55 protein-coding genes and 1 riboswitch (2 of these 56 running past the window's edge) are annotated in these 55,602 nt (G+C 70.9%); of the genes, 31 read left to right on the top strand and 24 right to left on the bottom strand.

Going from position 1 to position 55,602, the window contains the following annotated elements; genetic code table 11:
* The 6 genes from panC to Psi01_RS17970 form a co-directional block, all read left to right on the top strand.
* Positions 1-782: the 3' portion of a pantoate--beta-alanine ligase gene (gene panC, locus Psi01_RS17995; protein WP_204065187.1), read on the top strand. Its footprint begins 82 nt before the window's first position; the window shows 782 of its 864 coding nt (coding positions 83-864); its start codon lies beyond the left edge, outside the window; its stop codon occupies positions 780-782.
* 104 nt (positions 783-886) lie between these two features.
* Positions 887-1,303 (top strand): aspartate 1-decarboxylase, encoded by a 417-nt coding sequence (gene panD, locus Psi01_RS17990; RefSeq protein WP_204065186.1) that lies wholly within the window; start codon positions 887-889, stop codon positions 1,301-1,303.
* A 357-nt stretch (positions 1,304-1,660) separates the two neighbouring features.
* The gene (locus Psi01_RS17985) at positions 1,661-4,198 is read left to right on the top strand and encodes an L-aspartate oxidase (RefSeq protein WP_204065185.1); all 2,538 of its coding nucleotides are present in this window, start codon (positions 1,661-1,663) and stop codon (positions 4,196-4,198) included.
* Entirely contained in the window at positions 4,198-4,980 is a 783-nt protein-coding gene (locus Psi01_RS17980) for a type III pantothenate kinase (protein WP_204065184.1), read from the top strand. The genes Psi01_RS17985 and Psi01_RS17980 overlap by 1 nt, the downstream gene beginning before the upstream one ends.
* Before the next feature lie 184 nt (positions 4,981-5,164).
* Positions 5,165-6,670, top strand: coding sequence for a bifunctional lysylphosphatidylglycerol synthetase/lysine--tRNA ligase LysX (gene lysX, locus Psi01_RS17975; RefSeq protein WP_204065183.1), 1,506 nt, complete (start codon positions 5,165-5,167; stop codon positions 6,668-6,670).
* Between the two features lie 615 nt (positions 6,671-7,285).
* Complete coding sequence (locus tag Psi01_RS17970) at positions 7,286-7,519, top strand: helix-turn-helix domain-containing protein (RefSeq protein ID WP_203872750.1); 234 nt, start codon at positions 7,286-7,288, stop codon at positions 7,517-7,519.
* Between the two features lie 128 nt (positions 7,520-7,647).
* On the opposite strand, the gene Psi01_RS17965 is transcribed toward Psi01_RS17970, so the two are convergent.
* Positions 7,648-8,691 (bottom strand): C40 family peptidase, encoded by a 1,044-nt coding sequence (locus Psi01_RS17965; protein WP_239127804.1) that lies wholly within the window; start codon positions 8,689-8,691, stop codon positions 7,648-7,650.
* A 5-nt stretch (positions 8,692-8,696) separates the two neighbouring features.
* Positions 8,697-8,841: riboswitch (cyclic di-AMP (ydaO/yuaA leader) on the bottom strand.
* 337 nt (positions 8,842-9,178) lie between these two features.
* Here Psi01_RS17965 and Psi01_RS17960 point away from each other — a divergent pair.
* From Psi01_RS17960 to Psi01_RS17935, 6 genes are all read left to right on the top strand, one after another.
* Positions 9,179-9,751 (top strand): amino-acid N-acetyltransferase, encoded by a 573-nt coding sequence (locus Psi01_RS17960; protein ID WP_204065182.1) that lies wholly within the window; start codon positions 9,179-9,181, stop codon positions 9,749-9,751.
* Positions 9,752-9,956: 205 nt separating this feature from the next.
* A complete protein-coding gene (locus Psi01_RS17955) occupies positions 9,957-11,066 on the top strand; it encodes an RDD family protein (RefSeq protein WP_204065181.1) in 1,110 nt (369 codons plus the stop codon).
* Positions 11,067-11,242: 176 nt separating this feature from the next.
* Positions 11,243-11,827, top strand: a complete 585-nt coding sequence (locus Psi01_RS17950) for an RDD family protein (protein ID WP_275424535.1) — start codon at positions 11,243-11,245, stop codon at positions 11,825-11,827.
* Positions 11,828-12,390: 563 nt separating this feature from the next.
* Entirely contained in the window at positions 12,391-12,726 is a 336-nt protein-coding gene (locus Psi01_RS17945; protein WP_204065179.1) for a histone-like nucleoid-structuring protein Lsr2, read from the top strand.
* A gap of 289 nt (positions 12,727-13,015) precedes the next feature.
* Positions 13,016-15,520, top strand: coding sequence for an ATP-dependent Clp protease ATP-binding subunit (locus Psi01_RS17940; protein WP_204065178.1), 2,505 nt, complete (start codon positions 13,016-13,018; stop codon positions 15,518-15,520).
* 373 nt (positions 15,521-15,893) lie between these two features.
* The gene (locus Psi01_RS17935) at positions 15,894-16,844 is read left to right on the top strand and encodes a TIM barrel protein (protein ID WP_204065177.1); all 951 of its coding nucleotides are present in this window, start codon (positions 15,894-15,896) and stop codon (positions 16,842-16,844) included.
* A gap of 39 nt (positions 16,845-16,883) precedes the next feature.
* On the opposite strand, the gene Psi01_RS17930 is transcribed toward Psi01_RS17935, so the two are convergent.
* Complete coding sequence (locus Psi01_RS17930; RefSeq protein WP_239127803.1) at positions 16,884-17,759, bottom strand: HhH-GPD family protein; 876 nt, start codon at positions 17,757-17,759, stop codon at positions 16,884-16,886.
* Positions 17,760-17,861: 102 nt separating this feature from the next.
* Here Psi01_RS17930 and Psi01_RS17925 point away from each other — a divergent pair, with 102 nt between their 5' ends.
* Both Psi01_RS17925 and argG read left to right on the top strand, forming a co-directional pair.
* On the top strand, positions 17,862-18,557 hold the full coding sequence (locus Psi01_RS17925) for a hypothetical protein (RefSeq protein WP_204065175.1): 696 nt from the start codon (positions 17,862-17,864) through the stop codon (positions 18,555-18,557).
* Positions 18,558-18,634: 77 nt separating this feature from the next.
* Positions 18,635-20,083: an argininosuccinate synthase gene (argG, locus tag Psi01_RS17920; protein ID WP_204065174.1), complete on the top strand. Its 1,449-nt coding sequence runs from the start codon at positions 18,635-18,637 to the stop codon at positions 20,081-20,083.
* A gap of 330 nt (positions 20,084-20,413) precedes the next feature.
* Here the strand turns inward: argG and disA are convergent, their stop codons facing one another.
* From disA to Psi01_RS17900, 4 genes are all read right to left on the bottom strand, one after another.
* The gene (disA, locus tag Psi01_RS17915) at positions 20,414-21,499 is read right to left on the bottom strand and encodes a DNA integrity scanning diadenylate cyclase DisA (RefSeq protein WP_204065173.1); all 1,086 of its coding nucleotides are present in this window, start codon (positions 21,497-21,499) and stop codon (positions 20,414-20,416) included.
* A 137-nt stretch (positions 21,500-21,636) separates the two neighbouring features.
* Positions 21,637-23,046 carry a DNA repair protein RadA gene (gene radA / locus Psi01_RS17910; protein ID WP_204065172.1) on the bottom strand — a complete coding sequence of 470 codons (1,410 nt, stop codon included), beginning with the start codon at positions 23,044-23,046 and terminating at the stop codon, positions 21,637-21,639.
* Positions 23,047-23,133: 87 nt separating this feature from the next.
* Complete coding sequence (gene trxA / locus Psi01_RS17905; protein WP_204065171.1) at positions 23,134-23,448, bottom strand: thioredoxin; 315 nt, start codon at positions 23,446-23,448, stop codon at positions 23,134-23,136.
* On the bottom strand, positions 23,445-23,864 hold the full coding sequence (locus tag Psi01_RS17900; RefSeq protein WP_204065170.1) for a MerR family transcriptional regulator: 420 nt from the start codon (positions 23,862-23,864) through the stop codon (positions 23,445-23,447). The genes trxA and Psi01_RS17900 overlap by 4 nt, the downstream gene beginning before the upstream one ends.
* A gap of 162 nt (positions 23,865-24,026) precedes the next feature.
* Between Psi01_RS17900 and Psi01_RS17895 the strand changes: the two genes are divergently transcribed.
* Entirely contained in the window at positions 24,027-24,572 is a 546-nt protein-coding gene (locus Psi01_RS17895; RefSeq protein WP_204065169.1) for a phosphatase PAP2 family protein, read from the top strand.
* 46 nt (positions 24,573-24,618) lie between these two features.
* On the opposite strand, the gene Psi01_RS17890 is transcribed toward Psi01_RS17895, so the two are convergent.
* On the bottom strand, positions 24,619-25,317 hold the full coding sequence (locus tag Psi01_RS17890) for a class I SAM-dependent methyltransferase (protein WP_204065168.1): 699 nt from the start codon (positions 25,315-25,317) through the stop codon (positions 24,619-24,621).
* Between the two features lie 171 nt (positions 25,318-25,488).
* On the opposite strand from Psi01_RS17890, the gene Psi01_RS17885 reads away from it, so the two are divergent.
* The 6 genes from Psi01_RS17885 to Psi01_RS17860 all read left to right on the top strand — a co-directional run bounded on the left by Psi01_RS17885 (position 25,489) and on the right by Psi01_RS17860 (position 31,597).
* Complete coding sequence (locus Psi01_RS17885) at positions 25,489-26,301, top strand: sugar phosphate isomerase/epimerase family protein (RefSeq protein WP_204065167.1); 813 nt, start codon at positions 25,489-25,491, stop codon at positions 26,299-26,301.
* Positions 26,298-26,888: a TetR/AcrR family transcriptional regulator gene (locus Psi01_RS17880; RefSeq protein WP_204065166.1), complete on the top strand. Its 591-nt coding sequence runs from the start codon at positions 26,298-26,300 to the stop codon at positions 26,886-26,888. Before Psi01_RS17885 ends, Psi01_RS17880 begins: the two co-directional genes overlap by 4 nt.
* A gap of 258 nt (positions 26,889-27,146) precedes the next feature.
* A complete protein-coding gene (locus tag Psi01_RS17875) occupies positions 27,147-29,273 on the top strand; it encodes a (Fe-S)-binding protein (protein ID WP_204065165.1) in 2,127 nt (708 codons plus the stop codon).
* 191 nt (positions 29,274-29,464) lie between these two features.
* A complete protein-coding gene (locus tag Psi01_RS17870) occupies positions 29,465-30,223 on the top strand; it encodes a hypothetical protein (RefSeq protein ID WP_239127802.1) in 759 nt (252 codons plus the stop codon).
* Positions 30,220-31,296, top strand: a complete 1,077-nt coding sequence (locus Psi01_RS17865) for a glycosyltransferase (protein ID WP_204065163.1) — start codon at positions 30,220-30,222, stop codon at positions 31,294-31,296. Before Psi01_RS17870 ends, Psi01_RS17865 begins: the two co-directional genes overlap by 4 nt.
* Positions 31,297-31,315: 19 nt before the next feature.
* The gene (locus Psi01_RS17860; protein WP_031157959.1) at positions 31,316-31,597 is read left to right on the top strand and encodes a metal-sensitive transcriptional regulator; all 282 of its coding nucleotides are present in this window, start codon (positions 31,316-31,318) and stop codon (positions 31,595-31,597) included.
* Positions 31,598-31,687: 90 nt separating this feature from the next.
* On the opposite strand, the gene Psi01_RS17855 is transcribed toward Psi01_RS17860, so the two are convergent.
* The 3 genes from Psi01_RS17855 to Psi01_RS17845 form a co-directional block, all read right to left on the bottom strand.
* Positions 31,688-31,849 carry a hypothetical protein gene (locus Psi01_RS17855; protein WP_204065162.1) on the bottom strand — a complete coding sequence of 54 codons (162 nt, stop codon included), beginning with the start codon at positions 31,847-31,849 and terminating at the stop codon, positions 31,688-31,690.
* A gap of 235 nt (positions 31,850-32,084) precedes the next feature.
* Positions 32,085-33,443, bottom strand: a complete 1,359-nt coding sequence (locus Psi01_RS17850) for a hypothetical protein (protein ID WP_204065161.1) — start codon at positions 33,441-33,443, stop codon at positions 32,085-32,087.
* Between the two features lie 87 nt (positions 33,444-33,530).
* Positions 33,531-34,070 (bottom strand): gamma carbonic anhydrase family protein, encoded by a 540-nt coding sequence (locus tag Psi01_RS17845; protein ID WP_204065160.1) that lies wholly within the window; start codon positions 34,068-34,070, stop codon positions 33,531-33,533.
* A gap of 140 nt (positions 34,071-34,210) precedes the next feature.
* On the opposite strand from Psi01_RS17845, the gene Psi01_RS17840 reads away from it, so the two are divergent.
* Complete coding sequence (locus tag Psi01_RS17840) at positions 34,211-35,377, top strand: DivIVA domain-containing protein (protein WP_204065159.1); 1,167 nt, start codon at positions 34,211-34,213, stop codon at positions 35,375-35,377.
* Between the two features lie 196 nt (positions 35,378-35,573).
* On the opposite strand, the gene Psi01_RS17835 is transcribed toward Psi01_RS17840, so the two are convergent.
* From Psi01_RS17835 to Psi01_RS17825, 3 genes are all read right to left on the bottom strand, one after another.
* Positions 35,574-35,792 carry a hypothetical protein gene (locus Psi01_RS17835; RefSeq protein WP_204065158.1) on the bottom strand — a complete coding sequence of 73 codons (219 nt, stop codon included), beginning with the start codon at positions 35,790-35,792 and terminating at the stop codon, positions 35,574-35,576.
* Between the two features lie 126 nt (positions 35,793-35,918).
* Positions 35,919-36,671 carry a GntR family transcriptional regulator gene (locus Psi01_RS17830; protein ID WP_204065157.1) on the bottom strand — a complete coding sequence of 251 codons (753 nt, stop codon included), beginning with the start codon at positions 36,669-36,671 and terminating at the stop codon, positions 35,919-35,921.
* 174 nt (positions 36,672-36,845) lie between these two features.
* Complete coding sequence (locus Psi01_RS17825) at positions 36,846-37,364, bottom strand: VanZ family protein (protein WP_204065156.1); 519 nt, start codon at positions 37,362-37,364, stop codon at positions 36,846-36,848.
* A gap of 325 nt (positions 37,365-37,689) precedes the next feature.
* On the opposite strand from Psi01_RS17825, the gene Psi01_RS17820 reads away from it, so the two are divergent.
* The 6 genes from Psi01_RS17820 (at position 37,690) to kynU (ending at position 43,210) form a co-directional block, all read left to right on the top strand.
* The gene (locus tag Psi01_RS17820; protein ID WP_204065155.1) at positions 37,690-39,144 is read left to right on the top strand and encodes a 2-hydroxymuconic semialdehyde dehydrogenase; all 1,455 of its coding nucleotides are present in this window, start codon (positions 37,690-37,692) and stop codon (positions 39,142-39,144) included.
* Positions 39,137-39,937: a 2-keto-4-pentenoate hydratase gene (locus Psi01_RS17815; RefSeq protein ID WP_204065154.1), complete on the top strand. Its 801-nt coding sequence runs from the start codon at positions 39,137-39,139 to the stop codon at positions 39,935-39,937. Before Psi01_RS17820 ends, Psi01_RS17815 begins: the two co-directional genes overlap by 8 nt.
* A 13-nt stretch (positions 39,938-39,950) precedes the next feature.
* The gene (locus Psi01_RS17810; protein ID WP_204065153.1) at positions 39,951-40,379 is read left to right on the top strand and encodes a RidA family protein; all 429 of its coding nucleotides are present in this window, start codon (positions 39,951-39,953) and stop codon (positions 40,377-40,379) included.
* On the top strand, positions 40,376-40,891 hold the full coding sequence (locus tag Psi01_RS17805) for a 3-hydroxyanthranilate 3,4-dioxygenase (RefSeq protein ID WP_204065152.1): 516 nt from the start codon (positions 40,376-40,378) through the stop codon (positions 40,889-40,891). The genes Psi01_RS17810 and Psi01_RS17805 overlap by 4 nt, the downstream gene beginning before the upstream one ends.
* 3 nt (positions 40,892-40,894) lie before the next feature.
* Positions 40,895-41,866, top strand: coding sequence for an amidohydrolase family protein (locus Psi01_RS17800; RefSeq protein WP_204065151.1), 972 nt, complete (start codon positions 40,895-40,897; stop codon positions 41,864-41,866).
* Positions 41,867-41,929: 63 nt separating this feature from the next.
* Complete coding sequence (gene kynU / locus Psi01_RS17795) at positions 41,930-43,210, top strand: kynureninase (RefSeq protein ID WP_204065150.1); 1,281 nt, start codon at positions 41,930-41,932, stop codon at positions 43,208-43,210.
* A 51-nt stretch (positions 43,211-43,261) separates the two neighbouring features.
* Here kynU and Psi01_RS17790 read toward each other — a convergent pair whose 3' ends face one another.
* Both Psi01_RS17790 and Psi01_RS17785 read right to left on the bottom strand, forming a co-directional pair.
* The gene (locus Psi01_RS17790; RefSeq protein WP_204065149.1) at positions 43,262-43,855 is read right to left on the bottom strand and encodes a hypothetical protein; all 594 of its coding nucleotides are present in this window, start codon (positions 43,853-43,855) and stop codon (positions 43,262-43,264) included.
* A 99-nt stretch (positions 43,856-43,954) separates the two neighbouring features.
* Positions 43,955-44,680, bottom strand: coding sequence for a helix-turn-helix domain-containing protein (locus tag Psi01_RS17785; RefSeq protein ID WP_239127801.1), 726 nt, complete (start codon positions 44,678-44,680; stop codon positions 43,955-43,957).
* 177 nt (positions 44,681-44,857) lie between these two features.
* On the opposite strand from Psi01_RS17785, the gene Psi01_RS17780 reads away from it, so the two are divergent.
* Positions 44,858-45,505 carry a LysE family translocator gene (locus Psi01_RS17780; RefSeq protein ID WP_204065148.1) on the top strand — a complete coding sequence of 216 codons (648 nt, stop codon included), beginning with the start codon at positions 44,858-44,860 and terminating at the stop codon, positions 45,503-45,505.
* A gap of 21 nt (positions 45,506-45,526) precedes the next feature.
* On the opposite strand, the gene Psi01_RS17775 is transcribed toward Psi01_RS17780, so the two are convergent.
* Genes Psi01_RS17775 through Psi01_RS17765 form a run of 3 tightly spaced genes read right to left on the bottom strand, consistent with a single transcriptional unit; the run spans position 45,527 to position 48,831 of the window.
* Complete coding sequence (locus Psi01_RS17775; RefSeq protein ID WP_204065147.1) at positions 45,527-47,122, bottom strand: CocE/NonD family hydrolase; 1,596 nt, start codon at positions 47,120-47,122, stop codon at positions 45,527-45,529.
* A 36-nt stretch (positions 47,123-47,158) separates the two neighbouring features.
* Positions 47,159-47,641, bottom strand: a complete 483-nt coding sequence (locus tag Psi01_RS17770; protein WP_239127800.1) for a DUF3237 domain-containing protein — start codon at positions 47,639-47,641, stop codon at positions 47,159-47,161.
* Positions 47,642-47,661: 20 nt separating this feature from the next.
* Positions 47,662-48,831 (bottom strand): flavin-dependent oxidoreductase, encoded by a 1,170-nt coding sequence (locus Psi01_RS17765; protein ID WP_204065146.1) that lies wholly within the window; start codon positions 48,829-48,831, stop codon positions 47,662-47,664.
* Between the two features lie 253 nt (positions 48,832-49,084).
* Between Psi01_RS17765 and Psi01_RS17760 the strand changes: the two genes are divergently transcribed.
* On the top strand, positions 49,085-49,534 hold the full coding sequence (locus Psi01_RS17760; protein WP_204065145.1) for a MarR family winged helix-turn-helix transcriptional regulator: 450 nt from the start codon (positions 49,085-49,087) through the stop codon (positions 49,532-49,534).
* A 101-nt stretch (positions 49,535-49,635) separates the two neighbouring features.
* Here the strand turns inward: Psi01_RS17760 and Psi01_RS17755 are convergent, their stop codons facing one another.
* From Psi01_RS17755 to Psi01_RS17730, 6 genes are all read right to left on the bottom strand, one after another.
* A complete protein-coding gene (locus Psi01_RS17755; protein ID WP_204065144.1) occupies positions 49,636-50,013 on the bottom strand; it encodes an MmcQ/YjbR family DNA-binding protein in 378 nt (125 codons plus the stop codon).
* 51 nt (positions 50,014-50,064) lie between these two features.
* Positions 50,065-51,102 (bottom strand): DUF2293 domain-containing protein, encoded by a 1,038-nt coding sequence (locus tag Psi01_RS17750; protein WP_204065143.1) that lies wholly within the window; start codon positions 51,100-51,102, stop codon positions 50,065-50,067.
* Positions 51,103-51,172: 70 nt separating this feature from the next.
* Positions 51,173-52,072, bottom strand: coding sequence for a 1,4-dihydroxy-2-naphthoyl-CoA synthase (locus Psi01_RS17745; RefSeq protein ID WP_204065142.1), 900 nt, complete (start codon positions 52,070-52,072; stop codon positions 51,173-51,175).
* Between the two features lie 54 nt (positions 52,073-52,126).
* Complete coding sequence (locus Psi01_RS17740; RefSeq protein ID WP_204065141.1) at positions 52,127-53,191, bottom strand: polysaccharide deacetylase family protein; 1,065 nt, start codon at positions 53,189-53,191, stop codon at positions 52,127-52,129.
* A gap of 125 nt (positions 53,192-53,316) precedes the next feature.
* Positions 53,317-53,790: an isoamylase early set domain-containing protein gene (locus Psi01_RS17735; RefSeq protein WP_204065140.1), complete on the bottom strand. Its 474-nt coding sequence runs from the start codon at positions 53,788-53,790 to the stop codon at positions 53,317-53,319.
* Between the two features lie 335 nt (positions 53,791-54,125).
* On the bottom strand, positions 54,126-55,118 hold the full coding sequence (locus Psi01_RS17730; protein ID WP_204065139.1) for a phosphotriesterase family protein: 993 nt from the start codon (positions 55,116-55,118) through the stop codon (positions 54,126-54,128).
* A gap of 158 nt (positions 55,119-55,276) precedes the next feature.
* Here Psi01_RS17730 and Psi01_RS17725 point away from each other — a divergent pair, with 158 nt between their 5' ends.
* Positions 55,277-55,602, top strand: partial view of a phosphotransferase family protein gene (locus Psi01_RS17725; protein ID WP_204065138.1) — the beginning only. 739 nt of this gene lie beyond the right edge of the window; 326 of the gene's 1,065 nt are visible here — the first part of the coding sequence; it begins with the start codon at positions 55,277-55,279; its stop codon lies off the right edge, out of view.

The following is a 55,602-nucleotide window of genomic DNA, read 5'->3' as shown; positions in this document are numbered from 1 at the left end:
ACGGGCCCCCGGCGCTCGCGCTGGTGCCGACGATGGGCGCCCTGCACGAGGGCCACCGCTCGCTCATGCGGCAGGCCCGGGAGCTGGCCGAGCACGTCGCGGTCAGCATCTTCGTCAACCCGCTGCAGTTCGGGCCCGGTGAGGACTACTCCCGTTATCCCCGGACGTTCGAGGCCGACCTGGAGATCTGCGCCGCCGAGGGCGTGGGCGTCGTCTTCGCCCCCTCCGCGGAGGACCTGTACCTGCCGGACCGCCAGGTGAGCGTGTCGGCGGGGGCGATGGGCACGATCGCCGAGGGCGCGTTCCGGCCGGGGCACTTCGACGGCGTGCTGACCGTGGTGCTCAAGCTGTTCAACCTGGTGCGGCCGGACGTGGCGGTGTTCGGGCGCAAGGACGCCCAGCAGCTGGCGCTGATCCGCCGGATGGTCGCCGACCTCGACGTGCCGGTCTCCGTCGTGGGCGCGCCGACGGTCCGCGAGCCCGACGGCCTGGCGCTGTCGAGCCGCAACCGCTATCTGTCGCCCCAGGACCGGACCGCGGCCCTCGCGCTGTCGCGGGCGCTGTTCGCGGGCGAGCGCGAGAGCAAGCCGGCGGAGATCGTGCGGGCGGCGCGCGCCGTACTCGACGCCGAGCCCGCGGCGGACGTCGACTATCTGATCCTGGTGGACCCGGCGACCTTCGCCGAGGTGGGCGACGACCACACCGGGGAGGCGGTCCTGGCCGTCGCGGCCCGGGTCGGGACTACACGCCTGATCGACAACGTTGTCCTCACGCTGGGCTGATCGGCGGTGTTGTCCTCACGCGGGCCCGATCTATAGCCTGATTCCTCTCCCTGTCCGGCGTGCACGCCCTCGGGCGGCGCGACCTTGAGAAAGGCGAACGTCGCATGCTCCGAACCATGCTGACCTCCAAGATCCACCGTGCCACCGTCACCCAGGCCGACCTGCACTACGTGGGATCGATCACCATCGACGAGGACCTGCTGGACGCCGCCGGGCTGCTGCCCGGGGAGCAGGTCCACGTGGTCGACATCGACAACGGCGCCCGCCTGGTCACCTACACCATCGCCGGGCCCCGCGGATCCGGGGTCATCGGCGTCAACGGGGCCGCCGCCCGGCTCGTCCACCAGGGCGACCTGGTCATCATCATCGCCTACGGCCAGATGGAGGACGCCGAGGCCAGGACCTTCCGCCCCCGCGTGGTCCACGTCGACCGCGACAACCGGATCGTGGACCTCGGCGACGACCTCGCCGAGCCCGTCCCCGGCGCCGAGGACCTCCGAGGCGACCTCATCGCCGGCTGACCCCGGCCCCGGCCATTCCGTGGTGCCCGCCGTACAGCGGCGCCGGCAGGCCCGGTACGGCTCCCCGCCGTACCGGCGCCGTCGGGAGGGCCGGTCATGGTGATCGGGCGGCCGGTGCCGTACGTCGCCATCGAACACAGCCGTGACCGGGATGAACGGGTAATCGAGCGCCCCGGGGAAGAGCCGCGTCGCGCCGGGCGTTATCGTCATGTTGACGAAATTCACGGTCCCCCGCGAGGGAGCGCCGGTGAACCAACCGAGGAACGCCCGGAGCGAGGACGTGACGAGGGCGGGAGCCGGATCAAGCCGCCCCCGAGCCTGCGACGCGCAGCGTCGCCATCAACACAGGAGGCGGCAATGAGCATCCCGGCCATTCCCCAGCGGCTGACGGCGCCGGAGCCCGGGTGGACGGTCGAGGCGGACGTGGTGGTGGTGGGATCGGGGATCGCCGGTCTGACGCTGGCTCTGCGGCACACCGCGCTCGACCCGGGGGCCAGGGTCCTGGTCGTCACCAAGGACGTGCTGTCGGCGGGCTCCACGCGCTGGGCGCAGGGCGGCATCGCCGCCGTGCTCGATCCCGAGGACACCCCGGCCGAGCACCTGTCCGACACGCTCATCGCCGGGGTCGGCCTCTGCGACGAGGAGGCGGTCCGGGTGCTGGTGACCGAGGGGCCGGACGCGCTGCGCCGTCTGATCGCGGCGGGCGCCCGCTTCGACACCGACGCCTCCGGCGAGCTCCAGCTCACGCGGGAGGGCGGCCACCGGCGCAACCGCATCGTGCACGCGGGCGGCGACGCCACCGGCGCGGAGGTGCAGCGGGCGCTCATCGCCGCGGTCCGCGAGGCCGGGGTCGAGGTGATCGAGCACGCTCTCGTCCTCGACCTGCTCAAGGACGCCGAGGGCCGGACCGCGGGGCTGACGCTGCACGTCATGGGCGAGGGCACGCGCGACGGCGTGGGCGCGGTGCGTTCGCCGGCCGTGGTGCTCGCCACCGGCGGCATGGGCCAGGTCTACGCCGCCACGACCAATCCGCTGGTCTCCACCGGGGACGGGGTGGCGCTCGCGCTGCGGGCCGGGGCCGTCGTCAGGGACCTGGAGTTCGTCCAGTTCCACCCGACCGTGCTGTGGCTCGGCGAGGGCTCCACCGGCCAGCAGCCGCTGATCTCCGAGGCGGTCCGCGGCGAGGGCGCGGTGCTCGTCGACGCCGACGGGGTCCGATTCATGCAGGACGTGCACGAGCTGGCAGACCTCGCGCCCCGCGACGTGGTGGCCAAGGCGATCATGCGGCGGATGCGCGAGACGGGCGCCGATCACATGTACCTCGACGCCCGCCACTTCGGCGGGGAGAAGTGGCGCACCCGCTTCCCCACCATCCACGCGGTCTGCCTGGAGCACGGCATCGACCCGGTCACCCGGCCCATCCCGGTCGCCCCGGCCGCCCACTACGCCAGCGGCGGCGTCCGCGTCGACCTGCACGGCCGTACCAGCGTGCCGGGCCTGTACGCCTGCGGGGAGGTCGCCTGCACCGGCGTGCACGGCGCCAACCGGCTGGCCTCCAACTCGCTGCTGGAGGGCCTGGTCTTCGCCGAGCGGATCGCCGCAGACATCCACGCGCGGCGCGCGCCGGGGGCGGCGCGCCCGGTGTCCGGTGAGCCGGTGACCGACGGGCGCCCCACCGGCCTGGTGGACCCCCGGGCCCGGACCAGGATCCAGGGACACATGAGCCGGGGCGCGAGCGTGCTGCGCAGCGGTGAGAGTCTCGACGAGGTGAGCCGCGCCCTGCTGAACGCCCGCTGGACGCCGGTGGCCGTCGAGCCGTGCACGGAGGCCTGGGAGACCACCAACCTGCTGACCGTGGCCACCGCGCTGGTGCAGGCCGCCCGCGCCCGCGAGGAGACCCGCGGGTCACACTGGCGGGAGGACTTCCCCGAGCGCGACGACGCCCGGTGGCTGAGCCATCTCGACGTGACCCTGACAGGAGAGGGACTGACCATGAGCTACCGCCCGCACGCCGAGGCCGCCATGCCCGCGCACGTGGCCGACGACCTGGCCGCGGCGGGGCTCGACCCCGCCGAGGTGGGGGCGCTGATCGAGACGGCGCTCCGCGAGGACCTGCAGGAGGCGGGGGACGTGACGAGCATCGCCACGATCCCCGCGGGGCAGGTCGCGGTCGCCGACGTGGTGGCGCGGGCCGACGGCGTGGTCGCGGGACTGGCGGTCGCGGAGGCGGTCTTCGCCCGGTTCGGCGCGGGCCGCGCCGAGCGGCACGTCAAGGACGGCGAGCGGGTGAGCCGGGGGGACGTGCTGATGACCGTCACCGGCACCACCAGGGACCTGCTGACGGCCGAGCGGACGGCGCTGAACCTGCTCACCCACCTGTCCGGCATCGCCACCCTCACCGGCAGGTGGGTCCGGGCGGTCGAGGGGACCGGGGCCCGCGTCCGCGACAGCCGCAAGACCCTGCCGGGCCTGCGCGCGCTGGAGAAGTACGCCGTGCGCGCGGGCGGCGGAGTCAACCACCGCATGTCGTTGTCGGACGCCGCGCTGATCAAGGACAATCACGTGGTGGCGGCCGGCGGTGTGGCGGAGGCGTTCAGGGCGGTACGGGCGGCCTATCCCGGCCTGCCGATCGAGGTGGAGGTCGACCGGATCGACCAGATCGAGCCGGTGCTGGCGGAGGGGGCGCAGGAGATCCTGCTGGACAACTTCACGGTCCCCGAGCTGGCGGAGGCCGTACGGCTCGTCAACGGCAGGGCGCGGCTGGAGTCCAGTGGGGGGTTGACCTTGGAATCGGCCCGTGATGTAGCCGAAACTGGCGTCGACTACCTTGCCGTGGGCGCCCTCACGCACTCGGCTCCGGCCCTGGACATCGCCTTGGACCTTCGGGGGAATTGATGCTGCTCGCCATCGACGTCGGCAACACGCACACCGTTCTCGGCCTGTTCGAGGGTGAAGAGGTGATCGAGCACTGGCGGATCGCCACCGACGCCCGGCGCACGGCCGACGAGATCGCGGTCGTGCTGCAGGGGCTGCTCGCCCAGTCGCCGCTGCTCAAGGGAGCCGACGTCGACGGCATCGCGATCTGCTCCACGGTGCCGTCGGTGCTCAACGAGATGCGTGAGATGTGCCGCCGTTACTACGGCGACGTCACCGCGGTGATCGTGGAGCCCGGCATCCGCACCGGGGTGCCGGTCCGGATGGACAACCCCAAGGAGGTCGGCAGCGACCGGATCGTCAACGCGCTGGCGGCCATCCAGCTGTACGGCGGGCCGTGCATCATCGTCGACTTCGGCACCGCCACCTCCTTCGACGCCGTCTCCGCCAAGGGGGAGTACGTCGGGGCCGTCACCGCGCCCGGCATCGAGATCTCGGTGGACGCGCTGGCCGCCGCCGGGGCGCAGCTGCACAAGGTGGAGCTGGTCCGGCCCCGGTCGGTGATCGCCAAGAACACGGTCGAGGCGCTCCAGTCGGGCATCATCTACGGGTTCGCCGGGCAGGTGGACGGGATCGTGGAGCGGATGGCCGCCGAGCTGGCCGACGACCCCGACGACGTGACCGTGGTCGCGACGGGCGGGGCGGCGCCGCTGGTGGTGGGCGAGGCGGCCTCGGTCGACGTGCACGAACCGTGGCTGACGCTGATCGGGCTCCGGCTCATCTACCACCGCAACACGGCGTGACCGTGGCGCGGGCCCGCCGCTGCGACACGGCGTGACCGTGGCGCGGGCCCGCCGCTGCGACACGGCGTGACCGTGGCGCGGGCCCGCCGCCGAGGCGACGCGGGCACGTCGCCGGGACACGGTGCGACCGGAGGCGTGCCACCGCCAGCACCGCCGGTTCCGCAGTGTCGGTACCCTTGGCTCCGTGAGCGACCATCTGACCCCAGCCGAGGATCTGCCCGAGCAGATGCGCGTGCGCCGGGAGAAGCTCGACCGCCTGCGTTCCGAGGGCGTCGACCCCTACCCGGTGAACTTCCCGCGCACCGCGACCAACGCCGAGATCCGCGAGAAATACGCCGATCTCGCCGCTGACACCGCGACCGGCGACAAAGTGGGCGTCACGGGCCGCGTGATGCTGTCCAGGACCGGCGGCAAGCTCTGCTTCGCCACGATCCGCGACGGCTCCGGCGACCTCCAGGTGATGATCTCGCTGGACAAGGTGGGCGAGGAGTCCCTGGCCGCCTGGAAGCGCGACGTCGACCTCGGCGACCACGTCGGAATCGAGGGCGAGGTCATCACCTCCCGCCGGGGCGAGCTGTCCATCCTGGCCGACCGGTGGGCGATCACGTCCAAGTGCCTGCGCCCGCTGCCGGAGAAGCACGCCGGGCTCACCGACCCCGAGGCGCGGGTCCGGCTGCGCTACGTGGACCTCATCGTCAACGACGAGGCCCGCAAGATGGCGCGCCTGCGCAGCGACACGGTGCGGGCGGTGCGCGACTTCTGGCACGAGGAGGGCTATCTGGAGGTCGAGACGCCGATGCTCCAGCCGATCCACGGCGGAGCGGCGGCCCGGCCCTTCAAGACCCACATCAACGCCTACGACATGGAGCTCTACCTTCGCATCGCGATCGAGCTCTATCTCAAGCGGCTCGTGGTGGGCGGCATCGAGAAGGTCTTCGAGATCAACCGCAACTTCCGCAACGAGGGCGCGGACGCCACCCACAACCCCGAGTTCACCATGCTCGAGGCGTACGGGACGTATCTCGACTACAACGACATGGCCGACCTCACCCAGCGGATGTACCAGAAGGCCGTGGTGGCCGCGCTGGGCACCACGGTCGTGGTGCACGACGGCCGGGAGGTCGACCTCGGCCTGTCCCGGTGGCCGCGGATCACGCTGTACGGCTCGGTCTCGGAGGCGATCGGCGAGGAGATCACCACCGAGACCCCCCTGGAGAAGGTCAGGAAGCTGGCCGACGCCCGGGAGATCCACTGGGACCCCAAGTGGGGCCAGGGCAAGCTCGTCCAGGAGATCTTCGAGGCGCTGGTCGAGCACACGCTCGTCCAGCCCACCTTCGTCATGGACTATCCGCTGGAGACCTCCCCGCTGACCCGCCAGCACCGCGAGAACCCGCTGCTGACGGAGAAGTGGGACCTGATCGGCTTCGGCACCGAGCTGGGCACCGCCTACTCGGAGCTGGTCGACCCGGTCGAGCAGCGCCGCCGCCTGGTCGAGCAGTCCCTGCTCGCCGCGGGCGGCGACCCGGAGGCCATGCAACTTGACGAGGACTTCCTGGCCGCCCTGGAATACGCGATGCCGCCCACCGGCGGCATGGGCGCCGGCATCGACCGCATGATCATGGCGTTCACCGGCAAGAACATCCGCGAGACGATCCTGTTCCCGCTGGTCAAGCCGACCGGCGGATCCTGATCCGAGCGCAGTCGGCCGCATGCGGCCGGGCGGAGGGCGTGGCCGCGGCCACGCCCTCCGCGTTTTCGTTCCGCTCCGTGCCCGGAGTGCGGTACGAAACTCATTTGCACGTGCATCCCATAGTGTGTGCCGATCCGCCACCCCGCGGAGCCGTACACCGAATGGCGGAGAAATGCACTCATCCCGTGCCCGGCGGGCGGCGATTTCCTCCACGCCGTCCGGCCGGGGGACGACTCCGCCCGCCGAAGACCGTTCCCTTTGCCGGGAAATACCGCGGAGCGCATCGGCCGTCTGACCTGCCGGAAAGTCGATCTCATCGACCGGGACGCCTGGTGAAACCGTGTCCGGCGAGTGCTCCGGCGGTCGATACCGCAGGACGTTCGCGGGTGCCGGTCCCGGCGGATCGGGTTAACCGTAAAGGCGCTGACATATCGTGAGTAGTTCACGTGGCAAGCACTATGTCAATGAACGGCTCTCAGACTATGGAACTCGGAACTTGACGACCTTTGAAGAAGACGTTTACCGTTCCTGACGGGCGACATTGGTTCCGATCAAACCCACGGCTGGGTTACGGAGCGGGGGGAGGATCTCTAGATGGCATATCCAGAAGTTGTAGTGGATTCCCGTCGCGACGACAGTCTTCCAGGCGCACGGGAGGTCGGCCTGAGCAACGATGATCTGGTCCTCCTGGCGGAGCTCGCCAAGGGGGTCACCGTCGACAGGGTGGGGCGCCGTCTGGACATCAGCGGGCGCACCGTCCGGCGCAGGCTCCGTGGCATCTGCGACCGCATTGGAGTGGCTACGGCGATCGAGGCCGTGGCCTGGGCGGCACGCCGCCGCCTGATCTGATCACTACGCGACTTCTGGGCCCAGACCCCGCCCGTCGGTTCCACCCGTCATCTCGCCATGCCCGGATCCGGGCGCGCGGCGACGCGGTACGGACCGCGCTGTTTCAGCGGTACGGCTCCGCGCCGCTCTCAGTTCGCGATCCGCACGCCGCCGGCGAACGGCCGTCCCTCGATCGAGGCGATGTGGATGACGTCGCCGGTCCGGGGCGCGTGGACCATCATGCCCGCGCCGATGTAGATCCCGACGTGGTGCAGGTCGCTGTAGAAGAACACCAGGTCACCGGGGCGCAGCTCGTTCTTGGAGATGTGGGTGCCCGCGGTCCACTGGTCGCCGGTGTAGTGGGGCAGGCTGATGCCGACCTTCTGGTAGGCCCACATGACCAGGCCGGAGCAGTCGAAGCCGTTGGGGCCCTCGGCGCCCCAGACGTACGGCTTGAGCTGCTGGGTGAGCGCCCAGCGGGCCGCCTGGGCGGCCTTGCCGCTGCCTATGATCGGCACGTCGATCTTCACGCGTCGGCCGCCTGAGGCCTTCGCGCGCACCTCGCGGAAGAGGTTGCTCTCGACCCTGGCGACCAGCCGCTCGATCTTGACGCGCTTGTCGCCGATCTCCTTCAGCAGGTCCTTGACCTCGGTGGTGCGGGCCTTGGCGCTGGCCTTGGCCCGTTCGGCGGCCTTGATCGCCCGGCTGACCAGGGCGACCTCCTCGCTCTGCCGCTGCTGGAGGGCGTAGGCCGTGGTGGCCTGGTCCAGGAAGGCGTCGGGGTCGCTGGAGGTGGCGAAGGCCAGGCCTGGTCCCAGACCGCCGGACATGTAGTTGCTCTGCGCCAGCAGGCTGGCCTTGTGCCGCCGCTCGGCCAGCTCGGCCTCACTGGCGGACAGGGTCTTCTTGGCGGCCTCGGAGGCGCGCTCGGCCTGCTTGAGCTTGACCCGCTCGCCGTTGTACTGCTCGGTGAGCTGGGCGATCTCCGTGTGGAGCTTCTCGGCCTGCTTGGCGAGCTGCTGGAGGCCGGGCTCGGGATCGGCGGTGGCGGCGCCCAGGGGGGTGAGGAGGGTCAGGGAGGTGAAGACGGCTCCGATGACCAGGATCCGGCGGGAGATCCCGCCCGGGACGCGTTCTCGGCCGCGGGCGCGCTTGCCCGCGTGCTTTCCCCTGCGACCGCGCGTGCGCTTCACCAACGAGCTCCTCTCCTCTGCCGCCTACCGGGTTAGCTGACGGGTTCGGGCCGGGAGACAGCCCTACCGCGGATGCGCCGCGCATCACGGATTCACCCCGGAGGTTGGGTCCCCGGTTCCCCAGGTTCGGAGATTCGGCGAGCCGGCCCTCGTTACAGGCCGACACCGAGGCTGGACATTAGTGCAATGGGAGGTTCGTGCTCAACCAGAACTGCCAACTCGGTAGAGGTTTCACAACCGGAAGATCACGGACAGATCTCACGAAGCGATGATCAACATGTGCACTGTCCTGCTTCTATATGAATTTTTGTGACCTGTCGTGAAGATCGCCGCAGGTCGCGGGCCGCAGTGGCGTCACGTCTCGCTCTTCCTGGATATCGCGGACATGTCGTGATCGACTGCGTACGATCAGTCACATGATGCCCGCGGGCTCCGGGTTAAGGGTGAGCCGTAATGGACGGGCGTGGAGCACGTACTCTGGGCGGTTATGGAGCAGGTAGCCGAATACACCCCCCCGTCGGCCGGCGCGGTCACGGTCCGGCGTGCCCGGACCCCGGACGTGCGCGCGATCCGGCGCCTCGTCGACACCTACGCCGGGGCGGGCCCGCGCCTGCTGGAGAAGGCCACCGTCACGCTGTACGAGGACGTCCAGGAGTTCTGGGTCGCCGAATACGACGGCAGGGTCGTCGGGTGCGGGGCGCTCCACGTGCTCTGGGAGGATCTCGCCGAGATCCGAACGGTCGCGGTCGACCCCTCCATCCGGCGGATGGGCATCGGCCACAAAATCGTCTCCGCGCTCATCGGCACCGCCCGAGAGCTGGGCCTGCGCCGTGTTTTCTGCCTGACCTTCGAGGTCGCCTTCTTCGCCTCCCACGGATTCCGCGAGATCAAGGGCACGCCCGTCTCCCCCGAGGTCTACGCGGAGCTTCTCGCCTCCTACGATGAAGGTGTCGCCGAGTTCCTCGACCTGGAGCACGTGAAGCCGAATACCTTGGGAAACACCCGCATGTTGCTCCATCTCGGAGACAATGGCCCGGGCGTAGATCCCCGGGAAAGGTGACTGTTGTTACCTATATCGATACCTTGTGCTCCAGCAAGCATGTGTCTGACATATGCCACATGCCCAGTCGAAGTGAGGTGACGCGGTGAGCACCGGACAGCCGCCGTATCCGCAGGATGATCCCGACCGCGATCGCACACCGTCGGGGCAGCCGGAATACGGACAGCAGAACACAGGTCGAGGGCAGAGCGGACTCGACCCCGACGTGACGATCGTCGGATACCGGTCGGAGAACACCGGCCCCGGGCAGGCCCAGCCCGGTTACGGCCAGCAGGGCTACGGTCAGCAGCAGGACTACGGTCAGCAGGGTTACGGCCAGCAGCAGGACTACGGTCAGCAGGGCGGCACGGGTTCCTACGGCCAGCAGCCCGGCTACGGCCAGCAGGCCGCCCAGCCGGGTTACGGTCAGCAGCAGGGCTACGGCCAGCAGCAGGACTACGGTCAGCAGGGCGGCACGGGTTCCTACGGCCAGCAGGGCTACGGCCAGCAGCCCGGCTACGGCCAGCAGGCCGCCCAGCCGGGTTACGGTCAGCAGCAGGGCTACGGCCAGCAGGCCTCCCAGCCCGGCTACGGTCAGCAGCCCGGGTACGGCCAGCAGCAGGGTTACGGGCAGCAGGCCCAGCCCGGCTACGGCCAGCAGCCCGGTTACGGGCAGCAGGCCGCCCAGCCGGGTTACGGTCAGCAGCAGGGCTACGGCCAGCAGGACTACGGTCAGCAGCAGGCCTACGGCCAGCCGTCCGCCTACGGGCAGCAGGCCCCGTCCTACGGCCAGGGCTACGCCCCGCAGGGCGCCATGCCCCAGGGCGTCCCGGCTCCGCTCGCGGAGTGGTGGCAGCGTCTGGTGGCGCGGCTCATCGACGGAATCATCCTGGCGATCCCGTTCTTCATCCTGACGTTCGCGCTGACCGCCATCCTCGTGACGAGCCCCAGTTTCAACTTCGAGACCGGCGAGCTCACCGAGCCCGGCGGGTACGTCCTGGCCAACATCCTCATCGCCGCGCTCGCGGCCCTGGTCTGGTTCGCCTACGAGTTCCTGATGCTCAAGCAGAACGGCCAGACCGTCGGCAAGATGGTCATGGGCATCAAGGTGGTCCAGATCGGGAGCACCACGACCGCCGGTGGGCTTCCGGGCGACGCGGCCATGAAGCGGAGCGCCGTCCTGTGGGGCCCGCAGGCCCTGCGCGGCATCCCGTACGTCGGGTGGATCTTCGGTCTCTTCAGCCTGGTGAACGTGCTCTGGCTGCTGTGGGACAAGCCGTACCAGCAGGCTCTGCACGACAAGGCCGCCTCGACCGCGGTCGTCAAGATCAAGTAGTTTTCCGATTGTCGGGGCCGGCGGGATGAACCGCCGGCCCCGCTTTCATGCGCGGGACGATCCGTGAAGTCTTGCGCGCCGGTGTTCACAAGCACCGGGAAAACGGTGTGGAGTAACGCCTCGCGGGTAGACGCCGAGGGAAGAGCAAACCCATTCGCTCCGGCGAGAGGAGCGCCATGGATCTTCCCCGGCGCCCCGGAGACAAGAATCACCCCGCGTCCGCGCCCCTCGCGCCCGTCGGCTCCTATCCGGTCCCAATAGACGTCTCTCTGCCGCCGGGAGTTCCGGCGCCACGGGCCGAATGGTGGGAACGATTGGTCGCCCGCCTCATCGACGGCGCCCTCTTCGTCGCGCTCTACTGGATTCTGTCCTTCGCGTTCTACCCCGTCTTCGCTCCCGCGGGTGAAGTGCGCCCGGCGGATCCCCTGCTGCTGCCGGGGTTGTTCGCCGGGCTGGTGGCCTTTGGCGCTTATACGCTCTATGACTATGCGTTGCACGCCGGGAGCGGCCGTACTCTCGGTAAGAAAGCGATGGGGATCCGCGTGGTTCCGTACGGCGGCGGCGCGCCGTGGCTCGTCGGCCTGGCGAAGAGATCCGTTGTCTTCCCCGGTGTTCTGCTGGTCGAGGGCATTCCCGTGCTGAACGTGGCGATGGCCGTCTTCGGCTTCGTTGTGGGCCTGTCCATCCTGCTCGACAAGCCTCTTCAGCGGGGGTTGCACGACAAGGCGGCTGGCACCGTCGTGGTCAAGGACCTGCGATGACATTGACCCCGGGGCGATAATGATCATCGCGTGATCACTATGTCAGCCTTTTCCCGGCCACTTTACGGGGTGCAACGGGTAAGGCGCCTGGAGAGAAGCATTAAGGTGGTTGTGGGCCAGTATGGCGACCCTGTGACGCGCATCGCGCCTGGATGCCGCTATCGTCGTGTGTGAGCGGATACGATCGGGTGGGTGCGCCTCCGGACCGGTCGCCGCGCCCACCGTAATTCACCGTTCCGGAATGTCGGCCTGTGCGGAGTGAGGACATGTACGAGGTAATAGCCGCGTTGACTCCGCCCGTCGTCGTGGGCGGAGCTTTTGTGTATGGAGTTTTCAAGCTCTTCCGCAGTGAGGCGGCAGGTCGTCGCCAGGCGAAACGAATCGACCGGGCCGAGTCCCAGAAGGGTTGACTCGCCCTTCTCTCCGCTTGCTCTTCCTCCGGCTTCCCTCGGCTTCCCCCGACTTCCCCGTGAGAATCGCCGAGATCCTGGAATTGCTGCTCAGTCGGCGCAGGTATATGTTTAGCTAGCAATGGAACAATGCTCCGTGAAAGGGTTGCATACATGGCCAAGCAGATCCAGGAGATTCTCATCGACGACCTCGATGGGGGCGAGGCCAATGAGACCGTCGCCTTCGCGCTTGACGGCACCAGCTATGAGATTGATCTGAGTGACGTAAACGCGAAGAAGCTCCGCGACTCTCTGGCACCTTTCGTCGGCAGCGCCCGCCGGGCCGGGGCGGTCGCCGCCCCCCGTCGCCGTCGTGGCGGCGGCACGAGGGCGCTGACTCGTGAGAAGAGTGCCGACATTCGCGCCTGGGCGAAGTCTCACGGCCTCAACGTCAGCGAGCGCGGCCGAATCGCCTCCAAGATCGTCGAGGAGTACGAGCGGAATCACTGAGCCGTGCCCGGCGAGGCGATCCGCTGATCGTAATCGTGCGGTTATGGCGACCACGGTGGGGTCCGGTGGCCGCCATGGCCGCATGATGCGTTTCAGTGGTCAATAAACGTCGTTCGCTTGCGGCGTATCGGGAACATCGCACCCCCGACAAGTAGTTGGATGGAGCGTGAACGCCCTGCTCTCGGGGAACGTCTTCTGCATAGAGCGGTCGCCGGGTCAGGGCTACCATGCGGGATGACAGGGCCCGGATCTCCCGGACCTGTCTGACCGCTCTGTGAGGAGCGACGAGATGTTCGAGAGGTTCACCGACCGCGCACGGCGGGTTGTCGTCCTTGCCCAGGAAGAGGCAAGGATGCTCAACCACAACTACATCGGTACGGAGCACATTCTTCTTGGTCTGATCCATGAGGGTGAAGGCGTTGCCGCCAAGGCTCTGGAGAGCCTCGGCATCAGTCTTGAGGGTGTGCGGCAGCAGGTCGAGGAGATCATCGGCCAAGGCCAATCGGCGCCGTCGGGGCACATTCCCTTCACCCCGCGCGCCAAGAAGGTCCTTGAGCTGTCGCTCCGCGAGGCCCTGCAGCTGGGTCACAACTACATCGGCACGGAGCACATCCTGCTCGGCCTCATCCGTGAGGGCGAAGGCGTGGCGGCTCAGGTGCTGGTGAAGTTGGGAGCTGATCTCAACCGGGTGCGGCAGCAGGTCATCCAGCTGCTCCACGGTTACCAGGGCAAGGAGCCGGCGGCCTCGGGCGGGCCCCAGGAAGCCGCTCCGTCGACCTCCCTCGTTCTGGACCAGTTCGGCCGCAACCTGACCCAGGCCGCCCGCGAGGGCAAGCTGGACCCGGTCATCGGCCGTGACAAGGAGATCGAGCGGGTCATGCAGGTCCTCTCCCGGAGGACCAAGAACAACCCGGTCCTGGTGGGCGAGCCCGGCGTCGGCAAGACCGCCGTCGTCGAGGGCCTGTCCCAGAAGATCGTCAAGGGTGAGGTTCCCGAGACGCTCAAGGACAAGCAGCTCTACACCCTGGACCTGGGCGCCCTGGTGGCGGGCTCGCGTTACCGCGGTGACTTCGAGGAGCGCCTGAAGAAGGTCCTCAAGGAGATCCGCACCCGCGGCGACATCATCCTGTTCATCGACGAGCTGCACACGCTCGTCGGCGCGGGCGCCGCGGAGGGCGCGATCGACGCCGCCAGCATCCTCAAGCCGATGCTGGCCCGCGGCGAGCTGCAGACCATCGGCGCCACCACGCTCGACGAGTACCGCAAGCACCTCGAGAAGGACGCGGCGCTGGAGCGGCGCTTCCAGCCGATCCAGGTGGCCGAGCCCAGCCTCAGCCACACGATCGAGATCCTCAAGGGTCTGCGCGACCGCTACGAGGCGCACCACCGGGTGTCCATCACCGACGGCGCCCTCGTGGCCGCGGCGCAGCTGGCCGACCGCTACATCAGCGACCGGTTCCTGCCCGACAAGGCGATCGACCTCATCGACGAGGCCGGCTCGCGCATGCGCATCCGTCGCATGACCGCCCCGCCGGACCTGCGCGAATACGACGAGAAGATCGCCAACGTGCGGCGCGAGAAGGAGTCCGCGATCGACGCGCAGGACTTCGAGAAGGCCGCCGCGCTGCGCGACCAGGAGAAGCAGCTCCAGCTCAAGCGCGAGCGCCGGGAGAAGGAGTGGAAGGCCGGCGACATGGACGTCGTCGCCGAGGTCACCGAGGAGCTCATCGCCGAGGTCCTCGCCACCGCCACCGGCATCCCGGTCTTCAAGCTCACCGAGGAGGAGTCCCAGCGGCTGCTCCGCATGGAGGAGGAGCTGCACAAGCGGATCATCGGCCAGGAGGACGCCGTCAAGGGCCTGTCCCGGTCGATCCGCCGCACCCGCGCGGGCCTGAAGGACCCGCGCCGCCCGGGTGGCTCGTTCATCTTCGCCGGCCCGTCCGGCGTCGGTAAGACCGAGCTGTCCAAGTCGCTGGCCGAGTTCCTGTTCGGGGACGAGGACGCGCTGATCATGCTGGACATGTCCGAGTTCATGGAGAAGCACACCGTCTCCAGGCTGTTCGGCTCCCCGCCCGGCTACGTCGGGTACGAGGAGGGCGGCCAGCTCACCGAGAAGGTGCGGCGCAAGCCGTTCTCCGTGGTCCTGTTCGACGAGATCGAGAAGGCCCACCCGGACATCTTCAACTCGCTGCTGCAGATCCTGGAGGACGGTCGCCTGACCGACGCCCAGGGTCGCGTGGTGGACTTCAAGAACACCGTCATCATCATGACGACCAACCTCGGCACCCGGGACATCTCCAAGGGCATCGGGGTGGGCTTCGCGAAGTCCAACGACACCGAGTCGAACTACGACCGGATGAAGTCGAAGGTCCAGGAGGAGCTCAAGCAGCACTTCCGGCCCGAGTTCCTCAACCGCGTCGACGACATCGTGGTCTTCCACCAGCTGACGCCGAAGGAGATCATCAAGATCGTCGACCTGATGCTCTCGCAGGTCGCCGAGCGTCTGAAGGACCGTGACATGGGCCTGGACGTCTCTCCGGAGGCCAAGCAGCTGCTGGCCGACCGCGGTTACGACCCGGTCATGGGCGCCCGTCCGCTCCGCCGGACGATCCAGCGCGAGCTGGAGGACACGCTGTCGGAGAAGATCCTGTACGGCGAGCTCCGTCCCGGCCAGACGGTCAAGGTCACGATCGAGGGCGAGGGCGACAACGCCAAGTTCCTCTTCAACGGCGAGACCACTCCCGGCAAGGTTCCGGACTCGGCGGCCTCCATCGTGGAGCCGATCCAGAACTGACATCCGGTAAACCCGGCACAGGGCAAAGGCCGACCCCGTGGTGAGCTCGCTCACCACGGGGTCTGTCTATTTGTTATCCAACGCGGCATCTTCGCCACCAAAGGTAGTACTACACTCTGTAGAGCGAGCTGGACCATGTCCCGTCGACGGCCCACCGGCCGAGCGTGCGCGACGGGACCGGCCCCGAGATCAGCCCAGCGGCGTACTGCGAAATCAGCTCCGGGAGTGACGCGGAGCCCGGTGCCCGTACGGGACGCTCTCGGCAGGCCGGGTCGAGCTCCCGGAAGAAAAGGGACTCCCGGCCCATGAAGCCGGGACCACAGGTGTGGGGCAATCGAGTCTCTTCCACAGAGAGCACCCCTGGAGGCATCGGATGCGCTTGCGGCACGAGGACGGGACGCTCGTTCACCTGGCCTACAACGCGGGCGTGCATCCCGCCGAGGACCTGGAGAACCTGATCGCGCACCTGACCCGCTACGCGGTCCCGGTGCGCAAGCGCCTGGGCGTGGAGCGGATGGGGATCGGCCTGTGGCTGTCCCCGGCCGTCGCCGACCATCTCACCGCCGACCGGATCGAGCTGGTACGGCTGCGCCGCTCCCTGGAGGAGCGCGGCCTGGAGGTCGTCAGCCTCAACGGCACCGGCGGACGCCACCAGGAGGCGCCCGGCCCCGACTGGGCCAAGCCCGAGCGCTACCGCTACACGATGGCGCTGGCCAAGATCCTCGCCTTCCTCCTGCCGGAGGACGTGCGCTTCGGCAGCATCTCCACCATCCCCATCGGCTGGCGCCGCGACTGGCCCGCCGATCTGCACGCCATCGCCTCGCGCCGGCTGGAGAGGCTCTCACGCGAGCTGCGCGGCCTGTACAGCGTGACCGGCAAGACGATCAGGGTGGGCTTCGAGCCCTGGCCCGGCTGCGTCCTGGAGACCACCGAGCAGGCCCTGGAGCGGGTCTGCGGCATCGACTCCGAGCACCTGGGGGTCTGCCTGGACGCCTGCCTCCTCGCCGGAGGCGCCGAGGAGCCCGGAGCGGCCCTGCGCGGCCTGGCCGCCGCCGGGGCGCCGGTGGTCAAGCTCGGCCACGTCCACAACCACGTGGGCGACGCCTGCCACGAGCTGCCGAGCACCCGCTCGGTCCTGGAGGACACCCTGACCGCGATGCTCTCCGGCGCGGTGAACGGCACCGCCCACATCGAGGTCGAGACCCACGACCTGGCCGTGCCGCAGCGCGCCAAGGGGCCCGGCGCGCTGGTCAGCGTGCTGGCCGAGGAGCTCGACTGGGCCCGCACCAACCTCACCGCCCTCGGCCTGCGCCTGGCCGCCTGAGCCGCCTGAGCCGGCCGGGCCGTCTGGTCCGCGCCCGCCTCAGGCGGGCAGGCGGTAGGTGCCGTCGTCCAGGACCTCGGCCAGGCCGTCGGAGACGAGGCCGTCGAGGGCGCGCTCGCGCTGGACGGCGTCCTCCCAGACGACGTCGAGCGCCGCCTTGGGGACCGCGCCGTGGGCCTGGCGCAGGACGGCCAGCAGGCGTCCCCGGCACTGCCGGTCGGTGCCGTCGTAGGTCTGGCCCCGGCGCGCCGGCCCGTCGTAGGCGGGCTTGCCCGCCAGCCGCCAGGCGCACTCGGCGCTGATCGGGCACTCGGCGCAGCGCGGGGCGCGGGCCGTACAGACCAGGGCGCCCAGCTCCATCACGGCCACCGCCCACACGGGGGCCTCCTCGGGGCCGGGCAGGAGCGAGACGGCCAGCGCGCGCTCGGCGGCGGTGGTGGCCTTGGGCGGGTACTGCTCGCCGGAGACGGCGCGGGCCAGCACCCGGCGCACGTTGGTGTCGAGTACGGCGTGGCGGCCCCGGAAGGCGAAGCTGGCCACCGCGGCCGCGGTGTACTCTCCGACGCCGGGCAGCGCCAGCAGCGCCGCGTGGTCGGCGGGGACCTCGCCGTCGTGCCGCTCGACGATGGCCCGGGCGCACGCGTGCAGGTTGAGCGCGCGGCGCGGATAGCCGAGCCGGCCCCAGTGCCGTACGGCCTCGCCGGGCGGCTCGGCCGCCAGCGCCGCGGGGGTGGGCCAGCGCTCCATCCACTCGGTCCAGACGGGCAGCACCCGGGCCACCGGCGTCTGCTGCAGCATGATCTCGCTCACCAGGATCGGCCAGGCGCCCGCTCCGGGAGCGCGCCACGGCAGATCGCGGGCGTTGGCGGCGTACCACTCGAGAACGGGATCCAGGAGGGGGTTGGACTTGGCCACCTCTTGACGATAGTGCGGGACACCCGCAGCTTCGGCCGTTGAAACGGTATAGACGCGGCGGGTCGTGTCCATCCCCGGAAGAGGTCTCCCCATACTGTCCGCATGGACCCGGACACGTTCCGAAACGACATAGGGGTGGACGTTTACTGGCGACGCCGGCTTGCCGCGCTCATCGCCGTTCTCGTCGTGGTCGCCGTCGTGGCGTGGGCCTGCTCCTCCTCGGGCGGCCCGCAGAGCGAGTCGAGCGCGCAGACGGCACCCTCGGGCCGGTCATCCGCCCCGGATCCGCTGCTGGCCGCGCTGCCCACGATCACGGTGACCCCGCAGCCCACCGTCTCGCCCTCGCCGCAGCTCTCGGCCACGCCGACGCCCCGGCCGGTCAAGCCCGCGGTCCGGCCCAAGCGGCCGGGCGACGCCTGCGACGTCGCCGACCTCGTGCTGAGCCTGCAGGGGGAGGGAGAGGTCTACGCCGCGGCCCAGCGGCCCAGGTTCATCCTCACGCTGGTCAACACCGGCAAGGTGATGTGCGTGACCGACACGGGCCCCCGCGCGCTGGAGATCCGCATCACCTCCGGTGACGACCGCGTCTGGTCGTCGGCCGACTGCGTGAGCGGTGAGACCGAGGACCTGCGCAGGTTCGAGCGCGGCATCCCGTTCGTCCGGGTGGTCGAGTGGGACCGCCAGCGCTCCGGATCCGACTGCCGGGCCAAGCGCGTCACGGCCCGTCCCGGCACCTACGTGGCCACGGTCCGCGCCACCGGCATGAAGAGTCGCAAGGTCGTCTTCCACCTCCGCTGACCGGCCGGGCAAAGGAAGAGACGGTAGGGGCGGTGCCGGTTGCATAGTCATACGCTCTTGTGCATACACTTCTACCTGTGTCTAAAGTGCTCACCTCCCTGCCCGTCGGCGAACGCGTCGGCATCGCCTTCTCCGGCGGCCTCGACACCTCAGTAGCGGTCGCGTGGATGCGCGAGAAGGGTGCGGTTCCCTGCACCTACACCGCCGACATCGGCCAGTACGACGAGCCCGACATCGCCTCGGTGCCCGGCCGGGCCACGGCCTACGGCGCGGAGGTCGCCCGGCTGGTCGACTGCCGGGCGGCCCTGGTGGAAGAGGGACTGGCCGCGCTGGCCTGCGGGGCCTTCCACATCCGCTCCGGCGGCCGTACCTACTTCAACACCACCCCCCTCGGCCGGGCCGTCACGGGCACCCTGCTGGTGCGCGCGATGCTCGAGGACGACGTGCAGATCTGGGGGGACGGCTCGACCTTCAAGGGCAACGACATCGAGCGGTTCTACCGGTACGGCCTGCTCGCCAACCCCTCCCTGCGCATCTACAAGCCGTGGCTGGACGCCGGCTTCGTCAGCGAGCTGGGCGGCCGCAAGGAGATGTCGGAGTGGCTGCTCGCCCGCGGCCTGCCGTACCGGGACAGCGTGGAGAAGGCCTACTCGACCGACGCCAACATCTGGGGCGCCACCCACGAGGCCAAGTCGCTGGAGCACCTGGACACGGGCATCGAGATCGTCGAGCCGATCATGGGCGTGCGGTTCTGGGACCCGGCCGTCGAGATCGCCGCCGAGGACGTCACGATCGGCTTCGAGCAGGGACGCCCGGTGACGATCAACGGCAAGGAGTTCGCCTCCGCCGTGGACCTGGTGCTGGAGGCCAACGCCATCGGCGGCCGGCACGGCCTGGGCATGTCCGACCAGATCGAGAACCGGATCATCGAGGCCAAGAGCCGGGGCATCTACGAGGGCCCGGGCATGGCGCTGCTGTACGTGGCGTACGAGCGGCTGGTCAACGCGATCCACAACGAGGACACCCTCGCCATCTACCACAACCAGGGACGGCAGCTGGGCAGGCTGCTGTACGAGGGCCGCTGGCTGGACCCGCAGGCGCTGATGCTGCGCGAGTCGCTGCAGCGCTGGGTCGGCATGGCGATCACCGGCGAGGTGACCCTGCGCCTGCGGCGCGGTGAGGACTACTCCGTCCTGGACACCTCCGGCCCGTCGCTCAGCTACCACCCCGACAAGCTCTCCATGGAGCGGACCGAGGACTCCGCCTTCGGCCCGGTCGACCGCATCGGCCAGCTGACCATGCGCAACCTCGACATCGCCGACTCCCGCTCCAGGCTCGAGCAGTACGCCAGGCTCGGCATGGTCGGCAACCGCCCCGCGGCCCTGGTCGGCGCCGCCCAGGCCGCCTCGACCGGCCTCATCGGCGCCATGCCCGAGGGTGGCGCCGAGGCGATCGCCTCCCGCGGCGAGGCCCCCGGCGACGAGGCACTGCTCGACCACGCCGCGATGGAGTCCGGCACCGACTGAACCCCGCCCGCCGTGCTCCGCCGCCTCTCTTGGACGGCGAAGCACGGCGCAGGCCGGGGCGAGCGGGGCTGAAGGCGCGTGTTCGCCGGTGGGAGCGCGGCGGGACGCAGGGTCGCGCTGTGCGGGTGGCCGGAACACCCGCCCGCACAGCGCCCCGCCCACCCCGGACCGCGCGTCGAAACACCCGCCCTCAGCCGCGTTCCGGCCCCGGCCCTGCCCGCCGTGCAGAGGCGCCGACCACCACCGTTTTCCGTCTCGCCGTACCGGCGCCGAGCCTTGGCATGGGTTCCGCGCCGTATCGGCGCAAGCTTCGCCGTATCGGCGCCGAGTTCAGACGTAGCGTTCCAGGATGGACGACTCGGCCAGGCGGGACAGGCCCTCGCGGATGTGGCGGGCCCGGGTTTCGCCGACGCCGCCGACCTCCTGGAGGTCGTTGGTGCTGGCGGCCAGGAGTTTCTGGAGGCCGGAGAACTGCTCGACCAGGCGTTCGACGATGGTGGCCGGGAGGCGGGGGACCTTGGCCAGCAGGCGGTAGCCGCGGGGGCTCACCGAGGTCTCCAGGGCCTCGGCGCCGGAGTGGCCCAGGACCTGGGCGACCTGGGACAGGTCCAGCAGGCCGGAGGGGGAGAGCTGGTCGAGCTCGTGCAGGGCCTCGGAGACCTTGCGGACACGGCGGCCGGTCGTGGGCAGGTAGTCGCGCACGACGAGCTCGCGGTCGCTGTCGGTGCCGGCGACCAGCTCGTCCAGCTGCAGGGACAGCAGGCGGCCGTCGGTGCCCAGCTCGACGACATAGCCCGCGATCTCGTCGGAGATCCGGCGGACCATCTCCAGCCGCTGGACGACCACCGCGACGTCGCGGACCGTCACCAGGTCCTCGATCTCCAGCGCCGACAGGGCGCCGCAGACCTCGTCGAGGCGGAGCTTGTAGCGCTCAAGGGTCGCCAGCGCCTGGTTGGCCTTGGACAGGATCGCCGCGGACTCCTCCAGCACGTAGCGGATGCCGTCGAGGTACAGGGCGATGATCCGCATGGACTTGCTGAGGGAGATGACGGGGAAGGACGTCTGGACCGCGACCCGCTGGGCGGTGCGGTGCCGGGTGCCGGACTCGTCGGTGGGGATGGACGGATCGGGCATCAGGTGCACCGCCGCCCGGACGATCCGGTGGTCGTCGGAGTCGAGCACGATGGCGCCGTCCATCTTCGCCAGCTCGCGCAGCCGCGTCGCGGAGAACTCGACGTCGAGCTCGAAGCCGCCGCTGCATATCCGCTCGACGGTGCCGTCGTAGCCCAGCACGATCAGGCCGCCCGTGTGCCCGCGAAGGATGCGCTCCAGGCCGTCGCGGAGCGCGGTGCCCGGCGCGACCGAGGCCAGGACGGCTCTACGGCGCTCGTCAAGCCCCTTGTACGTTGCTGCCACATGACCCCCGTGGTCTGCGTTGAAGCCCGCTCGCGATCAGGGGCGCACGATCGGGTTCTGACACTCAGCTTAGCGGCGACAGTCTCGGACGTGTCGGAACGACCGGACTCGTCACGGGTCGGCCCGGGCCGGAGAGGTCAGGTGACGTGGGTCAGGGCGTCCCAGACGTTCTCCGCCTCGACGACGTCGAAGCCGGGGCCGAAGCCCCCGGAGCGGCCGTTGACGGGGACCAGGGAGCCCTCGGCGCGCTGTTTGCGGTCGTTCTTGCCGATCTCCAGGGAGCCGGTCGGGACCAGGGCGCGGGTGAAGCCCAGGCGCGCCGCCTCGGACAGGCGGCGGCGCACGTCGCGCACCGGGCGCAGCTCGCCGGCCAGGCCGACCTCGCCCAGGACCACCAACCCGGGCGGCAGGGCGCGGTCGCCGGCCGCGCTGGCCACCGCGAGCATCACCGACAGGTCGATCGCCGGGTCGCTGAGCTTGATGCCGCCCACGGTCGCGGTGAACACGTCGCAGCCGCCGAGCTTGGCGTTGAGCCGCCGCTCCAGCACGGCCAGCACCATCGTCACCCGGTAGGGGTCGAGCCCGGAGGAGGAGCGGCGGGGCTGCTGGGCCTCGGTCCTGGCGACCAGCGCCTGGACCTCGGCGGGCAGCGGGCGGGTGCCCTCCATGGTGACGGTGACGCACGTGCCCGGGACCGGCTCGGTGCGGTGGGAGACGAACAGGCCGCTGGCGTCGGCGATGCCCTCGATGCCGTCCTCGTGCAGGTCGAAGCAGCCGACCTCGTCGACGGGGCCGTAGCGGTTCTTGATCGCGCGGACCATCCGGAGCCGGGAGTGGCGGTCGCCCTCGAAGTGGAGCACCACGTCGACGAGGTGCTCGAGCGTGCGGGGGCCGGCGATCGAGCCCTCCTTGGTGACGTGGCCGACCAGGACCGTGGACATGCCGCGCTCCTTGGCCATCCGGACCAGGTTGCCGGCGACCTCCCTGACCTGGGTGACGCCGCCGGGGACGCCGGTCGCCTGGGTGGACCCGATGGTCTGCACCGAGTCGACGACGAGCATGCCCGGCTGGACCTTCTCCACGTGGGTCACCAGGGCGCTCAGGTCGGTCTCCGCCGCGAGGTAGAGGGAGTCGTGGATGGCGCCGATCCGGTCGGCCCGCAGGCGCACCTGGGCCGCCGACTCCTCACCCGTCACGTAGAGGACGGTCTGCTGACGGGCGATCTTGGAAGCGGCCTCCAGCAGGAGGGTCGACTTGCCGATGCCCGGTTCGCCGGCCAGCAGCACCACCGCGCCGGGCACCAGGCCGCCGCCGAGCACCCGGTCGAGCTCGGGCACCCCGGTGGCGCGGGCGTGCGCGATCTCGGCCTTGACCTGGCCGATCGGGACGGCCGGAGCCGACACGGCCCCGCCGGTGGCCACGCTCACGCCGACGCGCGCGCCGTCCTCCTCGACCGTGCCCCAGGCCTGGCACTCGCCGCAGCGCCCCACCCACTTGGCCGTCTGCCAACCGCACTCGCCGCAGCGATAGCCGACCTTCTTTGCCATGGCCGCACGCTACCCGCACCCACCGACAACTTTCACCCGGTACGGCGGGCCGCATCCGGGCGGGGCACCTCCCGGACGCGGCCCTCGCTAGATGTGGCCCTCGAGGTCGGACAGGAGCATGCGCTTGGGCTTGGCCCCCCTGATCTGCCGGACGACCTCGCCGTCCTTGTAGAGGTTCAGCGTGGGCAGGCCCAGGACGCCGTACCGGTTGGAGATCTCCGGGTGGTCGTCGGCGTTGAGCTTGGCGATCGTGACGCGGTCGCCGTACTCGGCCTCGATCTCCTCCAGGATCGGAGCGATCATCCGGCACGGGCCGCACCACTCCGCCCAGAAGTCCACCAGGACGGGCTTGTCGCTGCGCAGTACCTGCTCTTCGAAGTTCTCGGCGGTCAAAGTGATCATCGGTATTCCTGCTCTCTCGGTGACTCGATGGCCGGGGGACCCGCCGCGGGCCCTCTCAGCGCGCATCCGGGGCACGCCGAGGCCAGCTGCGCGGCCACCTCGGCCCGGCGGGCCAGCAACGTGCGGAGCTCCTCGTCGATCTGCGCCAGCTTGCGCCGGTAGACCTCCACGGACTCCGGGCAGGAGGCGCCCGACTCGTGCCCGGACCGCAGGCACGCCACGAAGGGCTTGGCGTCCTCCAGCGTGAACCCCACGGTGAGCAGCGACCGGATCTCGGCGACGAGCCTGAGGTCCTCCTCGTCGTACTCCCGGTAGCCGTTGGCCGAGCGCCGGGCGGTGATCAGCCCCTGCTGCTCGTAGTAGCGCAGCGCTCTGGTGCTGACTCCCGCCCGCCGCGCGAGCTCCCCGATCCGCATCCGGTCCTCCTCACGCCGTCACCGTAAGCCTTGACGTCTACGTCAAGGTCAAGCCCGGCCCCGGTGTTCCCGCGGCGTTCTCGCAATGGGCGGCGGAGGGGCGGAGGGGGGACATAAGATCGTTTGTTCACCCGTCGTTCATCGTCGTTCAGGAGGCCGGACGTGTACCGCGACATCGTCGAGTTCGCCCAGGGGGCCCCGGCGTGGCTGCACGCCTTCGCCGAGACGGGCACCGACGCTGGCCTGTTCGTCTTCGCGGCGCTGTTCGTGCTGGCCTGGTGGCGGGCGCGCAAGGGGACGCCGCGTGACATGGCCCTGGTGCTGCTCGGCCCGGCCGCCGTGGTCGCCGTCTATCTGACCAGCGAGCTCATCAAGATCCTCGTCAGGGAGGAGCGGCCGTGCCGCGGGCTGACGACCACCATCGCGGCCTGCCCGCCGGTGGGCGACTGGTCCTTCCCCAGCAACCACGCGGTGATCGCGGCGGCCGCGGCCGGCACCCTCGTGCTGGCCTGGCGCGCCCTGGCCGCCTTCGTGCTGCCGCTGGCCGCGCTGATGGCCTTCTCCCGGGTGTTCGTGGGCGTCCACTACCCGCACGACGTCATCGCGGGCTTCCTGCTGGGAGTGATCGCGGCGCCGCTGCTCGTCCTGCTCCTGACGGGGGCGGTGACACCGGTGGTGCGCCGGCTGGGCCTGGCCCGCGCGTCCTGAGGTCCCGCCCGGTTCCGGTCCGGGCGTCCCGGAGCCGGGAGAGGGCTCAGAACAGCTTCCAGCGCAGGAGGTTGGGGTACGGGATCTCCAGGCCGGGGGTCTCGGCGATGGCCCGCTCGGCGACCGCGGGGGTGAACTCGATGCGCAGCACGGCCTCGAGGTCGGCGCGGCGCTCGAAGGACATGCGCAGGTCGAGGCGCTGGACGGACCACCCCTGGCGGGCCCAGAAGGCCTCCACGGACTTGGCCGAGTAGGCGGGCACGGACTGGCTGAACCACCGGCCGAAGGCGCCGCGGGCGGGGTCGATGTCGATGACGAAGGCCGCGCCGCCGTGCCGTACCACCCGGGAGAGCTCGGCCAGCCCCGGCTCGCAGCCGGGCCCGAAGAAGTAGGCCCAGCGGGCGACGGCGACGTCCACCGAGGCGTCGGGCGCCGGTACGGCCTGCGCGGTGCCGGTGCGCACCTCGACGTTGGGCAGGGCCCGGCAGCGGCGCGCGGCCAGTTCCACGAGGTCGGCGTGCGGCTCGACGCCGATCACCCGCGCGGCCGTCGCGGACATGGCGGGCAGGTGATAGCCGGTGCCGCAGCCGACGTCGAGGACGGTCGCGCCGGTCCAGGGGCGGATGGCGGCCATCGCGGCGTCGGCCCGGCCCTCGGGGTCGACGGCCCGGTTCTCCAGCTCGTAGATGTGAGGGGTGTTCCAGATGTTGGGGCTGGGAATGGCCCCCTTCATGAACCGCGGCATCCCTTCACCGTAGCCAGGAGAGGCCGTGTGATCCTGCTCGCAGGGGGGTGCCCGGAGGCCATTGCCCCCCGGACGCGCTTAGTCTGACATTGTGAGGGAGCGAAGCGGGGGAACCGGCAGGCACACAGACGTCCGCGATGGTGAACTCCGACGTGATTGCGAGGAACTCCGATGAGTGTCATCCGGGTGCCCAGTGCGAAGATCGCGCTGTCAACGGCGTCGGTCTACCCGGAACGGACCCCGGACGCCTTCGAACTGGCGGCGCGCCTGGGATACGACGGCGTGGAGATCATGGTGGGCGCCGACCCGATCAGTCAGGACATCGACGTGATCGAGCGGCTGTCGGACCACTACCAGCTGCCGGTCCTGGCCATCCACGCCCCCTGCCTGCTGGTCACCCAGCGGGTGTGGGGCAAGGACCCGTGGGCGAAGCTGCAGCGCGCGCAGAAGGCCGCCGAGCGGCTCGGGGCCAAGACGGTCGTGGTGCACCCGCCGTTCCGCTGGCAGCGCGACTACGCGCGTGACTTCGAGACCGGGCTGGCCCGGATGCGCGACGAGACCGATGTGATCTTCGCGGTGGAGAACATGTTCCCGCTGAAGGCCCGGGGCAACAACGTCGTGCCGTACTCCCCGGACTGGAACCCGATCGAGTACGACTTCCCGCAGGTCACGCTGGACCTGTCGCACACGGCGGTGTCGGGCTCCGACGCCTGGGAGATGTTCAACAAGCTCGGCGACCGGCTGGCCCACCTGCACCTGGCCGACGGCGTCGGGATCCCCAACCGGGACGAGCACCTGGTCCCCGGCCGGGGCAACCAGCCCTGCGCGCCGATCCTGGAGCGCCTGGCGGGCAACGGCTTCGGCGGCCTGGTCGTGCTGGAGATCAACACGCGCAAGGCGGCCAGCCGCACCGAGCGCATCGACGACCTGGCCGAGGCGCTGGCCTTCGCCCGCCTGCACCTCGCGGCCTCGGCCAACGCGTGACCACGACGGGCAGGCGGCGTCCGGGGCGCCGTCCGGGATCGGCGGACACGCGGGGTGAGATCCTCGCGGCGGCACGGAAGATCTTCGCGGAGAAGGGATACGACAAGGCCACCATCCGGGGCATCGCCCGCGAGGCGGGGGTGGACCCGGCGCTGGTGCACCACTACTTCGCGAGCAAGGACGGCATCTTCGTCGCGGCGATGGAGCTGCCGGTCAACCCGGAGGAGTTCGTCCCGCTGCTGACGGCCGGGCCGCGTGAGGAGATCGGCGAGCGGCTGGTCAGGTTCATCCTCACGATCACCTCCGACGCCCAGGCGCGCCAGCCCGTGCTGGCGCTGATGCGCACGGCGATGACCAACGAGCAGGTCGTCGGCATGGTCCGGGAGTTCATGACGCACGCGCTGCTGGCGAAGGTCGCCGAGGCGCTGGGGGTCCCGCCGCTCCGGATGGAGGTGGCGTTCGCCCAGATGTTCGGCGTGGTCCTGGTGAGGTATGTCATACAGCTCGAACCGCTGGCCTCGGCCGACATCGAGGAGCTGATCGAGTTGCTCGCGCCCACGATCCAGCGCTACATCGACGGGTCCTGAGCTGCGCGTTCCCGGCCGCCGTCCGGCCCCGGGAGGAATGCCGGGGCAATCGGAGGGGAAACCGTACGGCGGGCACGCGGCGGTTCGGCGTGTCTAGAGCATTGTTCCGGAGTATGAATTAACCATAAGGTGACCACGGTTGCCGCGGGTCCTCTCCCGGACATAAGTTACCGACCGGTAGGATCCGGGACGACCCCTTGTCACCGTGGATGACCGGCGGTCGTACGCTGGCAGCCAACGCCGTCTGTGGGAGGACCCGTGCTCTGGGTAGCCATCATCGGGCTCGTCATGACAGTCGCCGCGGTCGCGCTCGCCGCGCGCCGCGTCCTGTTCCTGTACAAGCTCGCCACCATCGGCCCGCCCGCCCCCGAGCGGATCGAGTACGCCAAGAACAACGTCGGCGCCGAGGTCAAGGCCCAGCTGGTCGAGGTCTTCGGGCAGAAGAAGCTGCTGAAGTGGACGCCCTCCGGCGTCGCGCACTTCTTCGTCATGTGGGCGTTCTTCATCCTGCTGACCGTCTACATCGAGGCGTACGGCGCGATCATCCAGGGCGCCATCACGGGTGAGGCGGACTTCCACATCCCGCTCATCGGCACCTGGCCGGTCCTCGGCTTCCTGCAGGACTTCATCGCCGTCGCCTGTCTCCTGGGCCTGATCGCCTTCGCGGTCATCCGGATCAAGAACTCCCCCAAGAAGCTGGGCCGCGGCTCCCGGTTCTCGGGCTCGCACCTGGGCGGCGCCTGGCTCGTCCTGTTCATGATCTTCAACATCATCTGGACGCTGTTCCTGGCCCGGGGCGCCGCCGTCAACACCGGCAACTTCCCCTACGAGTCCGGGGCGTTCGCCTCCGAGGCGGTCGCGAGCATCCTGCCGACCAGCGAGCTGCTGGAGGAGATCGCCCTCCTGCTGCACATCGGCTTCATGCTGGTGTTCCTGGTCATCGTGGTGAACTCCAAGCACCTGCACATCTTCACCGCGCCGCTGAACGTGCTGTTCTCCCGCCGGCCCGACGCCCTGGGCCCGGCGCCGGAGATGCGCGTCGACGGCAAGCCGGTCGACTTCGAGGACGAGGACCTCGACCCCGAGCGGCTCGGGCGCGGCAAGATCGCGGACACCACCTGGAAGGGCTTCCTCGACTTCTACACCTGCACCGAGTGCGGCCGCTGCCAGTCGCAGTGCCCGGCGTGGAACACCGACAAGCCGCTCTCGCCGAAGATGCTCATCCTCGACCAGCGCGACCACGCCTTCGCGGTGGCGCCGTACCTCATGGCGACCGAGGAGCAGCGCGCGCACGCCGGCCAGGACGTGCTGGCCCTGCTGGAGAAGCCGCTGGTCGGCGAGGACGGCGTCATCCACCCCGACGTGCTGTGGTCCTGCACCAACTGCGGCGCCTGCGTCGAGCAGTGCCCGGTGGACATCGAGCACATCGACCACATCCTCGACATGCGCCGCTACCAGGTGATGGTGGAGTCCAGCTTCCCCACCGAGGCCGGCGTCATGGTCAAGAACCTGGAGAACAAGGGCAACCCGTGGGGGATGTCCGAAATGAAGCGGGCCGACTGGATCGAGGAGCTCGACTTCGAGGTCCAGCTCATCGACGAGAAGATGCCCGAGGACACCGAGTACCTCTTCTGGGTCGGCTGCGCCGGCGCCCTGGAGGACCGGGCCAAGAAGACCACCAAGGCCGTCGCCGAGCTGCTGCACATCGCGGGCGTGAAGTTCGCGGTGCTCGGCCCGATGGAGGCCTGCTCCGGTGACCCGGCCCGCCGCCTGGGCATGGAGTTCCTGTTCAACATGCTGGCCCAGCAGAACATCGAGACGCTGAACGAGGCCGGGGTCAAGAAGATCGTCGCGACCTGCCCGCACTGCTTCAACACCCTCGCCAACGAGTACCCGCAGCTCGGCGGGACCTACGAGGTCGTCCACCACACCCAGCTGCTGGCCAAGCTGGTCGACGAGGGCAAGCTGGTCCCGGTCGCCCCCATCGAGGAGAAGATCACCTACCACGACCCGTGCTTCCTGGGCCGCCACAACAAGGTCTACTCCCAGCCCCGCGACATTATGTCCAAGGTGCCGGGCGTGCAGACCCAGGAGATGCACCGCCACAAGGACCGCGGCTTCTGCTGCGGCGCCGGCGGCGCGCGGATGTGGATGGAGGAGCGGATCGGCAAGCGCATCAACACCGAGCGCGTGGACGAGGCGCTGACCACCGACCCCGACACCATCTCCACCGCCTGCCCGTTCTGCCTGGTCATGCTGGGCGACTCGATCAACGAGAAGAAGAACTCGGGCGAGGCCAAGGAGACGCTGGAGGTCGTGGACGTCTCCCAGCTGCTGATCAAGTCCATCAAGGGCGAGCCCGCCGAGCCCGCCGCCACCTCCTGACCGGGGAGTCGGGTGCGGCCCGCTGTTCTGCGGGCCGCACCTGACTTCAGTCAAGTCTTATCGAAAAGGACACCAGGTCCGAAACTCTTCCTTCTGATTACGGAAAAATCACGGTAACCTCAACGTCGCATAGCTCATTCGACGGGGAGGGGCTGGCGGTGCGTGTCGTCGTCACGGATGCCGAAGTCACTTTGGCCGACGTTCTGTCGCTCCGTCTGGCAGTGGACGACCCCGTCACCGAAGGCGCCGAACTGGTGCTGCGCCACCGGGCCACCTCCGAGGAGCGCACGGTGACACTGGGCGCCTGCGGCGCCGAGGCGCGCGGCGCGACGCTCGCGATCTCCCTCGTCCCGCTCGATCTCGGCCCCGGCCGCTGGGACGTCTACCTCGAACAGGACGGCTCGCGGGTACGGCTGCGCAGCGTCGACCCAGGGTTCTCCCTCGACCGTCTGGACGCCTACGCGCTGAGCCGCCGCACCCGGGCCCACCGGGCCTACCGCACGCGCAACGGCTTCCTGGCGCTGAAGGTCGACGAGGTGGAGCCGGCGGCGGAGGTCCGCGCGGTCTGGTTCAGGGAGGGCCGCTTCGAGGTGACGGGCCTGCTGGCCTTCACCGGCCTCGACGACGACGAGTCCCGGCACGAGGCCCGCCTGGCGCTGCGCCGCAACGGCACGGCGGAGCTGAGCGCGGTCGCGACGGTCCAGGGCGTGCGCTTCCACGCCGCGCTCTCGCTGTGCGACATGGTCGACGCCGGACCCGGGCAACCGGGCGTCTGGGAGCCCACACTGGAGGTGGACGGCCTGACCACGCCGCTGCGCCTGGCCTCGCGGCTGGACGACGTGGACGGCAAACGCCGGCGGGTCCACTATCCGGCCGCCCGCGTCGACGGCGTCCCGATCAGGCCCTGCTACACCGCCGACGACGAGCTCATGATCGAGGTGGGCGGGTGAGGATCTGCCTGCTCGTCCCCTCGGCGTACGGCATGCGCGGCGATGTCCGCTCCGTCGTCAACCTCGCGGGCGAGCTGGCACGGCGGCACGAGGTCGAGATCCTCAGCGTCCGCCGGCACAAGGAGAAGCCGTTCTTCCCGGTGGCCTCGAACGTGCGGATGTCCTGGGTGGTCGACGCCCGGCCCGGCGTGCGCCACCTGCTGCCCGCGGGGCAGATCCGCACCGACGTCGCGCTGTGGCGGCGGCTGCGGGCGGTGCGGGCCGACGCGCTGATCACCACCAGGCCGGGCCTGAGCGTGCAGGCCGCCAGGCACGCCCCGCGCGGCATGGTGCGCATCGCCCGCGAGTGGGGGCGCCCGCCGGTGCCCGGGCCGATCAGGAAGTTCTACCCGCGCCTGGACGCGGTCGCCGTCGCCACCGAGACCGGCCGCCAGGAGTGGGAGCGCCTGCTGGGCGACGGCCCCCCGGTCCGGCTGATCCCGGACGCGCTGCCGCCGGGCCCCTGGCCGCGCTCGCGCATGGACAACCGCATCGTCGCCGCCGGGGGGCGCTGGGTGCCGGTGAAGGCCTACGACCGGCTGATCCGCGCGTTCGCCGTCATCGCCGACAAGCGCCCGGACTGGCGGCTGCGGCTGTACGGCGCGGGCCCGGAGGACAAGCGGCTGCGCGCCCTGGTGGCCGACCTGAACCTGCACAACCACGTCTACTTCATGGGCACGACCTCCGACCTGACCGGCGAGTTCGCCAAGGCCTCGATCGTGGCGGTGACGTCGCGGGCCGAGGTGCTCGGGATGACCGTGATCGAGGCGATGGCCAGCGGGGTGCCGGTGGTCGGCTTCGACAGCTCGCGGGGGCCGGGGGAGTTCGTCGTGGACGGCCGCAGCGGGGTTCTCGTGTCCGAGGGCGGCGAGGAGGTCGAGGCCTACGCCTCGGCGCTGCTCGCGCTCATCGACGACGAGCGCAGGCGGCGGCAGCTGGCGGCCGGGGCGCTGGACGCCGCGGGGGCCCACGACGTGTCCTCGGTGGCCGAACGGTGGGAGAAACTGATCGCCACCGCCTCCCGCTGCGTCTGAGCACGGGTACCTTTGGGTCATGCATGGGTACAGCGGTGACAAGCAGGCCTATCTCACCAGGCTCAGGCGGATCGAGGGACAGATCCGAGGCCTGCAGCGGATGGTCGAGGAGGACGCCTACTGCATCGACGTGCTGACGCAGGTGTCCGCGGCCACCAGGGCCCTGCAGGCGGTGGCGCTCGGTCTGCTGGAGGACCACATCGGCCACTGCGTCGCCGACGCGATCAGCACGGGCGGGCCGGAGGCGGAGGAGAAGGTCAAGGAGGCCTCGGCGGCGATCGCCCGCCTCGTCCGTTCGTGACTAGTCACCCGACGGCCTTTTCGAACCACGTCCCGGACCCCTGGAAGGGAGTCCGGGACTAGGTCGTTCAGACGGTTTCCCTCAACCGCTTCAGCACGTCGCCGAAGCGCTCAATCCGAGCGCGTTGTCGAGCTCCGCCAAGGTGAGAGGCCGTTCGCTGCAAGCGACGGCGGTAAGTACCTCGGCATAGAGCGCGATCTCGTCCAACGCGTCACGGTCGTGGATCCGCAGATCCAGATCGTCGTGCCCCACCGCGTCGTCCTTCCTTCCGCAGCCCACACCCACTTCGAGGTTACGGCGGGAGGGTCTTTCGTGCCCATGGCCCATCGGGACCATTCGGTACGCCCCCACCGCGTACCCCCAAGGGTCATTTCCCCGAATACGAGATCACGATTCAGCTAATTATCCGACGAGGAAGGGATTAGAACGATATAGGAGGAGTAAGTATGAAATAACTAGATCTGTGGTTTAGTTTCGCTTCTGTCTGTCAGAAGTGACGTGGGTAGGTCCCCGAGACCCCCGGAACGGGGTCGTCCCGCTCGTCGATAAGCCAGTGGACCAGGGCGCAGGCCGTGGCGAACCCCCGCTCCGGCACAGCCGTCCCGCTCAGGCGGCACCAGGCGAGCCCGGTGGCGTAGGCGGCGCCCAGCAGCGCGGCCGCCGCGGCCCGGCCGGGCGGGCGCAGGGCGGAGGGCAGATTGGCCGAGGAGGCCTCCGCGGAACGCGGCCAGCAGCCCCGCAGCGGGTGCGTCCGGTCGATGAGCACCACGTGCAGGATGTGGCGCAGCTCGGGATCCAGCCACGGATAGAGCCGGTCGGCCGCCCGGGGCGCGTGGGCCGCGACGTCGGCGGCGAGCAGGGAGGCCGCCACCGCCCGGGGGTCGGCGCCCTTCGGGGCGAGGAACGCCAGGGCCTCGACGAGGTCGTAGAGGGTGTGCTGGAAGTGGTCGCCGGGCGAGGTCTCGGCCAGCCTCACGTGGGGCGCGCAGCGTGACAGCCACAGGTGCCGAACCGCGTCGTCGCCGTGGTGGGCGGCCGCGACGTCCTCGCCGGTCCGGTGCAGGATCGGCGCGACCATCGCCGCCAGCGCCTCGGCCCTGGGCCGGAAGCGGGGGTCGCCTCTGAGCGCGGCGGCGGTGTCGGCCATCAGCGCGGCCAGCCGCAGCCCCGCCTCGGGATGGCCCGCCCTGACGCGCTCGCCGTACAGGGCGATCAGGTCGTCCAGCGCGACCGGGGCCAGCCAGCGGACCCACTCGTCGCCGGGCAGCGGGCGGGCGAGGAACTCCCCGAACATCGACAGCAGCACCTCGTTGCCGTCGAAGGCCGGGGCGTAGGCGCACCACATGAGCGTGCCCCAGATCGCGGCGACCGGGCCGGCGACCTCTCCGGCGAACAGCTCGGTGAACGGCCCGTGCAGCGGGAAGTCCTCCCTGCGCCTGCCGCGCTGGGCGGCGACCAGCGCCCTGACCCGCTCGGTTGTCCCGTACGGCACGTCCGGGCCGACGAAGCCCTGGACCGAGCCCCGGTCCGCGGCGAAGTCGGGGCCGGCGGGGACCAGGTGGGGCATGATCGCGGAGGGGACCTGGACGACGCGGGCCGCGCCGCGCACCCCCGGATCCGCGGGGGGAGCGGAGAGGTGCCAGCGGCCGTCGGCGGGGTCCTGCCGGTACCACCGCCCGTAGGCGCCGAACAGCCACCGCCCGCCGTCCGGGGTGGCCAGCACGCGCAGGGCGACGGCCTGGGCGCGGGCGTGCGGCGGCAGGGACGGCCACCGGTGGTCGGTGACCATGGCGCGCACATCCCGCTCGATGGCGTCGAAGCCGTCCCACTGTCGCACGGCGGCCATGCTACTCACGGTCCCTCCGTCGGCGGAGGGACGGCTCGGACCTGCCGGACGGACGGGATCGGGACGGCTGCGCGGCGGCGCCGCGGCTCAGGCCGGAGGCAGGGGTACGGCGGCGCGGTGGCGCGCGGCCTTGGCCATGTAGTTGGCCGGGGTCCTGGCGAAGGAGTCGCGGTCGTCGTCGGCCAGCTCCCTGACGATCTTCCCGGGGACGCCCGCCACGAGGACGCCGGCCGGGATCTGCTTGCCCGGGCCGACCAGCGCGCCCGCGGCGACCAGGGACCCGGCGCCGATCCGGGCCCCGCCGAGCACGATCGCGCCGATGCCGATCAGCGCCCCGGTCTCCACGTACGCCCCGTGCACCATGGCCTTGTGGCCGAGGCTGACCCGCGGCTCCAGCACGGCGGGCTGGCCCGGGTCGGCGTGCAGGCAGCACAGGTCCTGGACGTTGCACTCCTCGCCGACCTCGACGGCCTCGTCGTCGCCGCGCAGGACCGAGCCGTACCAGACGCTGGCCGCGCGGTCGAGCCGTACCCGGCCCACGATCACCGCACCGGGTGCTACGTATGCCTCTGGATGGATTTGAGGGGATGCGTCGTCGAGAGAGGCGACGTAGGGCGCGGTGGTCATGCGCCCGATGGTACGGGTAGCGGGGTCGGCGGTTATTCGCGCGAGTGGGTCGCGCGTTCCGGTTGAGGGCTAGGGTGGGTGGCAGCAAAGTCGTCTGCCGACGTCTCCTTTCCCACCCCACGACTTCCACGGGTGACGCTATGACAAACCAGCACGAGAGCTTTCCTGAGCTGATGCATGAGGACTCGTTCGAGGTCGTCATGCGTGGCTACAGTCGCCGCCAGGTCCACGACTACATGATCCGGACGCGCAACCAGATCCGCGATCTGGAGGAGCGGCTGGCGCGGGCGATCGATCAGGCGGAGCAGGGCAGGCTGGAACTCGCCGAGGCCCGGCGCAGGCTCTCCGACGCGCCTCAGGACTATGACGAGCTCGGGCAGCGGCTCAGTCAGATCCTCAAGCTCGCCGAGGAGGAGGCGGCCGCCAAGCGCGAGGTCGCCGACACCGAGGCGCGCAGGCTCCGTGACGAGGCGACGCTGGAGACCGATCGCCTGGTCAGCTCCGCCCGTGAGCGCGCGGAGGGCATCCTGAGCGCCGCGCAGCAGGAGGCCGAGCGCCGGGTCGGCGAGGCGACCGCCACCGCCGAGCAGATGCTCGCCCAGGCGGGCAGCGACGCCGAGGAGACGCTCAACGCCGCCCGCGCCGAGGCCGAGGAGACCCTGCGCAGCGCCCGCACGGACGCCGAGCGGATGGTCACCTCCGCCCGGCAGGAGGCCGAGCGGACGATCGAGGGCGCCCGGGCCGAGGCCGAGTCCACGCTGGCCGCCGCCCGCGCCGAGGCCGAGGCGACCGTCTCGTCCGCCAACGCCGAGGCGCACGCCACGCTGACCGCCGCCCAGCAGCGCGTCTCGGTGCTGGACGAGGGCACCGGACGGCGCGTCGCCTACCTCACCGACACCCACCGCGAGGTCATGCGCCGTCTCAACGAGATGAGCACGGTCCTGGGCGACCTGATCCACCGCGAGAACTCGGCCGGGGCCCTGATCGACGAGAAGGCGGTCCTGCCGCCCCCGGCCTCCGCCCCCGCCATCGCCGCCGCCCCGCAGCCCGGCCCCGACGTGGAGGCCGTCCGGGTGATAGTCGAGGACGACGAGACCGAGAACGTCAAGGACGCCGAAGGCACCGACGCCGGGGATGCCGGGAACGCCGGGGACGCCGGGAACGCCGGAGAAGTCGAGGAGGAGGACGACGACGCGACGACCGTCACGCGGCCCGCCCTCGGCCGGCACACGGCGGCCTCCGACGACACCGAGGTGCACCGCGGACCGTCCCTCGGGGCCGACGAGGAGCTCACCGCGCGCAAGTGACCGGCGGGTGGCCGTGTGCCCGCGGGTGACCGCGGTCGGCCGATGACCGGCGGCTGCGGTCCGTCGACGACGGATGATCGCGGTCGCCGGGAAGCCGGCGGAAGCCTCCGCCCCCGATCGGGTCGGAGGCTTCCGCGACTGGAGGCCCAGCGCCCGGGCCGCGCTCGACCCGCTGGCCCAGGCGCCGGGCTGTCTTTCAGGAGATCGCTCCGTCGAAGCGCTCTCCCTGGTCTAGGAGCTGCTCGCGCAGTCCTTGGGGATCGTCCGCGTCGATGGTCATCGCGCAGCCGGCCTCACGCTGGGCGGGGCTCAGCGGGTGGTGGCGGGTGGCCCACCACCGCCCCGCGTCGCTCCGCCAGATCGTCCAGTCGGGAAACTCCCGGGCTATGTCCGCCAGATGCCGGTCGAAAGACATCCATGCACCTTCCCCGCGCCCAGGATCGCCGCTGTGACGTTCCATCTCCGACGGTGAGGCACCTCTCTAGAGAAATCAATGATCGCAAGGGTCAGGTCAACCTATCGGTTGACGGATGACCTTGATCTATGCGTCGAAATCGTATTGGAGTACATATGACGCGGCGTCAAGGATCATCTCGTTGACCTCCACGGGCACCCCGGCCGCGCTGTAGGCGGTCCTCATGATCACAATTACCGGGGTGCCGGCCGGGAGGTCGAGCAGGTCGGTCTCGAGCGGGTGGGGCATGCGGGCGCGCAGTTCCTCGGTGAACCTGACCGGGCCGTGGCCGATGTCACCCAGGCGCGCGTAGACCCCGCCGGGGCCGGTGTCCTCGCGCAGGATCGGGGTGCCCTCGACGAGCGCCGCGGGGAAATGGGAGGCCGACAGCTGCACCGGCCGCCCGTCCACCGAGTACCGGCGCCGCCGCACCCAGACCTCGGCGGTGCCCAGCACGCGGGCGATGTCGTTCTCCGCAGGCTCCCTGTCGATGTGAACCTCGTCCACGGTGTACGACCGGCCCCTGGTGTCGGCGTCCCAGATGGCCTGCCCCTGTCCCCAGTGCCCCTGCGAAAGGCGCCGTGAGCCGTGCCGTCGCAGCGGGCGGAACTGCCGGACGTAGACCCCCGAACCGCGCTTGGGTACGGCCAGCCCTTCGTTGATGAGTACCGAGAGTGCCTGTCTGGCGGTCGCACGGGCCACGCCGTACTGCGCCATCAGGGCGTTCTCGCCCGGGAGCCGATCCCCGTCACGGAGCTCGCCGGACAGGATCGCTTCGCGGAGCCCGTCGGCGATGCGCCGGTAGATCGGGGTCTCGGGAGGTACCGGGGATTGCTGCACGTTTGATCACCCTCTGTCACCAACCGGGTTTGGCGTCTCCAGAGAACTTGCCCCGCCTTGTCCACGATCGCACAGATAACAGAGCTTGGTCCCGTGCTTCTTTTGAGCGGATCGTGCCCTTGTGGTGATCTCCGGGAGTTTTCTCGGACCGTTACCGTGGAACGATCCGAGCCGCTATTGAGGAGCCCACCACCGGCGCGTGACGACCGCCGCGAACACGGCTCCCGCGGTGTTGAGGATGACGTCGTCGACGGAGCTGACCCTGCCGAGGCCGAGGCCGTACTGCAGGAGCTCGACGGCCAGGGAGGCCGCCGCCGCCACGCCCGCGACCGCGGCGAGCGAGGCGAAGCGCGGGGACCGGATGGGGAGCATCGCCCCGAGCGCCGCGAATACCAGGAGATTGCCTCCGACCTGCACGAATGCCGCTCCGGGCGGCATCAGGGCGACCTGTCGGACCAGATCGGCCAGGGGGACGAGGTTCACTCCGGGCGCGTCGGCGGGGGTGAGGATCATCCAGATCCAGGGGGCGGTCCCGGTGACGATGGCTACGTCGGCGACGGCGGTGCGGCGGGGGGAGGGGTGACCGCCGCGCGCCCGGTGGCGGGCGAGGAGGAAGGCGGCCGACAGGGCCGCTGGGACGGCCAGCAGCGCCGCGACGACGACCGGCCCCCATGTCTGCCACGCCTGCTGCATGGCCCCATGATGCCTCCCGGGATGACCGGATCGGGCGGCGCGCGGGCCGTGCGGAGGTACGGGAAGGTGACCTTCAGGAAAGGTCCCGGAAAGGCGGGGAAGACCGCCGCAAAGGGGCTCCGCCGGTCCCCGCGCCGCAGGGGGGGCGTTCCACCGGCGGGCGTGGCCGCCCCGCCCGTGGCTCTGCGTGATCACGTCCGGGGCTTCCCGCGATCACGTCCGGCAGGACGCCGGTCGTACGTCACCCCGGGGTTGTTGCCCACCCGGTGCCCGCGGATCTATACCCGTATATAGCAGTCCGGAATGTCCTGCCCGAGGAGGCGCCGTGCCCGACCCGGTGACCCATTTCATCGGCGGGGTGCCGGTCGCGCTGGGCCCGACGTTCGCCGCGTGCGATCCGGTGACCGGCCGTGAGGTCCGCAGGGTCCACGAGGCGGACCGGTCCGTCGTCGACCGCGCCGTCGCCGCCGCCCGCGCGGCCCTGCCCGGCTGGGCGGCGCTGCCCGTGGCCGAGCGGGCCGCCTGGACGCGCCGGCTCGGCGACGCCATCGAGGAGCGGTTCGAGGACCTGGTCGCCGCGGAGATCGCGGACACCGGCAAGTCGATCACGCAGACCCGCACCCTGGACATCCCGCGCGGCGCGGCCAACTTCCGGGCCTTCGCCGAGATCGCGGCGCAGCGCCCGGAGAGCGCCTTCCACCTCAAGGACGCGCTGAGCTACACCGTCCGCCGGCCGCTCGGCGTGGTCGCGGTCATCGTGCCGTGGAACCTGCCCTTCCTGCTGGCGACCTGGAAGCTCGGCCCCTGCCTGGTGGCGGGCAACACCGTGGTGGCCAAGCCGTCGGAGCACACGCCGGGCTCGCTGGCCGTGCTGGCGGAGATCGCCGCCTCGATCGGGCTCCCGCCGGGCGTCCTCAACGTCGTCAACGGCTTCGGCACCGGCTCGACCGGTCAGTTCCTGGTCGAGCATCCGGGGGTGGACGCCGTCACTTTCACCGGCGAGAGCCGTACCGGATCTGCGATCATGAAAGCCGTGGCGGACCGGGTCAAGCCGGTCTCCTTCGAGCTGGGCGGCAAGAACGCCGGGCTGGTCTTCGCCGACGCGGATCTGGAGGCCGCGGTGGAAGGGAGCGTCAGGTCGGTGTTCACCAACGGCGGCCAGGTCTGCCTGTGCACCGAGCGGCTCTACGTGGAGCGGCCGGTGTTCGGGGAGTTCGTCGAGCGGCTGGCCGAGGGCGCGCGCGGGCTGGCGTTCGGCCGCCCGCAGGACGAGAGCACCGTGATGATGCCGATGATCTCGGCGGAGCACCGGGACAAGGTCCTGTCGTACTACGCCCTGGCCAAGGACGAGGGCGCGACGATCCACGCGGGCGGCGGGACGCCGCGCTTCGGCGACGAGCGCGACGGCGGCTACTACGTCGAGCCGACCGTGCTCACCGGGCTGCCGAACGGGAGCCGGGTGAACCGGGAGGAGATCTTCGGCCCCGTCTGCCACGTGGCACCGTTCGACTCCGAGGCCGAGGCCGTCGGGCTGGCCAACGACAGCGAGTACGGCCTGGCCGCGACGGTGTGGACCTCCTCGCTGAACCGCGCCCACCGCGTCGCCCGGTCGCTGGAGGCCGGGCTGGTCTGGGTCAACACCTGGTACCTGCGGGACCTGCGCACGCCGTTCGGCGGGGTCCGGCTGTCGGGCATCGGCCGCGAGGGCGGCACCCACTCGCTGGACTTCTACTCGGAGCCGACCACGATAACGATCAAGCTGGAGGCCGGACATGGATGAGTGGAGCGAAGCCGTCGACGTCATCGGCGAGGCGGCCGACCGGCTGTGGGAGGCGGCGCGCAGCGGCAAGCCGTGCCCACCGGTGCGGGAGATGCTCCCGGACCGGACCGCGGAGACCGGCTACGCCGTACAGGAGGTCAACACGCGCCGGGCGCTGGCCGAGGGGCGGCGCCTCGTCGGCCGGAAGATCGGCCTGACCTCGCAGGCGGTCCAGCGGCAGCTCGGCGTGGACCGGCCCGACTTCGGCATGCTCTTCGCGGACATGGCCCACCTCGACGGGCTGCCCATCCCGACCGGGATCTTCCTGCAGCCCCGGGCCGAGGCGGAGATCGCGCTGGTGCTCAAGAAGGGCCTGGAGGGCGGCGGCCCGTTCACGGTGGCCGACGTCATCCGGGCCACGGACTTCGTGCTGCCCGCGATCGAGATCGCCGACAGCCGGATCGAGGGCTGGGACATCACGATCGTGGACACCGTCGCGGACAACGCCGCCGGCGGCGCGTTCGTCCTGGGTGACACGCCCATGTCCCTGACCGGCCTCGACCTCAGGCTGGCCGGGATGACCATGAAGCGGCGCGGTCAGGAGGTCTCCACGGGCGCGGGCGCGTCCTGCATGGGCAACCCGCTCAACGCCGTCGTCTGGCTGGCGAACACGCTGGCCGCCACGGACTTCCCGCTGACGGCCGGGGACATCGTGCTCACCGGGGCGCTCGGCCCGGTGGTGGAGGTCGAGCCCGGCGACGTCTTCGAGGCCTGCATCGACGGCGTCGGCTCGGTGCGGGCGGTGTTCGAGTGAGCCGGGCGGCCTCATGACCGACGGGATCGTCGTACGGGGCAAGGCCGTGCCGCGGGGGAGGTTCCCGCACGTCAAGCGGGCGGGGGACTTCATCTACGTGTCGGGGACCAGCTCCCGGCGGCCGGACGACACGATCGCCGGCGCCGAGGTCGACGCCTCCGGCACCGTCACGCTCGACATCGCCGCCCAGACCCGGGCGGTGATCGAGAACATCGGCGACCTGCTCAAGGCCGCCGGCGCCGATCTGAGCGACCTCGTCCAGATCACCTCCTATCTCGTGAACATGAACGACTTCGGCGGCTACAACCGCGTCTACGGCGAGTACTTCGACGAGACCGGTCCCGCCAGGACCACCGTGGCCGTGCACCAGCTCCCCCATCCGCACCTGCTCATCGAGATGCAGGCCGTCGCCTACCGGCCCCCGCGAGAGGAACACCCATGATCCCCCCCATCGACCTCACCGCCTGGATCGATGAGCACGCCCACCTGCTCAAGCCGCCGGTGGCCAACAAGGTCCTGTTCGAGGAGGCGGACGACTTCATCGTGATGGTGGTGGGCGGGCCGAACGCGCGCACCGACTATCACATCGACCCCTACGAGGAGCTCTTCTACCAGATCCGGGGGAACATGCACGTCAACGTCATGACCCCGGACGGGCCGAGCACCGTGCACATCCGCGAGGGCCAGATGTGGCTGCTGCCGGCGAACACGCCGCACTCGCCGCAGCGCCCGGAGGCCGGCTCGATCGGCCTGGTGGTCGAGCGGATCCGGCCGGAGGGGGTGCTGGAGAAGTTCCTGTGGTACTGCCAGCGGTGCGACACCATGGTCCACGAGGTCGAGCTCCAGGTGCGCGACATCGTGGCCGACCTGCCGCCGGTGTTCCAGGCGTTCTACGAGGACGAGAAGGCCCGCACCTGCGGCAACTGCGGCGCGCTCCACCCGGGTAAGGGATAGGGAGTGATCGTAGACGTCCACACCCACCACGTCCCGAAGGGCTGGCCGGACCTCGGCTGGCCGGGGGCGCCGAGCCTGCGGGTCGACTCCGAGCGGGAGGCCGTGATCCTCCTGGGCGACCGCGAGTTCCGCCGCATCCAGGACGACTGCTGGAACCCGGCCCGCCGGCTGGAGGCGATGGACGCCGACGGGGTGGACGTGCAGGTGGTCTCGCCGACGCCGGTCTTCTTCTCCTACGAGCGCCCGGCGGCGCAGGCCGTACGGGTCGCCGGGATCTTCAACGACCTGGCCCTGGAGATCTGCGCGGACGAGCGGCTGGTGCCGTTCTGCCAGGTGCCGCTCCAGGACCCCGACCTGGCCTGCGCCGAGCTGGACCGGTGCCTGGCCTCGGGGCACGCGGGCGTCGAGATCGGCAACCACGTCGGCGACCGTGACCTCGACGACGCGGGGGTCGTGCAGTTCCTCCAGCACTGCGCGGCCGTGGGCGCGCCGGTCTTCGTGCACCCGTGGGACATGCCGGGCGGCCCCCGGCTGGAGCGCTGGATGGCGCAGTGGCTGGTCGGCATGCCCGCCGAGACCCACCTGTCGGTGCTGGCGATGATCCTGGGCGGGGTCTTCGACCGGGTGCCGGAGTCGCTGCGGATCTGCTTCGCGCACGGCGGCGGCTCGTTCGCCTTCTGGCTCGGCCGCTTCGAGAACGCCTGGCACCGCCGGAGCGACCTGGTCGGCGTCTCGGAGCTGCCGCCGTCCCGCTACGTCGAGCGCTTCAGCGTCGACTCGGTCGTCTTCGACGAGCGGGCGCTGCGGCTGCTGGTGGACACGATGGGCGAGGACCGGGTCATGCTCGGCTCCGACTTCCCCTACCCGCTCGGGGAGTCGCCCGTGGGGTCGCTGGTGCGGGGGGCGGGGTTCCTGTCCGGTACGGCGCGCGCCAAGCTGCTCGGCGGCAACGCCGTACGGTTCCTCGGCCGGTGACCGCGGCCCTCCAGCGGGTGGCCGGGCCGGTGACCGTGCCCCCCGGTGCGCCGGCCTCCGGCGATGACCGATGATGGAGGGGTTGGTAAGGACCCATCCCGGAGAAGGCTCGTGACCATCACCCGTGCGGACTGCGTCGCGCTCGACGCCGACGACCCCCTCAGGCACTTCAGGGACGAGTTCGTCCTCCCCGAGGGGACGATCTATCTCGTCGGCAACTCGCTCGGCGCCCCGCCGAAGGCCGCCTCGGCCGCACTCGCGCGGGTCGTGGAGGACGAGTGGGCCGGCCGCCTGGTCGGCGGCTGGAACGCCGCCGGCTGGTTCGACCTGCCGGAGACCACCGGCGACCGGATCGCCCCGCTGATCGGCGCGGGCCCGGGTCAGGTCGTGGTGGGCGACACCACCTCGATCGCGGTCGTCAAGGCCGTCTCGGCGGCCCTGCGGCTGCGCCCGGGACGCCGTGTGATCGTCTCCGACCTGGAGAACTTCCCGACCGACCGGTACATGGTCCAGGGCCTGGTCAAGGGGCTGGGCGACTACGAGATCCGCGACGTGCGCGGCTCAGAGGGGCTGGCCGGGGCGCTGGGCGACGACGTCGCGTGCGTCCTGCTGTCCGAGGTCGACTACCGCACCGGCGACCGCCACGACACCGCCGAGGTGACCGCGCGGGTGCAGGCGGCCGGGGCGCTGATGATCTGGGACCTGTGCCACAGCGCGGGCGCCTACCGGGTGGACGTGACCCCGGCGGACTTCGCGGTCGGCTGCACCTACAAGTACCTCAACGGCGGCCCCGGCGCCCCGGCGTTCATCTACGTCCACCCCCGCCACCAGAACGCGACCGAGCACCTGCTGTCCGGCTGGCACGGCCACGCGGCCCCGTTCGCCTTCGAGCCCGACTACCGCCCGGCCGAGGGCATCCGGCGCTTCACCGTGAGCACCCCGCACGTGCTGTCCTTCGCCGCGCTCAACGCCTCGCTGGACGTCTGGGAACGGGTGGACCTCCCCCGGCTCCGGACCAAGAGCACGGCGCTGACCTCGCTGTTCATCGACCTGGTCGAGGAGCTCTGCGCGCCGTACGGCCTCACGCTCGTCACCTCCCGCGACCCTGGGCGGCGCGGCAGCCAGGTCAGCTTCGCCCACCCCGACGGCTATCCGATCATGCGCGCCCTGATCGACCGGGGCGTGCACGGGGACTTCCGCGCCCCGGACGTCCTGCGCTTCGGCTTCGCCCCGCTCTACATCCAGTTCACGGACGTCTACGACGCGGCCGTCACGCTGGCCGAGGTGCTGGAGAAGGAGCACTGGCGGGAGGAGCGCTACCAGCAGCGCCTCACCGTCACCTGAGAGCGGCTGCGGGCGCTCCCGGGGTGAAGGTGAGGCCGGGGTCCCGCGGGCTCAGGCCGTCTGGGCGGCCTGAGCCCGGATGGCCGTCGTGATGCGCCAGCCGAAGCCGACGCACCCGACCAGGAGCACCACCCCGGAGAGCACCCCGCTGACGAACGGCACCCAGTCCAGGGCGCCGGTGGACACCATGACGAAGCCGGCGACGCCGAGCAGGGTCAGGACCGTGCCGGGCACGGCGATGTTCCAGTCCTTCCACACGGGCGCCAGCGCGATGAAGTGCACGCCGACCACGAAGGCGATCCAGGCGACGTTGGCCTGCACGGGACGTTCCCAGGCGGCCAGCACCTGGAGCCCGCCGTAGAGCAGGACCACCTCGGCGACGAGGATGATCAGGTAGCCGCGGCCGTACATGCCCGGCGTGCCGGGCTGTGCGGTCCCGGCGGGCTGTGCGGTCCCGGCGGTCTCGGCGGGCTTCCCGGCGGACCGTTCGCTCCGGACGGCGAGGAACCACATGGCGAGGACGCTCGCGGCCGCCAGGCAGGCGGCCACCCGCAGGAGGCCGGCGGTCAGGGTGTTCAGCGGGCTCTGCGCGTTGACGACGACGAAGACCGCGCCGAAGACCGCGCCGACCAGTAATCCAGTCATGCGTTGCATGGCTTCAATTGAAGTCCGTACCGGATCTCGCCCGCATGGAGGCTGGGGCGAGGACGTGGTGGACCTATCCCTACCCCCGCCCCCGCGCCACTACTGCACGGAGCCGCGCAGATAGGCCAGCACCGCGAGCACCCGCCGGTTGTCGTCCTCGGTGGCGGGGAGCCCGAGTTTGGCGAACACGCCGGCGACGTGTTTGCCGACGGCCGCCTCCGTGATGGACAGCGCACGGGCGACGGCGCTGTTGGAGCGTCCCTCGGCGATCAAGGTGAGGACCTCGTGCTCGCGCGGGGTCAGCCGGTACGCCGGTTCGGTGGCCTCCCGGCTCCCGGCCCAGGTCAGCTCGAACAGGTCGACGAAGGCGGCGATCAGACTCTGCTGCCTGATGAGGAGGGCGCCCGGTGCGTGGTCGACGGGGGTCATCCGGAGGAACGCCACGGAGCGGTCGAAGACGAGCAGTTGCTGGATCGGCTCGTCGGTGACCCGGCACAGGGCGCCGGCGGCGTGCATCTCCCTGATCCGGCTCGCCTTGGCCGGATCGCCCAGCATGCTCGCGTGGGTGATCAGCCTCACCCGCATGCCGCGTCGCAGGGCGTCGAGGAGGTCGGGCATGTTCTTGTTCCCCCGGCGGCCCACCTCCGGCGTGCCCGTCGGGTACATGGCGCGCAGCTCGTCGGAGGCGCCGAGGGCGTGGGCGACCTGCCGCAGGATGAGTTCACCGTCCGTCAGCCGCTCGACGTCGACGGGGACGCCGCGCAGCTCGCTCACCACCTCCTCCAGCCGGTGGGTGAGCCGGGCCAGTGACACGTTCTCGTCCACACGCCTCCTTCCGATCCGCCTCCGTACCCGCCGCGGGGGATTCAGGCCGGTTGATCCACGCTGCGGAACCCTCTCGTTGATCTTCCCAGGCCGGGTGAACCTCTGGGTATTCGGATGAATAGGATCAGCGTGCCCAAAAGGCGCTTTTCCTCATCGCATCCAGGGAGACCCCCGTTCATGCTGACGACCTTCGCGGTCACGGCGCTTGTGATGATCATGGTTCCCGGGCCCGACCAGGCCCTGATCACTCGCAACGCCCTCGCCTTCGGCCGTACCGCCGGCCTGCTGACCATGTTCGGCGGCCTGATCGGCCTGACCGTCCACGCCACCGCCGCCGCCGTCGGGCTCTCCGCCCTGCTGCTGACCTCCGCGACCGCCTTCACCGCGCTGAAGGTCGTGGGCGTGGTCTACCTCCTCTGGCTCGGCGTGCAGTCCCTGCGCGCCGGCCGCCGTACGGCCGCCACCACCGCCGCGGCCCCGGAAGCCGGGCCGGACTCTGCGCCGGACTCTGGGCCGGAACGGTGCTCCCCGCTCCAGCACATCCGCAACGGCCTGCTGTCGAACGTGCTCAACCCCAAGGTCGCGCTGTTCTTCGTGACCTTCCTCCCGCAGTTCCTGCCCACCCACGGCAACACCCTGGGCCGGGCCCTGCTGCTGTCGGCGATCTTCGCGGGGCTGTACCTGCTCTGGTTCAGCCTCTACAACGTGGTCGTGGCCCGCATCGGCGCGTTGCTGCGCACGCCCCGGGTGCGGGCCAGGATCGAGCAGGTCACCGGCGTGCTCCTGGTGGGCTTCGCCATCCGCCTGGCCTGGCAGCAGCCCTGACCCGGGGCGCTCGCGGAACCCTCAGCGGGGGACGACCGGCAGCGTGATGTAGGAGTCGGGGAAGACGCTCTGGTGCTGGACCACCATCCCGACCTCGGCCGAGTCGGCGCCGGTCCGGCCCGTGCCGGGGTTGCGGTCGAAGCGCGGGAAGTTGGAGCTGGAGACCTCGACGCGGATTCGGTGACCGGCCTTGAAGACCTGGCTGGTCGCCACCAGGTCGATCTCGTGGACCCCGGACGGCACAGAGGTCCGCACGATCCCGTCGATCACGCTCATCGCCCGGCCGTCGGGGTGCACGTCGACCAGCTTGGCCGTCCAGTCGGTGCTCGCCGCCGAGGTCTCGGCGTGCAGCGTCACCGACACCGGGCCGGTGACCTCCACGTCCCCGGTGAGCACGTCGGTGGTGTAGCACAGCACGTCCGGGCGGAGCTCCACGTCGCGCTGGTCCTGGGGGCCGACGTTGGTCGGGTCGGGCAGCAGCAGCGGGCCGCCGACCGTGGGGACCGGGTCGCGGGGGTCGTAGGTGAAGGTGACCGGCGCGGCCGCCGAGGGGGGAGCCGGGGACAGCAGGCCGTCGGAGTGCAGGTGGTAGCGGATGGGCACCGCGCGCCCCAGCGGCCAGGCCTCCTCGTCGCGCCAGACGTCGTCGCCCATCACAAAGATCTTCACCGCCGGGCCGGTGTCCTCGCCCTTGAGGAAGGCCAGCTGGCGCTGCTCCAGCCGGATCGCCTGCGCGGAGGAGAAGAAGCCGAAGTCCAGCCGCCCGGTGCCGGTCCCCTGCGAGGTGTGCGACCAGGGGCCGATGACCAGCGGTCCGCCCAGCCGGCGGTGGTTCTCCAGCGTCCCGGACAGGAACAGGTCGAACCAGCCCGCCACGTGCATGACCGGCACCTCGATCCGGTCGTGGCGGAGGGTCTCGGCCAGCTCCTGCCAGTACGCGTCGCGCTCCGGATGCGAGATCCAGTCCCGCCACCAGGGGATGCCGCCGATGGCGTTCAGCGGCAGGGTGCGGGCCGCGGCGGCCGGGTCGCCCAGCATGGGCAGGATCGCGCCGAACCCGGCCCCGACGTCCTCGCCGGCCTCCCCGGCGTGGAGCAGGCCGAGCATGGCCTGCAGCGTCCCCCAGTGCAGCGCCGAGCCCAGCGCGAACGCCCCGCCGTGGTACTTCAGCCCGTCGTGGAAGTCGTGCGGCGTCATCGTGGCGACCACCGCCTTCAGGCCCGGCGGGCGGGTGGCCGCCGCCTGCAGCGCGCACCCGGCCAGGTAGGACGTGCCGCTCATCACCACCTCGCCGTTCGACCAGGGCTGGGCGGTGATCCAGGCGATGGTGTCGTGGCCGTCGGGGCCCTCGTCCAGCCACGGCCGGAACTCCCCGTCGCTGCCGCCGCGCCCCCGGCAGTGCTGGAGCACCACCGCGAACCCGGCCTCCAGCGCGGGGACGACCGGGACCGTCCGGAAGGTGCCCTCGCCGTACGGCGTGCGCACCAGCAGGGTGGGGAACGGCCCGCCCTCGGCCGGGCGGTGGAGGTCGGCGCGCAGGATCGTGCCGTCCCGCATCGGGATGGGGCTGTCGTGCTCGGCGGTCAGGCGGAGCGGGGGGCGGTTCAGCTTCGGCATGGCGGTTCCCGGGGGTGGGGCGGGGGACGGGGCCGGTCAGGTCAGCGCGTAGGCGTCGTAGCGGACGGCGTCGGCGGTGCGGGCCCCGGAGGCGACCGCCAGGGTCCGGTTGAGCCACAGGTAGCGGTCGTCGCCGGTCTCGAAGCGGCAGAACAGCCGGAAGTAGTACTCCGACGGGTCCACCGTCTCTCCCCGGGCCAGACGGTCGAGGACCTCGCGGGGGCCGTGCCGCACCCCGGAGGTGGAGATGCACAGGTGGGCGCCGTCGTGGGTGCGCAGCGTGTAGCGGGTGTCGATGCTGGCCATCCCGTCGGCGTGCAGGACCTGCCAGTCGGCTCCGCCGGGGAGTACGGTGCCCGACAGGCGCGGGCCCTCGAAGGACCCGCCGACGATGTTGATCACCCGGCGGCGGCCCCACTGGGAGTCGCCGAGATCGAGGATCGGGTCGAGTTCCACGTGGAACGTGGCGAGCGGTTCGAGGTCCATGAGCGCGGCGGTCCGGTCCTTCCCGGGCTTCACCGCGTCATCTGTCCTGGGCTTCACCGCGTCACGCTCCACGAGGGCCGCTCGTTGAGGGAGGCCGGGTCGAACCCGGCCGTGCGCTTGTAGGAGGCGGCGATCTCGGCCCGCTCCGCGTGGGGGACGACCTTCTCGATGTCGTCGAAGCCGTCCGGCGCGCGCTCGTGGGCGAGCTTCATCACGACCTCCGGTCCCATCCGCCGGTTGGACAGCTGCAGGGCGGTGGTGGCGGGGCGCCGGGCCGCCTCGTAGGCCGTCAGGTCGCCGCGGGCCAGCGAGTGCGCGAGCACGCGGGCGTCGATGATCGCCTGGGAGGCGCCGTTGGAGCCGATCGGGTACATCGCGTGGGCCGCGTCGCCCAGCAGGGTGACCTTCCCCGAGGTCCAGTACGGCAGCGGCTCGCGGTCCACCATCGGGTACTCGTAGGCGGCGTCGGCCCCGGCGATGATCCCGGGGACGTCGAGCCAGTCGAAGCTCCAGTCCGCGAAGTGCCGCAGGATCTCCTTCAGGTCCGCCCGGCGGTTCCAGTTGCCCCGGTCCGGGGCCTCGCCGTCCAGGGGGCGCTCGGCGATCCAGTTGATCAGGGTGCGCCCGCCGGTCTCGATCGGGTAGGCGACGAACTTCTGGGTCCCGTCCCCGGCCATGATCATCGATCGCCCGGTCAGGAACGGCTCGCCGTACGTCATGCCCCGCCACAGGACCAGCCCGTTCCACGGGGGCGGGCCCTCGCCGGGGAACAGGTGCGCGCGGACCGCCGAGTTGATGCCGTCCGCCCCGATCAGCAGGTCCTCGTCACCGGGGCCGGTGATCCTGCTCCCGGTCCGTACGGCCCGCGGGCCGAGCCGTTCGACCACGGCCTCCAGCAGGAGCATCTGCAGCCGTCCCCGGTGCACGGAGTACTGCGGCCAGGCGTATCCGGCGTCCAGGCCCCGGGGCTCGGACCAGATGGCGGTGCCGTACCGGTTGAAGTAGGCCAGCTCGGCGGTGGCCACCCCGATCTCCGCCAGCCGGTCGGCGAGGCCCAGCTCGGTCAGCTCCCGCACGGCGTGGGGGAGCAGGTTGATGCCGACGCCCAGCGGACGGAGCTCCTGGGCGGCCTCGTGGACGGCGACGTCCTCGAACCCGGCGGCGTGCAGGCTCAGCGCGGCGCTCAGGCCGCCGATCCCGCCACCGGCGATGACGACGCGCACGGGACCTCCCGGGGCTTCACGGCCGTGAAAGAACTTTGTTACGGCCGAAACAATATTCCCGGGGGCCGGAGCCCTGCGCAAGACTTGTCCGGTGGAAAAGGCGCGATCAGCGGGTACGGGACCGGGCACGCGGGCCGGGGGTGAAGTCTCGGAGGGTGCCGGGACGGCGGGCGGCGTCCCGGAGGGGGGCGGGGCGCCCGGGGAAAGGGCCGATCTCCGATATGCCGCGTACGCACGGGACCGCCTGGCCGCGATGCCGCCCCCGGCCGATCCCGAGGCGTTCGAACTGGCCTACAACCTGCTCCAGCTGGCCTATCTGCTCGTGACGGACCTGGAGACCCGCATCCACCGCCCGCGCGGCTGGACGCTGCCCGGCTTCCGGCTGATGTTCAAGCTCTGGCTGCTGGGCCCCACCCAGCCCGCCCGGCTCGCCGAGATCTCCGCGATGTCCCGCTCGGCGATGACCAACGCGGTCAACACCCTGGAACGCGACGGCCTGGTCGAGCGGCGCCCGGTGCCGGACGACCGGCGCGCGGTGACGGTCGCCCTGACGGCCAAGGGGGAGATCGCGGTCCAGGAGGCCTTCGCCGAACAGACCCGCCGGGAACAGCAGTGGTTCGCCCCCCTGGAACCCGCCGAACGCACCGCCCTCACCACCCTGCTCGCCCGCATCCTCGCCACCCGCCCCTCCGACGCCCCCTGACCCGGCCACGGCCGGGGCCGGTGGTCGGGCAGGCCGATCATCATCAGGTCGGCCGGGCCACAACCGGAACCGGGGAACGGGCGGATCGGGTGTCGCCGGGGTCAGGCCTCTTCGGAGAGGTCGAGTTTGGCGATGAGTTTCTTGGGGGCCACGGCGCGGTAGCTTTCTTCGATCCAGTCGAGGAGCACCTCGGTCTCGGGCAGGGTGCCCATGAGGGGGATCGTCACCCATCCGGCCTTGCCGAGGCCGTATCCGGAGGGCTCGACTCCGTCGAGGGCCAGGGCGTGGCCGTGGGACTCGGGGAGCTTGACCCCGACGGTGGGGTTCCACTTCTCGGTCGGTTCCTCGATGCCGAGGAAGACGAAGATCTTCTTGTTGACCTTGATGACGGTCTCGCCCCAGGGATGGTCCTCGTACGCCTCGGGGAACCGCAGCGCGAACTCGCGCAGCGTCTCGCGGACCTCGCGCCACTTCTCCATGCGCCCCATTGTGGCGGCGGGGTCCGACAATTTCGCGGAACCGCCGGGGCGTCAGGCGGGACGGCGCCAGGAGCCGAGGACCCGGTCGATGTCCGCCCGGATCCGGTCGCGGGCCTCGGTCCTGGGCACCCCGGACATCAGCAGCCGGTCGTACTCGGTGTCGAGGTGGCGCACCGAGGCGATCACGGCGAGGGTGACGGCGTTCTCGTCGAGGACGCGGGCTGCGGCGGTACGGCCCACCCGGCCGCTGCCGCGCTGACCGGCGTGCCGGGCGATCTCCTCGGCCCGCTCCGGCGGGCAGCCGGGGAACAGCCGGACGATCTCCTCGGCCATCCCGGCCTGGAAGCGCACGTCCTCGTCCGCCCGCCGTTCGCGGTCGCGCTCGCGGCGGCGTAGCCGCACCTCCTCGTCGGCCAGGCACTGCTCCTCGGCCAGCGCCAGCGCGGCCTCCTCCACCAGGACGCCCAGACGTTCGTACCGCTTGCGCCGGGAGTTGAAGCGGACCACCACGGCGGCCAGCCCGCTCTCCTTCTTCGCCCGGCGGCTGAGCGCCGCGTCACCCGCCGGAAGGAAGACCAGATGGTCCAGGTCCGCGCAGGTCAGGCAGTGCGGGGCGCCCTCCTCCATGATCAGGTAGGGGCCGGTGTCGCGGCAGTCGGCGCATGTCCAGGCCTCCAGCGGCTCGACCACCGTCAGGTCGGGCGCCTTGCTCTGCCGTTCGGCGAGCCGCCTGCGCCGGGCCTCGCTCATGTCGGGGGAGATCCAGTGGACGCGGAAGACGGCGTCGTCCCCCTCGGTGAGGAACCGGAGCGGGCCGCGGTCCCGGGCGGCCGACACGTACGGGGTCTCGCTGGGCGTGAGCCCGCGCTCCTCGGCCCAGCGCCGCAGGATCGCCACCGCGTCGATCATCTTCGCGCCGTCCACGGCCGCGAGCTGCTCCAGCGCGCCCACCCGGCCCTGCCGCCAGGTGTCCACATGCCGGGTGTGCAGCCAGCGCACCCCGGTGAGCACGTCGATCGCGGTCACGAACTTCCGCTGCGCGAGCGCGGCCTCCGCCGCCTCCACCACCCGCCGGTCAAGCTTCGCCATCGCTCCAGCTTGCCGGAGCCGGGCGCGGACCGCACACGGGTCCCGGCCCGGCTCTCAGAAGGCGGGCTTCTCAGAAGTACCAGGGGAAGGGGCTCCAGTCGGGCTCCCGCTTCTCCAGGAACGCGTCGCGGCCCTCGGCCGCCTCGTCGGTCATGTAGGCCAGGCGGGTGGTCTCGCCCGCGAAGATCTGCTGGCCGACGAGCCCGTCGTCGATCAGGTTGAAGGAGTACTTCAGCATGCGCTGGGCCGTCGGGCTCTTGCCGTTGATCTTCCTGGCCCACTCCAGCGCGGTCTTCTCCAGCTCCGCGTGCGGCACCACCGCGTTGACCATGCCCATCCGGTGGGCGTCCTCGGCGGTGTAGGTGTCACCGAGGAAGAAGATCTCCCGGGCGAACTTCTGGCCCACCTGGCGGGCCAGGTAGGCCGAGCCGTACCCGCCGTCGAAGCTGGCCACGTCGGCGTCGGTCTGCTTGAAGCGGGCGTGCTCGCGGCTGGCGAGCGTCAGGTCGGCCACCACGTGCAGGCTGTGCCCGCCGCCCGCGGCCCAGCCCGGCACCACGCAGATCACGACCTTCGGCATGAACCTGATCAGCCGCTGGACCTCCAGGATGTGCAGCCGTCCGGTCCTGGCCGGGTCGATCGTCTCGGCGGTCTCGCCCTCGGCGTACCGGTAGCCCTCGCGGCCCCTGATGCGCTGGTCGCCGCCCGAGCAGAACGCCCACCCGCCGTCCCTGGGCGAGGGGCCGTTGCCGGTGAGCAGCACGCAGCCCACGTCGCTGCTCATCCGGGCGTGGTCGAGGGCGCGGTAGAGCTCGTCCACGGTCGAGGGCCGGAACGCGTTGCGCACCTCGGGCCGGTCGAAGGCGATCCGGACCGTCCCCTGGTCCACCGCGCGGTGGTAGGTGATGTCGGTGAAGTCGAATCCCTCAACCTCGCGCCACGCTGCGGGGTCGAACAGCTCAGAGATCATGCGGTCACCCTATCCCGGGCTCTCCACAGGCCGGCAGGCGACGGTCCGGGCGGGCTAGTAGGCGACGGCACGGGCGGTGAAGCCCTTGGTCAGGAAGGGCTTCTTGAACTTCGGGAAGGCGACCGTCTCGACGTCGCCGTCGGAGGTGTAGCGCTCGTCGGCGTTCTTCTCCAGCCAGTCGAGCCAGGCGGTGGAGCAGAACCGGGAGCACTCGCTGCCCTTCTTGTCCATCGCCCGGATGCGCGGGATGCCCACCGGGTCGAAGTCCTTGCTGAACGGCGACGGCGCGGGCGTGTACCCGGCGCGGAAGACTCCGCCGTAGTTGTAGGAGACGTCCCCTGAGCGGCCCTTCAGGCCCCATTCCTTGGTGCTGGGCTGGTTGCCGTACGGCAGGGCCAGCGTCACCGGGGCGGCCTCGATCAGATCCGTGATGAGCCGGTGCCCCGCGGAGATCTCCGCGGTCACCTGCTTCTTCGGCTTGCCCAGCAGGTTCTCGTGGTTCTTGGTGTGGTTGCCGATGTCGTAGCCGTTGTCGTGGAGCCACGCCAGCATCTGCGTCTGCTCCTCCGGCGTGGCCTTGCCGAACATGTCGCGCGTCACGTAGAAGGTGGCCACCGGGCGGAAGCCGGGGTTGCGCTTGGCGACGTCGGCCAGGATGGCGACGGCGGTGTTCGGCGCGGGCGTGCCCGTCCCGTCCAGGGTCAGCTGCGACGGCGAGGCGTCGTCGAAGGTGAGGACGACCGCGTGACGCCCCTCCGGGATGTCGATGCGCCCGGTGACGTACTCGGCCGCGGTGATCGGGACGTAGCCGTCCTTCGCCAGGCGCTCCAGCTCCGTGCGGAACTGCTTGGGGGTGCGGTCGTCCATGTTGGTGGGCTTGTCGACCACCCGGTGGTACATGAGGACCGGGATCTGGCCCAGCTCGTTCGCCTTGGCCTTGGCGGCCTTCTCCGTTCTGGCCTTGGTGGCGGCCGCCTTCTGGACCGCGGCGGCCGACGCCTTGGCCGCGGCCGTGACCCCCTTGTCCTCGGGCTCGTCGTCCCACGGCATGCACCCGGTCACGAGGGTGCCCGCCGCGACGACGGCCACGCCGGCCCTGCCCACGCTAAGACGGCTCATCGCGTCTCCCCAGCTAACTGACGATACGCGCAGCTTGTCCCCGGCTGGTCTGCGGATTCATCTCCGTGTCCGGTAAAGACTTCATGAGTGATCACGCACCCGGCCGGGGGACGGCGGGCTTCGGGTTACGCGGGGACGGGCGCCGGGGCGGGAGCGGGCGGGGCCAGCGGCTTCTTGGCCGGGACCCGCGCGACGGAAGTCTTCGCGGGGGTCTTGGCGGGAGTCTTGGCCGGAACCTTCACGGGCTCCTTCGCCGGCTCCCCGGCCCGCACGACGGCGGGCTTCCTGGCGGCCTCCGGCTGCGGGATCCGGATCTCGATCGCGTCGAGGTAGCCGCCGTGGTGGTCGTGGCGGTCGGCGTCGGCGTCGTCGAACCACACGCCGCCGTCGGCGAGGTAGCGGAAGCAGACGCCCTTGTCCGCGGGGACGCTGACGGTCACCTGGTAGGTGCCGTCGTTCTTGCGCTGCATCGGGTGAGCGTAGGGGTTCCAGCCGTTGAAGTCGCCGACAAGGGAGATCCCGCCGGGGGCCCGGTCGGCCGGAACGATGAAGGTGAGCTTGACCTGCCCGTTCTTGGTCGGCTTGCCGCGCTTGATCATTGAAGTCCTCCTGAACAACTCACTGCCTGTCTTGTTCTCATGGCCGTCACCTCGGTGACGGGAGGACGCACAGGTGTCCTCGCCCGGGTACGCGCGCGCTGTTGTGCGCGTCACGCCGGAGAGGGCCCGTGCCGGTCACGGAGAGACGGGATCCACGGCGTGCGGGCCGATGCGGACCATGAGAATCCTCATCTCTGCTCCCCGGCGAACGCCCGGGACACGCAGGTCGTTGGAGAGGATTTACGCCGCCGTGCCGCTATCGCGACTCGCCCACGACTGCGGACACGACGGGCGAGCGGGACACAGCGGACGATCCGGACATGGCGGGCGGACGATCAGTAGGGGTCGGTGACGCTGAAGTAGCGGCGGGGGACGTCGACGAGCATCGTGGTGATCTGCTCCTCGGTGACGCCGTGCTCGCGCAGGTAGGGCAGCACCTCCTGGCCGATGTGCAGATAGTGCCACTGCGGCAGGAAGGCCAGGACGTTCGGGTCGATCCAGTCGATGTAGCAGGAGGCGTCCTGCGAGAGCACCATCTGCCCGGCGAAGCCGCGCCGGCACATCTCGACGACGATGTCGGCGCGCGCCTCGAAGGTGGTGTCGAGGTTGATGCCGAAGCGGTCCATGCCGAGGATGAACCCGGCCTCGGCCAGCTCGGTGAGGTGGTCGGCGTCGGTGGTGTCGCCGCTGTGCCCGAGCACGACGCGGCGCGGGTCGACGCCCTCCTCGTCGCAGAGCACCCGCTTGACCTCCAGGCCGGTACGGCTGCCCGGGTGCGTGTGCACCGTGATGGGCACCCCGGTCCGGCGGTGGGCCTTGGCCACCGCCCGCATCACCCGCTCCACGCCGCCGGTCATGCCGGGGTGGTCGATGGCGCACTTGAGGAAGCTCGCCCGCACCCCGGTCCCGGCGATGCCGTCCTCGATGTCCCCGACGAACATGTCGACCATCGGGTCGGGCAGCTCCGTGCCGAGCGCGGCGTTGAGCGCCGGGCCCCGGTAGTGGAAGAAGAACGGGACGTCGCCGTAGGTGTAGCAGCCGGTCGCGACGACGATGTTGAGCTCGGGGACCTGCTCGGCGATGCGCTTGATGCGCGGGATGTACCTGCCCAGGCCGATGACGGTCGGATCGACGATCGTGCGCACGCCCTGGGCCGCCAGCGCCTGCAGCTTGCCGACCGCGTCGGCGACGCGCTTGTCCTCGTCGCCCCACTCCTCCGGGTGGTTCTGCTGCACGTCGGGGGTGAGCACGAACACGTGCTCGTGCATGTAGGTGCGGCCGAGGTCGGCGGTGTCGACGGGACCGCGGACGGTGTTGACCTGGGGCATGTGACGTCCCTCCCACCGGGCCGCGGCCGGCCGCTTCACCGGCGTCTCACGTGACGAGGAGCTGTTCCGTGAGCGTACCGACCGTTTGGTATGTTGTCACCGCCCTCGACGAAGGAGTTTCCCGTGCCCATCGCCCCCGGTGTCCCGCAGGAGATCGCATGAGCGCCTCCCCCGCCCGTGAGGAGGCCGGCGAGGTCCGCCGGGAGGACGCGTTCGACGTGGCCGCGCTGCACGCCTGGCTGTCGGCCAGGCTGCCGGGCCTGGACGGGCCGCCGCAGGTGCGGCAGTTCGGCGGCGGGGTGTCGAACCTGACCTACCTGCTCCGGTACGGCGCGCGCGACCTGATCATGCGCCGCCCGCCGCACGGCCACAAGGCCGCCTCCGCCCACGACATGCGGCGCGAGTTCACGGTGCAGCGGCAGCTGCGGCCGCACTTCGGCGCGGTCCCGGAGATGCTGGCCTTCTGCGACGACCCGGCGGTGCT

The organism is Paraplanobispora siamensis (assembly GCF_016863175.1).
Lineage (GTDB): Bacteria > Actinomycetota > Actinomycetes > Streptosporangiales > Streptosporangiaceae > Planobispora > Planobispora siamensis.
This window is presented reverse-complemented; position numbering and strand designations above follow the sequence as displayed.

Bases quoted from the DNA above. Each gene is read 5' to 3' on its own strand.
- panD (WP_204065186.1), top strand. From the start codon at position 887: ATGCTCCGAACCATGCTGACCTCCAAGATCCACCGTGCCACCGTCACC.
- Psi01_RS17985 (WP_204065185.1), top strand. From the start codon at position 1,661: ATGAGCATCCCGGCCATTCCCCAGCGGCTGACGGCGCCGGAGCCCGGG.
- Psi01_RS17980 (WP_204065184.1), top strand. From the start codon at position 4,198: ATGCTGCTCGCCATCGACGTCGGCAACACGCACACCGTTCTCGGCCTG.
- Psi01_RS17960 (WP_204065182.1), top strand. From the start codon at position 9,179: ATGGAGCAGGTAGCCGAATACACCCCCCCGTCGGCCGGCGCGGTCACG.
- Psi01_RS17950 (WP_275424535.1), top strand. From the start codon at position 11,243: ATGGATCTTCCCCGGCGCCCCGGAGACAAGAATCACCCCGCGTCCGCG.
- Psi01_RS17945 (WP_204065179.1), top strand. From the start codon at position 12,391: ATGGCCAAGCAGATCCAGGAGATTCTCATCGACGACCTCGATGGGGGC.
- Psi01_RS17940 (WP_204065178.1), top strand. From the start codon at position 13,016: ATGTTCGAGAGGTTCACCGACCGCGCACGGCGGGTTGTCGTCCTTGCC.
- Psi01_RS17935 (WP_204065177.1), top strand. From the start codon at position 15,894: ATGCGCTTGCGGCACGAGGACGGGACGCTCGTTCACCTGGCCTACAAC.
- Psi01_RS17925 (WP_204065175.1), top strand. From the start codon at position 17,862: ATGGACCCGGACACGTTCCGAAACGACATAGGGGTGGACGTTTACTGG.
- radA (WP_204065172.1), bottom strand. From the start codon at position 23,046: ATGGCAAAGAAGGTCGGCTATCGCTGCGGCGAGTGCGGTTGGCAGACG.
- trxA (WP_204065171.1), bottom strand. From the start codon at position 23,448: ATGATCACTTTGACCGCCGAGAACTTCGAAGAGCAGGTACTGCGCAGC.
- Psi01_RS17900 (WP_204065170.1), bottom strand. From the start codon at position 23,864: ATGCGGATCGGGGAGCTCGCGCGGCGGGCGGGAGTCAGCACCAGAGCG.
- Psi01_RS17890 (WP_204065168.1), bottom strand. From the start codon at position 25,317: ATGCCGCGGTTCATGAAGGGGGCCATTCCCAGCCCCAACATCTGGAAC.
- Psi01_RS17885 (WP_204065167.1), top strand. From the start codon at position 25,489: ATGAGTGTCATCCGGGTGCCCAGTGCGAAGATCGCGCTGTCAACGGCG.
- Psi01_RS17860 (WP_031157959.1), top strand. From the start codon at position 31,316: ATGCATGGGTACAGCGGTGACAAGCAGGCCTATCTCACCAGGCTCAGG.
- Psi01_RS17850 (WP_204065161.1), bottom strand. From the start codon at position 33,443: ATGGCCGCCGTGCGACAGTGGGACGGCTTCGACGCCATCGAGCGGGAT.
- Psi01_RS17845 (WP_204065160.1), bottom strand. From the start codon at position 34,070: ATGACCACCGCGCCCTACGTCGCCTCTCTCGACGACGCATCCCCTCAA.
- Psi01_RS17840 (WP_204065159.1), top strand. From the start codon at position 34,211: ATGACAAACCAGCACGAGAGCTTTCCTGAGCTGATGCATGAGGACTCG.
- Psi01_RS17835 (WP_204065158.1), bottom strand. From the start codon at position 35,792: ATGTCTTTCGACCGGCATCTGGCGGACATAGCCCGGGAGTTTCCCGAC.
- Psi01_RS17825 (WP_204065156.1), bottom strand. From the start codon at position 37,364: ATGCAGCAGGCGTGGCAGACATGGGGGCCGGTCGTCGTCGCGGCGCTG.
- Psi01_RS17815 (WP_204065154.1), top strand. From the start codon at position 39,137: ATGGATGAGTGGAGCGAAGCCGTCGACGTCATCGGCGAGGCGGCCGAC.
- Psi01_RS17810 (WP_204065153.1), top strand. From the start codon at position 39,951: ATGACCGACGGGATCGTCGTACGGGGCAAGGCCGTGCCGCGGGGGAGG.
- Psi01_RS17805 (WP_204065152.1), top strand. From the start codon at position 40,376: ATGATCCCCCCCATCGACCTCACCGCCTGGATCGATGAGCACGCCCAC.
- kynU (WP_204065150.1), top strand. From the start codon at position 41,930: ATGACCGATGATGGAGGGGTTGGTAAGGACCCATCCCGGAGAAGGCTC.
- Psi01_RS17790 (WP_204065149.1), bottom strand. From the start codon at position 43,855: ATGACTGGATTACTGGTCGGCGCGGTCTTCGGCGCGGTCTTCGTCGTC.
- Psi01_RS17780 (WP_204065148.1), top strand. From the start codon at position 44,858: ATGCTGACGACCTTCGCGGTCACGGCGCTTGTGATGATCATGGTTCCC.
- Psi01_RS17775 (WP_204065147.1), bottom strand. From the start codon at position 47,122: ATGCCGAAGCTGAACCGCCCCCCGCTCCGCCTGACCGCCGAGCACGAC.
- Psi01_RS17760 (WP_204065145.1), top strand. From the start codon at position 49,085: ATGCCGCCCCCGGCCGATCCCGAGGCGTTCGAACTGGCCTACAACCTG.
- Psi01_RS17755 (WP_204065144.1), bottom strand. From the start codon at position 50,013: ATGGAGAAGTGGCGCGAGGTCCGCGAGACGCTGCGCGAGTTCGCGCTG.
- Psi01_RS17750 (WP_204065143.1), bottom strand. From the start codon at position 51,102: ATGGCGAAGCTTGACCGGCGGGTGGTGGAGGCGGCGGAGGCCGCGCTC.
- Psi01_RS17745 (WP_204065142.1), bottom strand. From the start codon at position 52,072: ATGATCTCTGAGCTGTTCGACCCCGCAGCGTGGCGCGAGGTTGAGGGA.
- Psi01_RS17740 (WP_204065141.1), bottom strand. From the start codon at position 53,191: ATGAGCCGTCTTAGCGTGGGCAGGGCCGGCGTGGCCGTCGTCGCGGCG.
- Psi01_RS17735 (WP_204065140.1), bottom strand. From the start codon at position 53,790: ATGATCAAGCGCGGCAAGCCGACCAAGAACGGGCAGGTCAAGCTCACC.
- Psi01_RS17730 (WP_204065139.1), bottom strand. From the start codon at position 55,118: ATGCCCCAGGTCAACACCGTCCGCGGTCCCGTCGACACCGCCGACCTC.